Genomic DNA, 56,247 nt, shown 5'->3' on the forward strand with positions numbered 1-56,247 from the left:
GGACAGCTCCCCGCCCTGCTCGGGGGTCAGCCGCAGGGTGAAGTCGCTCATGTCGGACGCGCTGACCCACTCCTCGGACCAGTCGGCCCGGGTGGCGATCCAGGTGGTGAGTTCCCGGTTGTGGTGGTGCGCGTCCCAGTGCAGGAACACATCGACGGCGCCCCGCACCTCCGGGTCCTGGTGACCCATCAGTTCATGACCGAAGTCGGTGCCCTCGTGCGTGGACCGCCACCAGCGCTCCCGCCCCTTGCCCTGCTCGGGCGCGTCCTCGACGAAGCCGTACTCGGCGAGCTGGCGCAGGTGATAGCTGGTCGACCCGCTCGACTCGCCGAGCCGGGAGGCGAGTTGCGAGGCGGTCGCGGGTCCGCCGCGCCGCAGGGCGGTCAGCAGCTCCATGCGCAGCGGGTGCGCGAGTCCGCGCAGGGACCGGGCGTCCAGCTGCCGGATCTTGCGCTCGGTGGTCGCCGGAGCGGTGGTGCCGGGCGCGCCGGGCAGGTTCTCGTCCATGCATGCAAAGGTACCTCTGCAAAGACTCCCTTGCAAAGAGATGCGTGCAAAGAATTCTCTGCATCGCGTGGAGGGTGTCAGTCGCGCGTGATGAACCCCTCGGAGACCAGCCAGTCCAGCGCCACCTCGTGCGGGTCGTCCCCGTCCACGTCCACCTTGGCGTTCAGGGTCCGGGCCACCGAGTTGTCGAGCTTCGCCGTGATCGGGTCGAGGATGTCCTTGATCTCCGGGTGCTTCTCCAGGGCCTTGGTGTTGATCTCCGGGGCGACGTTGTAGTTGGGGAAGAAGTGCTTGTCGTCGGCCATCACCACCAGCTTCATCGCCTTGATCCGGCCGTCCGTGGTGAAGACCTCGCCGAAGGTGCACGCGCCCTTCGCGGTCTGGGTGTAGATGATCCCGGTGTCCATCCGGATGACCTGCGAGCCGGGGATGTCCATCCCGTACGCCTTCTTCATACCGACCAGCCCGTCGTCCCGCGACGCGAACTCGCTCTCCACGCACAGCGACACCGCGCGCGGGTCCGACCGCGACAGCGCGGCCACCTCGGACAGGTTCCGGGTGCCGTACTTCTTCTCGTTCGCCTGATTGGTGGCCAGGGCGTACGTGTTGTTGAGCTCGGCCGGTGCCAGCCAGGTGATGCCGTTGTCGAGATCGGCGTCTCGGACCGCCTCCCACTGCTTCGCCGGGTCCGTGATCGGCCGGGAGTTGCCCTGGTACGTGATCCAGGCGGTGCCGGTGTACTCGTACATCCCGTCCGCCTCACCGCTCTTCACGGCCTCGCGGGCGCCGATCGACCCCTGGATGCCCGTACGGTCCAGGACCTGCGCGCCCGCCGCCTCGAAGGCGATGCCCATGATCGCGCCGAGGATCAGCTGCTCCGTGAACTCCTTCGACGTCACCGTCAGGCTCGCGCCCTTCAGCGGCTCGCCCCGGCCGATCGACCCCGGCCCCACGTCGTCCACCATCGGGGAACCACTGGTCAGCCCGCACCCGGCGAGCAGCGCCCCGACGGTCACCACCGCGAGCGCCCCCCGTCGCGTCCACCCGGTCGTCATCGACCCACCTCCAGGCCCCGGGGGCGCAGCAGCAGTTCCGCGAGGGACGCGAGCCAGTCGACGAACAGGGCCAGGGACACCGTCAGGACCGAGCCCAGTACCAGGACCGGCATCCGCTGGTTGGTGATCCCGGCGGTGATCAGATCACCGAGGCCGCCGCCCCCGCCGAAGGTGGCGAGGGTCGCGGTGCCGACGTTCAGCACCAGCGCCGTGCGCACCCCCGCGAGGATCAGCGGTACGGCGAGGGGCAGTTCGACCTTGCGCAGAACACCCGTCGACGACATCCCGATCCCGCGCGCCGCCTCCAGCAGCGTCGGATCGTTGGCGTTCAGCCCCGCGATGGTGTTGGACAGCACCGGCAGCAGCGCGTAGGCGATGATCCCGATCAGCGCGGTCCGGGGGCCGATGCCCAGCCAGATCACGAGCAGCGCCAGCAGCCCGATCGCGGGGGTCGCCTGGCCGATGTTGGCGAGGGCCATCGCGAACGGGGTCGCCGGGCGCAGCCGCCGGCGGGTCAGCAGGATGCCCAGCGGGATCGCGATGATCAGCACGAAGAAGGTGGAGATCGCGGTCAGCTGGATGTGCTCCCACAGCCGCAGCCGGACGACGTCCCCGGCGAGCGCGTTGCGGCTCACCGAGTCGAGCGACGCCTGCTGGAACCAGATCCACGTCGCCAGCAGCACCAGCGCGATGACCGACGGCAGGAACACCAGCTTGCGCCAGGTGATCCGGGCGGGCGTACGGGAGTTGCCGGCGGTGGCGGAGGGCGGCGCCTCCTGCTCGGCCTCGCCCGCGTCGCGGAACGCGACCCCCTTGACCTCGTGGGAGCCGGGCAGCCGCTCGCCGGACGGCTTCTCGGGCGGACGGCTCTGCCCGGGACCCGGCAGCCCGGCGGCCGGCCCGTTCACGGCGCCGCCCCCGTACCGCCGGTCCCCGTTCCGCCCGCGCCTTCCTGTTCCTCGTGGGTGCGGCCGGAGTGCTGTTCCGCCAGCTCGTGCTGATGCTCCAGGGCCTCCAGCCGGTCGGCCTCCAGGAGTTCATGGACGGAGTTCATCAGCGTCTCCATGTCGACCACGCCGATGTACTCGCCGCGCCGCCCGGTGACCGCGACCCGGCCCGCGTTGTCGGTGAGGACGGCCTCCAGGGCGTCGCGCAGGGTCGCGTCCCGGGTGACCGTGTCGTGCACGAGGGTGCCCGCGCGGGCCAGTGAGCCCCGGGCGCGCATCAGATCGCCGCGCCGCAGCCACTTGTAGGGGCGGCGGCGCTGGTCGAGGAGCAGGATCTCGTTGGTGCCGCTGACCTGGAGCAGATCGAAGATCCGCTGGAGCGGGTCGTCCACGGTGACCGTCGGGTACGCACGGATCTCCACGTCCCGCACCCGGGTGAGGTTGAGCCGTTTGAGCGCGGCGCCCGCGCCGACGAATCCGGAGACGAAGTCGTCGGCGGGGTTGGTGAGGATGGCCTCGGGGGTGTCGAACTGCGCGATCTGCGAGCGTTCCCGCAGCACCACGATCCGGTCGCCGATCTTGATGGCCTCGTCGAAGTCATGGGTGACGAACACGATCGTCTTGTGCAACTCGTGCTGGAGCCGGATCAGTTCGTCCTGGAGATGGTCGCGGGTGATCGGGTCGACCGCGCCGAACGGCTCGTCCATCAGCAGTACCGGCGGATCGGCGGCGAGCGCCCGCGCCACCCCCACCCGCTGCTGCTGCCCGCCGGAGAGCTGGCGTGGGTAGCGGTCCCGGAACTCCCCGGGATCGAGTCCGACGAGATCCAGCATCTCCTCCACCCGGGCCTTGGTCCGGGAGGTGGACCAGCCCGTCATCCGGGGGACCAGGGCGATGTTCTGCGCGACGGTCATGTGCGGGAACAGTCCCGAGGACTGGATCGCGTACCCGATGCCCCGGCGCAGCTTCACCGGGTCCATGTCGGTGACGTCCTCGCCGCCGATCCGGATGCGCCCGCTGGTCGGCTCGATCAGCCGGTTGATCATCTTGAGCAGGGTGGTCTTCCCGCCGCCGGAGGGGCCGACGAAGACGACCGTCTCACCCGCCTTGATCTCCATGGTGACGTCGTCGACGGCCGGGACGGCGCTGCCCGCGTACCGCTTGGTCAGGTTCTCCAGCTCGATCGGCGCCCCGGAGGTGCCCGAGCCGCCGGAGGACTTCGCCTGGCCGGTCCCTCCGGAACCGGCGGGACCGTCGTCCCCGTACCCGTCGGGGCCCTCGCTCCCGGACCGGGCGGGACCATCGGTTTCGGACCGGGCCTCAGACACGGATACCCCTCGGGATGGTCAGCCGGCCGAGCAGGACGTAAGCGGCGTCGAACAGCAGGGCGAGCACCACGATGCCGAGGGTGCCCGAGAGCACCTGGTTCAGCGCGTTCCTGCTGCCCAGCGAGGCGATCCCCCGGAAGATCTCGTTGCCGAGACCCGGGCCGGAGGCGTACGCGGCGATCGCGGCGATACCCATCAGCATCTGGGTGGACACCCGGATGCCGGTCAGGATCGGCGGCCACGCCAGCGGCAGTTCGACGCGCAGCAGCCGGGTCCAGCGGGACATCCCGATGCCCTTCGCCGCGTCCACCAGTGTCGCGTCGACCCCGCGCAGCCCCACGATCGCGTTCCGCACGATGGGCAGCAGCCCGTACAGGGTCAGCGCGATCACGGTGGGCGCGACGCCCAGGCCGACGATCGGGATCAGCAGACCGATCATGGCCAGCGACGGAATGGTCAGCAGGGTCGCCGTGGTCGTCGTCGCGAGGTTCCCCGCCCATTCGCTGCGGTAGGTGGCCACCCCGATCAGCACTCCGACGAGCGTGGCGACGACCATGCACTGGAACACCGCCGACGCGTGCTGGTAGGCGTCGGTCAGCAACTGTTGATGACGGCTGCCCACGTACTCCCAGAAGTTCACATCCGTTCACCCTCCTCGCCGTCGGGTGCCGGGCCGCCGCTCCACCGGGGTCAGCCGTCCTGGGACGCCTGCTCCACCAGCGGGATGATCCGCAGCGGTACGGGGTTCTCCATGACGATAGCCGTGGCGGCCCGGACGATGCCATCAAAACCCACGACCCGGTCGATGACCCGCTGGAGATCGGCGTTCGAACGGGCCACCAGACGGCACAGCATGTCCCCGCTGCCCGTCGTGGTGTGCAGCTCCAGCACCTCCGGCACACCCGCCAAATGGGCCCGCACATCGGCGCCTTGGCCCTGCCGGATCTCCAGCGTGGCGAACGCCGTGACCGGGTATCCGAGGGCCGCCGGATCGACCTGGGGCCCGAACCCCCGGATGACTCCGTTCGACTGAAGCCGGTCCAGCCGGGCCTGCGCGGTGCCCCGGGCGACCCCGAGGCGCCGGGACATCTCCAGCACCCCTATCCGGGGCTCCTCGGCGAGCAGCACGATCAGCCTGCCGTCCAGATGATCGATCGACATGGCGCTCCTCAGATGGTCATCCTGTACAGAACGACCGGCCGCACCGGCCGCCGGCTGGTCATTGTGCCCACTGAACACGCAAACTATTGCGCACCTTGTGGAACGGGGGGAGCCTGCGGACATGGCAGCTACTTCTGCGCACACCAGTCCAGCCCCCACCACCGCGCGTGAGGCCGACCCCTTCCCGGTGAAGGGGATGGACGCGGTCGTCTTCGCCGTGGGCAACGCCAAACAGGCCGCGCACTACTACTCGACCGCCTTCGGTATGCGGCTTGTCGCCTACTCGGGCCCGGAGAACGGCAACCGCGAGACCGCCTCCTACGTCCTGGAGAACGGCTCCGCCCGGTTCGTCCTCACGTCCGTCATCAAGGCGGGCACCGAGCACGGGCACTTCCTCGCCGACCATGTCGCCCAGCACGGTGACGGGGTCGTCGACCTCGCCATCGAGGTCCCCGACGCCCGTGCGGCCTACGCCTACGCCACGGAGCACGGGGCGCGCGGGCTGGTCGAGCCCCATGAGGTCGAGGACGAGCACGGCAAGGTGGTCCTCGCGGCCATCGCCACCTACGGGCGCACCCGGCACACCCTGGTCGAGCGCGGCGCCTACGAGGGCCCCTATCTGCCCGGCTACACCGCCGCCGCGCCGATCGTGGAACCGCCCGCGAAGCGGACCTTCCAGGCGATCGACCACTGTGTCGGCAATGTGGAACTCGGCCGGATGAACGAGTGGGTCGCCTTCTACAACAAGGTCATGGGCTTCACCAACATGAAGGAGTTCGTGGGCGACGACATCGCCACCGAGTACTCCGCCCTCATGTCGAAGGTCGTCGCCGACGGCACCCTCAAGGTCAAGTTCCCCATCAACGAACCCGCCGTCGCGAAGAAGAAGTCCCAGATCGACGAGTACCTGGAGTTCTACGGGGGCGCGGGGGTCCAGCACATCGCCCTCGCCTCCAACGACATCGTCGCGACGGTACGCACCATGCGCGCGGCGGGCGTCCAGTTCCTCGACACCCCCGACTCGTACTACGACACGCTCGGGGAGTGGGTCGGTGACACCCGGGTCCCCGTCGGGACACTGCGCGAACTGAAGATCCTCGCGGACCGGGACGAGGACGGGTACCTGCTCCAGATCTTCACGAAGCCGGTCCAGGACCGCCCGACCGTGTTCTTCGAGATCATCGAACGCCATGGGTCCATGGGGTTCGGCAAGGGCAACTTCAAGGCGCTGTTCGAGGCGATCGAACGCGAACAGGACCGCCGGGGCAACCTGTAGCAGTTTGCCCCGCCGCCCCTGGGGACCTGCCCCCGGGTCACCTGTGCCGGGCGCGCTTGTCCCTGTGCGGGTCGTCCGTGGGTGCGCAGTTCCCCGCGCCCCTTAGGTTGCGCCCCTTGCGGTTCCCGTTCGGGTGCGGATGGTCCTTGGTTGCTCGCGCAGTTCCCCGCGCCCCTGAAGGGGCGCCCCCCTGGGGCTGCCGTTCGTCTGCGGGCCGGCGTCAGCCCGGGGCGGGGTTGAACCACCCTCCTCGTGCAGTCGCTCGGCTACCGAAGGGGGTGGGCGGGAATCTCTGCCCGCAGACTCCGATGCTCTTCAGTAGGGCAAGGGGGACGTCGTACCGAGCGTGTCGGATCGAGGACGGAGAATCCCGACCGGCACCGACCCGAAGAACCGACCGGATGCGCCCCAAAGGGGCGCGGGGAACTGCGCACAACCCACGAGCGACGGCACCGGAACGAAGTACGCCCACCCGGACAGACCTCAGCCGCGCAAGCGAAGGCGCACCGTCAGGACGGGGACGGGGACGGGGAGGGCGACGGGGACGTCATCGGCTGGGCGGGGCCGTGGGTCACCTCGGGCCCGCCCGGGGAAGGCTCACCCAGCTCCGCGAGAGCGCCCCGCACCCGCACCCCCACCAACGGCGAGACGAACGGATTCACCCGAAGCACCTCCCCGAACCCCCGCCGCGCACTCCCCGGGTCCCCGAGGGAGAGCGCCACCTCCGCCCGGTGGTAGGCGAACAACGCCCCCCGCCCACCCTTCTGCCGAACCTCCCGGTACAACGCGTCCGCCGCCGAGACCTCCCCCGCCCGGAACAGCGCCCACGCATACGCGTCGAGCGCCACGGGAGACGCGCCCCGCGCCTCCGTCTCGTCCCGCAGCAGCGACACCGCCGAGCCGACCGCGTCGGCGTCCCCGTGGTCCGCGTCCAGCGTGCCCAGCAGCAGCCCCCCGCGCACCCCGTGCGCGTCCCGGGCCCGCACCCGTTCCCGCACCACGTCGTACCGCTCCCGTGCCTCCCGCCCCGCGCCCAGCGACTCGTGCAACTCACCGAGCTCCAGCGCGTACTCGGGCACGGGCCGTCCCGCGTAGGCCTCCCGGTACACCCGTACCGCCTCCCCGGACCGGCCGAGGGCCGCCAGCGCGCGGGCCCGCCCGGCAAGGGCCTCGTACCGGTCGGGCCCCACCCGCAGCGCCCCGTCGAACCAGCCCAGCGCCCGCTCCGGCTCACCGCGTTCCGCCGCCAGCTCCCCGAGGAGACGGCGCGCGTCGGCCTCCTCCGTGGCGCTGCGCGCCGCCGCCACCACGTCGCCCAGGTTCGCGGCGGCGTCCTCCCGCCACCCCCGGTCCCGGTACAGCCGCGCCGCCGCGAACCGCACCACCACCTCGGGGGCCCGCAGCCCCCGCAGCGTCTCCAGGGCCTTCCCGGCGGCCTTGTCGTCCCCGAGCCCCCGGTACGCGTCGATCAGCGGCGGATACCCCGGCCACCGCTCGGGCGCGATCCGCACCGCCCGCTCCGCCTGCCCGGCCGCCGCCCTCGGGTCCTGGCGGGCCAGCGCGAGCTGCGCGGACGCGGTCAGGGCCCGCGCGTTGCCCTCGGGCCGGGCCGCGAGCGACGACTCCAGCGCCCGCTGGGCCCGGGGGAAGTCGGCGGAGTCCCCGGTGCGCGTCCCCCGCTCCGCGTACGCGGCACCGAGCACCGCCCAGGACTCGTCGTCCCGGGGATGCGCCCGCAGATGCCGTACCCGCTCCGCGATCAGCGCCGTCAGATCGGCGGACGCGGCCGGGGTGCCCGTCTCCACCGCGCTCAGGGCCCGCGCCCCGGGCCCCGGCGCGGGCGGCACCGCCGTACGCGGCTGCGGCCACATCACGAGGGCCGCCGCGCCCCCGGCGACCAGCCCGAGCACGGCCGTCACCGTCAGCGCCCGCCGCGCCCGCCGCCACCGCACGGCCGCCGGGGAGGCCGCCGCCGCTGCCGCGGCCTCCTCCGGGCACTCCAGGGCCCTGATCGCACTTGTCGTCGTGGCCTTCATGGCGCTCACTGTCGCGCGGCGCGCGGCCCCCGCCCCGGCAGGTGAGATGGATCGCGTACGGGTTCACACCGATGGCCCCGGGTGCGACGCTGGGATCATGAGCACCGCACTGGTCGATCTCCTGCGCGAAGGACTGCCGGCCGAGGCCGTCCTCACGGACCCCGACATCACCGCCTCCTACTCCCGGGACATGGCCGGCTTCTGCGAGGCGGGCGTCCCGGCGGCCGTCGTCCTGCCGCGCACCGTCGAACAGGTCCAGCACGTGATGCGCACGGCGACCGCGCTGCGGGTCCCGGTCGTCCCGCAGGGCGCCCGTACCGGCCTGTCGGGCGCGGCCAACGCCGTCGACGGCTGTGTGGTGCTGTCCCTCGTCCGGATGGACCGGGTCCTGGAGATCGACCCGGTCGACCGGATCGCCGTGGTGGAACCGGGTGTCGTCAACGCCGCGCTGGCGCGTGCCGTCGCCCCGCACGGTCTCGTCTACCCGCCCGACCCGTCGAGCTGGGAGACCTGCACGATCGGCGGCAACATCGGCACCGCGTCCGGCGGACTGTGCTGCGTCAAGTACGGGGTCACCGCCGAGTACGTCCTCGGCCTCGACGTCGTCCTCGCGGACGGCCGGCTGCTGCGCACCGGGCGGCGCACCGCGAAGGGCGTCGCCGGATACGACCTGACCCGGCTGTTCGTCGGCTCCGAGGGCAGCCTCGGCATCGTTGTCGGCGCGGTCCTCGCACTGCGGCCGAAGCCGCCCGCGCGGCTCGTGCTCGCCGCCGAGTTCCCGTCGGCCGCCGCCGCGTGCGACGCGGTCTGCCGGATCATGCGCGACGGTCATGTGCCCTCACTCCTCGAACTCATGGACCGGACGACGGTCCGGGCCGTCAACGCGCTGGCCCGGATGGGACTCCCGGAGGAGACGGAGGCGCTGCTGCTCATCGCCTTCGACACGCCCGACCCGGCCGCCGACCTCGCCGCGGTCGGCGCGCTGTGCGAGGCGGCGGGCGCCACCGAGGTGGTCCCCGCCGACGACGAGGCCGAGTCCGAACTGCTGCTCCAGGCCCGGCGGCTCGCGCTCAACGCCCTGGAGGCGGTCAAGGGCACCACGATGATCGACGACGTGTGCGTACCGCGTTCCAAGCTCGGCGAGATGATCGAGGGGGTCGAGCGGATCGCCGAGCGGCACGCCCTCACGATCGGGGTGTGCGCCCACGCGGGCGACGGCAACACCCATCCCACCGTCTGCTTCGACGCCGCCGACCCGGACGAGTCCCGGCGCGCCCGGGAGTCCTTCGACGAGATCATGGCCCTCGGTCTGCGCCTCGGCGGCACGATCACCGGGGAGCACGGGGTCGGCATGCTGAAGAAGGAGTGGCTGGCCCGTGAACTGGGGCCGGTGGGTATGGAGATGCAGCACGCGGTCAAGCGGGCCTTCGACCCGCTGGGCATCCTCAACCCCGGCAAGGTCCTCTGACCCGGCTGACCCGGCTGACCCGGCTGACCCGGCCGCCCCGGCTGACCCGGCTGACCCGGCCGCCCCGGCCGTGCGCACCGCCGGGGTCTCACTCGCCGTCCTTGGACTCGTCCGACGGCCAGGGGTCGCGCAGCCACAACTCGTCCTGGGCGCGGCCCGGGGTGGGGGCGAGCAGCTCGGCGAGACCGTCGTCGATGCGGAGCCGGTCCATCTCGGAACCCGGGGGGACCGTCCGCAGGGTGCGCTCCAGCCAGGCCGACACGGGCGCGGCCGGGGCCTCCAGCAGGGCGTCCCCGTCCGGTGAGGTCAGCGCCATCAGCACCACACTGCGGCCGTCCACCTTGGTCGGCCACACCCGTACGTCACCGTGCCCGCAGGGCCGGAACACCCCTTCGACGAGCAGTTCCCGGGCGAAGGTCCAGTTCACCGGGTGCGCGGTCCCGATGTGAAAGGCGATGTGCACGGCGAACGGGTCGTCGGACCGGTATGTCAGCCGGGCCGGTACGGGGATGCTCCGCTCGGGGGAAAGCACCAGTTTCAGTTCCAGTTCACGTTCCACCACGGTGTGCATGTCGCACGTCCTCTCCTGTCCGGGTGGGTCCCGGGGCGGGCCCACACAGGGGAGAGGCCCCCGGGCCCCGACCATTACGCGACTTTCCCCAACTTTTTTCGGTACGCCTCGCGCGGCCCGGTCCGCCGCCCCGCCGGGCCCGTTCGCCCCGGCCCGCGCCACCGTGGTCCCGAGGGACGACAACGGGTCAAGGCGCCCATGCCAGAACAAGTTGCCCGAAAGGAGTGTGTCCGGCGGGACCCGCGCAGGTGAGGGTTCAGTTCTGATAGATGTGGACCCCAAAACCCACCACCGAGCAGATACGGGACGACGGACATGAGCGCCCCAACCCCGGCACCCGGCGACGACCGCCCACGCGAGGGCTACTACCCGGACCCGTCCATCCCGGGCTACGTCCGGTACTGGAACGGTGCCGCCTGGGTGCCCGGTACGAGTCGTCCCGCCCCCACGGACGGCGCCTCGCCCCACGGCCCGGCCGCACCCGCCGCCCCCGCGACGCCTGTTGCGTCCACCGCACCCGAAGCGTCCGTCCAGCAGGCCCCCGAGGCCCCCGCGACCCCGGCCGCCCCGCACACCCCCGGCACCCCGAACACCTCCGGCCACCCGGCCGCCGGGTCCGCCCCCGTGGAGGAGACCGGTCCCGTCTTCTTCGACGAGGAGCCGCAGCCGGAGATCCCCGCCCAGTCGTCCGCGCACGGCGTCCGGCCCGAACCCGCCTCCGCGTGGGGTGCCGACACGTCCCAGCAGTCCGGCTTCGGCGGCGAGCAGGACCGCAAGGTGTCCTGGGGCGGACCCGCCCCCACGGGCCCCGACCCCCGGACCGCCCCGGCGCCCGACCCCGCCCCGCCCGTCCCCGCGGCCCCCGCCGAACCCGCGCCCGACGACGGCTCCTCGGGCGCTCCCTCGGGCCCCACCTTCTCCGGTGCCGGTGCCCAGGGCGGCGCGCCGGACAAGGGCACGATGACGTTCCGCCGTCCGTCGGGCCCGGGTCCCTCCGGTGTCCCCGCGCAGGGCGGTGCCGCGCCCGTACCCGGCCAGGAACCCCGTACCCCGGGCGCCCCGGCCCCGTCCGCGCAGGTCCCCCGGCAGGGCACCCCTCCGGCCGGCCCGTTCCCGCCCGCCCCCTACCAGCAGGGACACCAGCCTCCGGCCGCCCACCAGCCGGAACACCAGGCCCCTGCCGCCTACCAGCCCGGCCACCACCCGCACCAGGCCCCGGCCGCCCCGCAGCCCCTGCCGCCCGCCGCCCCGACCCCCGCTCAACAGCCCGCCCCGGCACCCGCTCCCGCCCCGGCGCCCGCTCACCGAGCCACCCCGCCCCCGGCCCCGGCACCCGCCGCGGCGCCGCCCGCGCACCCGGTGGCCCCCGCCCCGCCCCGGTCGGGCACCGCCCAGCCCGCCCCCGTACACCCGGCCGCCCCGGCCGCACCGAACGCCCCGCAAGGCCCGTCCTCCCCGGTCCCGCCGCAGGTCCCGTCCTCCCCGGTCGCCCCCGGTCCGGACGGCGGCGGGCACTCCTGGGCGCAGCAGGTGCACCAGCTCGCGCGGCCCGACGCGGCGGCCCCGGGAGGCGAACCGCCCGTCGTCCCGTGGAAGCCGCCGACCGAGGACGTGTTCGCCGCCGCCGCGCGGGCCCAGGCCGCTTCCCGGCCCGCCGGGCTCGGACGGCGGCTGCTGGCGAGGCTCGTGGACACCGTGGTCATGGGCGCGGTGACCGCCGCGGCGGCCGTACCGCTCGGCATCCGCGCGCTGGACCACATCGACGGGAAGCTCGACGCGGCGAAGCTGTCCGGCGAGACGGTGACGGTCTGGCTGCTGGACGGGACGACCGCCACCTGTCTCGCGGCCGTCCTCGCGGTGCTGCTGCTCACCGGTGTGCTGTACGAGGTGCTGCCGACCGCCAAGTGGGGCCGCACCCCGGGCAAGCGGCTGTTCGGTCTGACGGTCCAGGACATCGAGGGGCACCAGCCGCCCGGCTTCGCCGGGGCGCTGAACAGATATCTCGTCCTGCTCGTCCCGTCGTTGCTGGTGGTCGGGGTGATCGGCGTGCTGTGGTGCGTCGTGGACCGGCCGTGGCGTCAGTGCTGGCACGACAAGGCGGCGCGTACGTTCGTCGCGCGGTAACCCGTCCGGGTGGTCCCCCGGACGGGCGCGTGCCGGATGCGGGGGAGGGGGGTTCGGGGTCCACTCGGGCCATGAGCAGCGAACCGCCGCGGCCCGGCCCCGGTCAGCCGGAAGACGATCCGTTCAGCAAGCAGCCCCCGTCGTCGGGGGACGCCCCGCAGGGCGGTTCCCCCTACGATCCGCCGCCCGGCCCCGCGCAGGGACCTCCCGGCCAGGGCGGCGGCGAACCCGGCTGGGGCGCCCCGCCACCGGGGGGCGGACCCCCGCCCGGCGGCGGTCCGCCGCCCCCTCCGGCGGCGGACCGTCCTGGAACGCCCCGCCCCCCGGCGGCGGCACACCCCCACCCGGTGGCGGTTCGCCCTACGGTGCCCCGCCTCCCGGCGGCGGCTCGCCGTACGGTGACGACCCGGGCGGCGGAGGCGGTCCGTACGGCGGGGGCGGTCAAGGCGGCGGCGGAGCCTACGGCGGTCCCGATCCGCTGGCCGGGATGCCGCCGCTGGCCGACAGCGGCAAGCGGGTCCTGGCCCGGATCATCGACATGATCATCGTCGGGGTCGTCGTCTGGCTGCTGTCCTGGGCGTTCGGTACCGCGGACTACTCCGTGGACCCGGACAAGGTCGAGTACGGCAAGTCGTTCGGACGTTCGCTCCTCGCGGCGGTCCTCTACATCGGCTACGACACGATCATGATCTCCCGGACCGGCCAGACCGTCGGGAAGCGGCTGCTGAAGCTGCGGGTGGCGAACCTCGACAACGGCGCGACCCCGTCCGTGCAGACCTCACTGATCCGCGCGGCCGTACTGTGGCTGCCGTTCGCGTTCTGCTGCGCCTGCATCTGGACGGCGATCGCCGGCGGCTGGAGCTTCTTCGACAAGCCGTACAAGCAGGGCCTGCACGACAAGGCCGCCAAGACGGTCGAGGTCAGCACGGCGTGAACCCCGCGCCGGAAGCGTCGGACAGCCCGCCGGGGACCATCGGGACCAGCAGCGACACGAGCGACCCAACCGATACAGGCGACACCAGCGGCAGCAGCGGGACCGGCAGAACCAGCGAAACCGGCAGAACCAGCGGGAACAGCAGAACCAGCGATCCCAGCGGCACCAGTACGAACAGCACCATCAGCGGCGGGGCCGGACGGTCCGAGGCGCGCGGGGGAGGGAACCCACTGAGCGCCGCCGGGCCGTCTCCGGCGTCGGCCGGTGAACGCTACGGCCGCGCGTGACCCCGCACCGGTCGGGCGGGGGCCCGGCCCGTCACGTTCTCGCGCACCGGTGTCCGGGCCGGGGCGCCGCCGCCCTCGGCGGGCGTCCGCGCCGCGACCCGCTGGCCGGGGATGCGCGGCCGGGAGAGATCGGCGGCGCGCGCGGCGGTGATCTGCGCGGACCTGGCCGGCAGCGGGACCGTGACGGCGACCAGCAGACCGAGCCCGAGTGCGGCGAGGGCGATGACCGCGACGGCGATGCCCGAACTCGTCTGGGAGAGCAGCAGCATGGCGAGCGTCGAACAAACGACGGTGGCGGTTCCGTATGCGATCTGTGCGGCAGTCGGACGAGGCATGGCGTATCAGTCCTCGGGACTATCGGGAGTGGGGTCGGGGGAGCGCGGCGGTGCCGTCCCGGCGCGCGATCACGCGGTGCGCGGGCACGCCATGAGGCAACTCCACCGCGTGCATGCCCCTTTGGTCCATCCGGTAAGCGTGACGTCGCCCACGGTCCCGGTGCACGGGGGGCGCACGGATTCACCGATTCCATCCAGTGGACGGCCGACGCGCCGGTCGGTCCCGGGTCACCTGGGGTCCCGGTCCGTACGGGGTGTCCGGTTATCGGACCCCGGACCCTGCATAGTACTTTGAGGTGTCCAAATCAAGGTCTGTCTTTTCTTCCTCAACTCCGATCGAATGACGGCACTTGTGACGCGCATGCCGCGAGCGGCCCCTCCTGAGTTCGGGAAACCCCCCAATGGCCGTGGGACGCGGCGCGCAGGGGAGGACACCTTCACGTGAGCAGAAGACAACGGACGACCAGGGCGACCGCGGTGGTCGCGGCGTTCGCCGCGGCCACCGCCGCGTTCGCGGGCCCCGCCCTGGCCGCTCCGGACCCCGTGGCCGCGCCGGCCCCGGCCGTCGACCGGCACGACCCGGCCCCGGCCAAGGAGCACGTCGACCACGACCTGGAAGGCCCCTTCAGTGAAGCGCGCGCCGCACAGCGCGAGTCCGCCCTGGAGCAGGTCCTCGCGGGTGAGGCGACCGTGCAGCAGCGCGGCGCCTCGAAGGTCGTCAAGCTCGACGACCGGAAGTACGTGGAGCTCGGCCGGGAGAAGACCGACAAGATCTTCACGATCCTGGTGGAGTTCGGCGACAAGGTCGACAGCACCACCCAGCACGACCCGGACGGCCCCGACGGGCCGAAGCCGCCCGTGACGAAGTACGGCGGCACCCCCGGCCCGGCGCACAACAAGATCGCGAAGCCGGACCGCGCCAAGGACAACTCGACCGCCTGGCAGGCCGATTACGACCGCAAGCACTTCGAGGACCTCTACTTCGGGACCGGCCGGGACCAGTTCGGCCAGAAGAAGGAGTCCCTCAAGACCTACTACGAGAAGGCGTCCTCCGGGCGCTACTCGGTCGAGGGCGAGGTCTCCGACTGGGTCAAGGTCGACTACAACGAGGCCCGGTACGGCTCCAACTACTGCGGCTCGTCCAACTGCGTCAACGTCTGGGACACGGTCCGCGACGGCGTGACCGCGTGGGTCCGCGACCAGAAGGCCGCCGGCCGCACCGACGCGCAGATCAAGGCGGGCCTCGCCCCGTACGACTCCTGGGACCGTTACGACTTCGACCAGGACGGCAACTTCAACGAGGCCGACGGCTACATCGACCACTTCCAGATCGTCCACGCGGGCGAGGACGAGTCCGCGGGCGGCGGCGCCGAGGGCCCCAACGCCCTGTGGGCGCACCGCTGGTACGCGTACGGGAGCGACGCCGGGCGCAACGGCCCCGCGAACAACCGCGCGGGCGGCACCCAGATCGGTGACACCGGTATATGGGTGGGCGACTACACCATGCAGCCGGAGAACGGCGGCCTCGGTGTCTTCGCCCATGAGTACGGTCACGACCTCGGGCTCCCCGACCTCTACGACACCTCCGGCGGCGGTGAGAACTCCACCGGCTTCTGGTCGCTGATGTCCAGCGGTTCCTGGCTCGGCCGCGGCAAGGACTCCATCGGTGACCTGCCCGGTGACATGACCGCCTGGGACAAGCTCCAGCTGGGCTGGCTCGACTACGACCTGGCCCGCGCGGCGACCCGTTCGACGCACAAGCTCGGGGTCTCCGCGTACAACACGAAGAACCCGCAGGCGCTGATCGTCCAGCTGCCGCAGAAGCCCGTCACCACGAATGTCGTGAAGCCCGCCGAGGGCACCCGGCAGTGGTGGAGCGGCCAGGGCGACGACCTCCAGAACACCCTGACCCGGAACGTCGACCTCACCGGCCGCACCTCGGCCGAACTGTCCCTCCAGGGCTGGTGGGACATCGAGGAGAACTACGACTACCTCTACGCCGAGGTCACCACGGACGGCGGCGCCAACTGGACCGCCCTGGAAGGCACCGCCGACGGCGGCCCCCTCGCCCGTGACGGCGCCGACCGCCCCGGGCTGAGCGGTGTCTCCGGCGCCCACAAGAAGCTGGTCTACCCGCTGGACGCGTACGCGGGCCGCCAGATCGGGCTGCGCTTCCGCTACGCCACCGACGGCGGCACCGGCGGACTCGGCTTCGCCGGTGACGCGATCACGGTCACCGCCGACGGCGCCCCGGTGTTCACCGACAACGCCGAGACGGAGACGGCCGGCTGGGCGACCAAGGGCTTCTCCCGGATCGGTGAGTCCTTCACCAACCAGTACGAGCAGTACTACATCGCCGAGAACCGGCAGTACGTGTCGTACGACAAGACCCTTGAGGTCGGCCCGTACAACTTCGGCTTCTCGACGACCCGTCCGGACTGGGTCGAGCACTACAGCTACCAGAAGGGGCTGCTGGTCTGGCTCTGGGACACCTCCCAGAAGGACAACAACACCAGCCGCCACCACGGCAGCGGCCTGATCCTCCCGATCGACGCCAGCCCGGCGCCGCTGAAGTGGACCAACGGCAGCACCGCCCGCAACCGCATCCAGGCGTTCGACTCGACCTTCAGCAAGTACCGCTCGGAGGACTTCACGCTCCACAGCGCGGACGTCCCGCTGCGGATCAGGTCGCACGCCGGTGTCCCGGTCTTCGACGACCGCAAGGGCACCTACTGGGACGCGGCCAACCCGACCGCGAGTGTGAAGGTCACTGACACCAACACCCGCATCAAGATCGTCAAGCAGCCCAGGGACGGCTCGACGATCACCGTCGAGGTGGGTCGCTCCACCCGCTGAACAGCGTTCTCGCAGGTCAGGTCATGATCGGCCGCTACCCCCTAGCGGGGTGGCGGCCGCTCGTGCTTAGGTGCGTCCGTACGGTCCTTATTGACACGAAGTCTCACGGGGGTGTGACGGAATGACCGCAGGAGGGTTCTGCAAACTGCCGAACGGGAAGGTCGTCGTCGCCCTGAATCTGCCGAGCCCCGCCGACCCGGGGCCCGCGCCGGGCGTCCACGGTCCCGTCCCGGCCACCCCGGCCGACGGCCCGGCCCGGGTACGGGTCCTGGTCGTCGCCGCGAACCGGGCGCGCGCCCTGACCCGGCTGCGCAACCTCGGACTGCGCTCGGTCTATCTGCGCGGAAACGTCCAGCCGCCCACCCCGGACGAGATCACGGCGGTCCTGCACCACCCGGACGGCCTCGTCTGGCGCACCGCGCCCGACGACGCGGCGGAACTCTGGCACCCGATCCGCAGCCTGCTGCGCCGGACCCCGGCGGCCTGACCCCAGCGGTGCGCGAAGGGCTCCGGCCAGCGGTGGCGGGCCCCGGGAGGCGGTCCTACGGTGTCCAGGGGGGCCGCCAGGACCACCTTCCGAAAGGCACGCAGACATGGCCGACAAGCCCGCGATCGTTCTCGTCCACGGCTTCTGGGGCGGCGCCGCCCACTGGAGCAAGGTCATCCTGGAACTGAAGCGCCGCGACTACCGCTCCCTGCACGCCGTCGAGAACCCGCTCACCTCCCTCGCGGAGGACGCCGAGCGCACCCGCAAGATGGTCAAGCAGATCGACGGCCCCGTGCTCCTGGTGGGCCACTCGTACGGCGGCGCGGTGATCACGGAGATGGGCGACCTGCCCAATGTGACCGGCCTGGTCTACGTCGCGGCGTTCGCCCCCGACGCGGGCGAGAGCCCCGGCGGGATCAGCCAGGAGCTCCCGCCGGCCGCCTTCGAGAACATCGCCCCCGACTCGGACGGCTACCTCTGGGTCAAGCAGGACAAGTACCGCGAGAGCTTCTGCCAGGACCTCCCCGAGGACGAGGCGTACGTCCTGGCCGTCACCCAGAAGGCCCCGCTGGCCAGCACCTTCGGCGACAACATCACGGCCCCCGCCTGGGCGAAGAAGCCCACCTGGTACCAGATCTCCACGGACGACCGGATGATCAACCCGGAGAACGAACGCAAGATGGCGGCCCGGATGTCCCCCCGCGACACCCTCGAACTCCCCGCGAGCCACGCGTCCCTCGCCTCCCGCCCCACCGAGATCACCGACTTCATCGAAACAGCGGTACGCGACACCTCGGGCTGACCGACCGCGGGCACCCCCGCCGCGCCGGGGTGGGGTAGGGGTGCCCGAGTGTCTTTGCGTTGATGACAGGATGATGGTGTCATGTAGTCATGCTGTATGGACTGCCTGACCTGGACGACCGTGATCGTCATGTGCTCGCGGAGATCGACGGGATGAGGGAGCGGCTGAGGCTCCAGCTGCGTACCCCGCGCAGGTGGGAGGGGCAGCTCCGCCGCAATCTGACCGCGCGTGCCATTGCGGGCTCGAACACCATCGAGGGTTATGCGGCGAGTGTCGCCGATGTCGAGGACATCATGCTCGACGAGGCACCGATCGAGGCGAGTGGGACGGTCACCGCCGAGATCGAGGGATACCGGCAGTCGATGACGTACATCCAGCGGCTCGCCGACGCGGGCCCGGACTTCGCGTACGGCAAAGGGCTGCTGAACGCCCTGCACTTCATGATGCAGGGGCATCATCCGCTGAAGCGGCCCGGCTGGTGGCGGAGCGGGCCCGTCCATGTGACCTCGCCGGACGACCCCACGATCGCCGCGTACACCGCGCCGGACGCCGAGCGGCTGCCGGAACTCACCGGTGAGCTGGTGGACTGGCTCAACGAGGGCGATCCGGACGCCCCGGTCCTCGTCCGGGCCGCGATGGCCCATCTGAACCTCGTGGCGATCCATCCTTGGGCCGATGGCAACGGCCGGATGTCCCGTGCCCTCCAGACCCTGGTGCTGGCCCGGGAGGGCATCGTCGCGCCGGAGTTCTCCAGCATCGAGGAGTGGCTGGGACGGGCCCGTAACACCTACCGCTACTACGACGTCCTCGCCGAGGTCGGCGGCCCGGTGTGGACGCCCGGCCGGGACACCAGGCCATGGCTCCGGTTCTGTCTGCGGGCCCACCACCAGCAGGCGCAGGCGGTGGAGCGCCAGGTGGAGACCACCCGCACGGTCTGGTCCGTGCTGGAGGAGGCGGTGGAGCGCCAGGGCTGGGCCGACCGCACCCTGTACGCCCTCTACCCGGCGGTGATGGGCAACCGGGTGCGCCGGGCGACCTACCAGGCCGACGCCGGACTCAGCACGCAGCAGGCCCTGCGCGACCTCCGCGAACTGGTCCGGGCGGACTGGCTGGCGCCCCGGGGTGAGGCCCAGGGCCGTTACTACGTCGTCGGTGCCGGCGTCCCCGAGGACGCGGTCAGGGGAGTGCTGGAACCCCGGGCACTGCGTGAGCCGTACACCGAGACGTAGAGGCCGAGCCATTGGCCGCCGGAGCAGGACTCGGCCAGGTCAGGACACGACCGGTTTGCCGGTGAGGTGCACGCCCGCTTCGCGGAGTTCCGTGAGGGTGTGGTCGGTGCGGGTGGCCGAGACGCCCGCCGTGAGGTCCAGCAGGACGTGGGTGCGGAAGCCCTCGCGGACCGCGTCCAGGGCCGTGGCCCGCACACAGTGGTCCGTGGCGATCCCGACGACGTCCACCTCGGTGACGTCCCGCGCGCGCAGCCACTGCGCGAGGGTGACGCCGTTCTCGTCGGCGCCCTCGAAGCCGCTGTACGCGGCGGCGTACGCGCCCTTGTCGAACACGGCCTCCACCGCGCCGGAGGCGACCGCCGGGGCGAAGTTCGGGTGGAAGCCGACGCCCTCGGTCCCCGCGACACAGTGCACGGGCCACGAGGTCTCGTAGTCGGGGTGGTCGGAGAAGTGGTCACCGGGGTCGACATGGCTGTCACGGGTCGCCACCACATGGCGGTAACCGGCGGGCGCCTGGCCGATCAGTTCCGTGACACCGGCGGCCACATCGGCGCCTCCGGTGACGGCGAGGCTGCCGCCTTCGCAGAAGTCGTTCTGCACATCGACGACGATGAGTGCGCGGCGCATGTCGGGGTCCTTGTCAGGTGGGATGGGGCGGGGCGGAACGGTTCCGGCCGGGCGGCCGGACGCGGGGGCCGCCGGGCGGTCCCGGGAGAGGTGTCACCTGCCTTGTCACACGTGGTCCATGCCTGCGCACGTACCCCGGTGGCACCGGCCGAACCCCGCCGGGCCCGGCCGGCCGCACCTCAGAGGTACTCGGTGGGGATCACGGCGTCCCCGCGCGACAGCTGGGTGGCGGACAGGGGCAGCCCCGCGCGGGCCGCCGCGTGCCGGTCCCGGACCACGTCCAGGGACTCCCGGGAGAGCACCGAACCGCCCTTGATCAGCTCCACGAGCAGCTGTTCGCCGGCCAGCGCGGCGGGCACCGGTCCCGTACCGATCACCTCGGCCTCCGCGACGCCCTGCCCGTCCTTGCGCCGCGCGGCCCACTTGCGGCCCCCGATGGAGGTCTTCCCGCCGGTCGACCGCTTGGCGACCGGTACCAGCGGCTCGGCGGGATCGGCGCTGGTGGCACGTGCCACCAGTTTGTAGACCATCGAACACGTGGGGTGTCCGGAGCCGGTGACGAGCTGGGTGCCCACCCCGTACGCGTCGACGGGCGCCGCCGCGAGCGAGGCGATGGCGTACTCGTCCAGGTCGGAGGTCACCACGATCCGGGTGCCCGTGGCCCCCAGCTCGTCCAGCTGCTGGCGCACCCGGTGGGCGACGAGCAGCAGATCGCCGGAGTCGATGCGCACCGCCCCGAGACCGGGCCCCGCGATGTCGACGGCGGCCCGTACCGCCTCGGCGACGTCGTACGTGTCGACCAGCAGCGTCGTCCCCGCGCCCAGCGAGTCCACCTGCGCGCGGAAGGCGTCCCGCTCGCTGTCGTGGAGCAGGGTGAACGCGTGCGCGGAGGTACCGACGGTCGGGATGTCGTAGCGGAAGCCCGCCGCGAGGTCGGACGTGGTGGCGAAGCCGCCGATGTACGCGGCCCGGGAGGACGCCACGGCCGCCAGCTCATGGGTGCGCCGGGCACCCATCTCGATCAGCGGGCGGTCCCCGGCGGCGGAGGCCATCCGGGACGCGGCGGCGGCGATCGCGGAGTCGTGGTTGAGGATCGACAGGATCACCGTCTCCAGCAGGACGCACTCCGCGAACGAGCCCTCGACCCGCAGGACGGGGGAGCCCGGGAAGTACACCTCGCCCTCCGGATAGCCCCACACGTCCCCGGTGAACCGGTAGTCCGCGAGCCACGCCAGGGTCCGCTCGTCCACGATCCGCCGCTCCCGCAGGAAGCGGATCACGGGCTCGTCGAAACGGAAGTTCTCCACGGCGTCCAGGACCCGCCCGGTGCCCGCGACGACCCCGTACCGGCGCCCCTCGGGCAGCCGGCGGGTGAAGACCTCGAAGACGGAACGCCGCTCGGCGGTGCCCGCGGCGAGCGCGGCCTGGAGCATGGTCAGTTCGTAGTGATCCGTGAAGAGCGCGGTCGACGGCACATCCACCGGCAGCCCTAGGTCCGCAGTGTTCATGACCAGGATGCTACCCCCAATCTCGTCACTTTGACGATTTCTGTTTCCGCAGGCTCGCGAGCGGGTCCGCAGGGGGTCCTCAGGGGATCCCGGAGCGGGGCCGGGGCGGGCCCGGAGGCGGCCCGCGCGGAGCCTCGCCCACCCCGCCGCACCGGCCCCGTTTATGCGCTGCGGGGCGTCGGGTGGCAGCATGGGCGGTGTGACGGCTCCCGCTCCCCTAGAGACCGAGAAACCCGATTCGGCACAAGAGGTGTTCGCCGAACCCGAGCCGGACGTTCCCTGGATCACGCTTGTCCACAATGACCCGGTCAATCTGATGAGCTACGTGACCTACGTCTTCCAGGCGTACTTCGGGTACTCCAAGGACAAGGCCACGAAACTGATGCTGGACGTCCATCACAAGGGCCGCGCCGTCGTCTCCAGCGGATCCCGCGAGGAGATGGAACGCGACGTGCAGGCGATGCACGGCTACGGGCTGTGGGCGACGCTCCAGCAGGACCGGAAGTAGCGACCAACCTCATGCCAGGACACTTCGAACCGATCCCGGGCGGCGGCGCGGCCGTAGCGCTCGACGAGGTCGAGATCTCCATCATCCGCTCCCTCGCGGTGCAGCTCCTCGAACTGGTCGGACCGGGCCCCGGCGGGGAGGCCGACGCCTCCACCGATCCGCTCGCCGAACTCTTCACCGACGGCCCCACCGAACCGCCCGCCGACCCGGTGCTGCGCCGGCTGCTCCCCGACGCGTACGAGGGACCCGGCGCGTCCTCCGGCTCCGCGCAGGAGGCCGCCGAACGCACGGCCCGCTCCTCGGAGTTCCGCCGCTTCACGGAGAACGACCTGCGCGCCCGCAAGCGCGAGGACGCGCTCGCCCTGATCCGTACCCTCGACGGGCTGAGCCCCGACGGCGACGGCACGGCCGGGCTGAGGCTGACCGCCGAGGACGGCCGCCGCTGGCTCGGCGCGCTCAACGACCTGCGGCTCGCGATCGGCACCCGGCTGGAGATCAGCGACGAGGACGACGCGGATCTGCTCTACCGGCTGCCGGACACCGACCCCCGCAAACCGATGGTGATGGCGTACCTCTGGCTCGGCGGACTCCAGGAAACCCTGGTCACCGCACTGATGCCGTGAGCCGTGAGCCGTGAGCCGTGAGCCGTGAGCCGTGACGTCCTCGGCCGCCGGGCGTCCTGACCTCGTGACCCGGTGCCACTCTCAGCCGCCGGATGTCCTGACGCCCTCGGCCGCTGAACGGGACGTCGCCGGATGCCCCCGGACGCCGCCGTGCGGGTGATCCGGGGCCGCAACGCCCCCTCACCCGGACGGCCGCCGTCCGGGTGAGGCCCCCGCGCCCGGCCCTCCGGCGGACCCGCGCCCGGTCCGCGCCAGGCCCTCGCCCGGCCCACGTCGGATCCCCGCCGGTGCCGCCGCCCTCCCCCGGAACACCCCGGGTGTTCGCTCAGAGGACGCTCAAATCCGGATAACGATCGCGTCACCACCCTCGTGTCCTTTGCTGTGCGAGGGGAATTTCGTCCGGTTCTTCCCGTGACCTGCATCACATGCGCCTCATTCGGTCTTCGCCGGGCACGTGATACATCTGCGGCACCCGACGGGGCCCCACCCCTGAACCGGCGAAAGGTTTCACCTATGACCTCGACGCAGGTCGGCAAGGACGGCACAGGCGATCACGGCGCTCCCCTGACCGCGCAACCCCAGGCGGACGGCCACGGGGAGGGGTATCAGCGCGCGCTCGGCGCCCGGCAGATCCAGATGATCGCCATCGGCGGCGCCATCGGCACCGGACTCTTCCTCGGCGCGGGCAAGGCCATCTCCAAGGCCGGACCCAGTCTCATCCTGGCGTACGCCGTCGCGGGCCTCGTGATCTTCTTCATCATGCGGGCCCTCGGCGAACTCCTCATGTACCGCCCCGTGTCGGGCTCCTTCTCGGAGTACGCGCGGGAGTTCGTCGGCCCCTTCGCGGGGTTCGTGACCGGCTGGACGTACTGGCTCTTCTGGGTGGTCACCGGCATCACCGAGGTCACCGCCGCCGCGACCTATATGACGTACTGGTGGGACATCCCCCAATGGCTGTCCGCACTGGTGTTCACCGTCATCCTGTACTGCGCGAACCTGATCTCCGTGAAGCTCTTCGGTGAACTGGAGTTCTGGTTCTCGATGATCAAGGTCACCGCCATCATCGGCATGATCCTGATCTGCGCCGGAATCCTCACCCTCGGCTTCTCCGACGCGGGCGACACCGCCACCGTCGGCCATCTGTGGTCCGAGGGCGGGTTCTTCCCCAAGGGCATCGGCGGCACCCTGATGACCCTTCAGATCGTGATGTTCGCGTTCCTCGCCGTGGAACTCGTCGGGGTCACCGCGGGGGAGTCCAAGGACCCCCGGAAGACCCTCCCCAAGGCCATCAACACCGTCCCGTGGCGTATCGCCGTCTTCTACGTCGGCGCGCTGATCATGATCCTCTCGGTGGTGCCGTGGACCGAGTTCAAGCCCGGCGTCAGCCCGTTCGTCGCCGCCTTCGAGGAGATGGGCCTCGCCGCGGGCGCCGCGATCGTCAACTTCGTCGTACTGACCGCCGCGCTGTCCTCCTGCAACTCCGGGATGTACTCCACCGGCCGAATGCTGCGCGACCTCGCCCTCAACAGCCAGGGCCCGCGGATCTTCACCCGGCTCACCACCCGCGGCACCCCGCTCGTCGGGACGACGTTCTCCGCCGCGCTGATGCTCGTCGGCGTCTGGATCAACTACCGCTGGCCCGGCGAGGCGTTCAACTACGTCGTGTCCTTCGCGACCATCTCCGGTATGTGGGCCTGGATCATGATCCTGGTCAGCCAGATCCGCTACCGCGCCCTCGCCGACCGCGGTGAACTCCCGCAGTCCTCGTTCAAGGCCCCCGGCGCCCCGTTCACCAGCTGGTTCGCCCTCGGGTTCATCGGTGTGGTGATCACCATGATGGCGATCGACCGGGACGCCCGTATCTCGCTGTACTGCGCCCCGGTCTGGGGACTGCTGCTCGGTGTCTCGTACCTGGCGCTGAAGCGGCGCGACCCGGACGCCGCCGCGTTCAATGTGCGCAAGCGGACCGGCCCGGCCCCGGGCACGGCCCCCGCCGACCCGGTGGACTCCGGGCGCGAGTAGCCCGTCCCACCGGGCCGCGACCCCGCTCCGGCGGCCGCCCCGTCCAGCATCCGGACCCCCGTGTACCGCCCCCTGGTACGCGGGGGTCCGCTGCTTATCCTGGGCGCATGCTGACCATCACCCAGGACCTGTACGACCGGATCGTGGACCACGCCCGCGCGGACCACCCGGACGAGGCGTGCGGGGTCGTCGCCGGGCCCGCCGGGTCCGGGCGGCCGGAGCGGTTCATCCCGATGCTCAACGCCGCCCGCTCGCCCACGTTCTACGAGTTCGACTCGGGGGACCTCCTCAAGCTGTACCGCGAGATGGACGACCGGGACGAGGAGCCCGTGATCATCTACCACTCGCACACCGCGACCGAGGCGCACCCCTCCCGCACGGACATCACCTACGCGAACGAACCCGGCGCGCACTACGTGCTCGTCTCCACCGCCGACGCGGACGACGCCGGTCCCTTCCAGTTCCGTTCGTTCCGCATCGTGGACGCGGTGGTTACGGAGGAGGAGGTCAGCGTCGTCCCCGCGTACTGACCGGACCCTCCGCCCTCTCGCCCATCCCGTATACCGGTCGAAAACCGTCCGGCATGTGGGATGCCTCTCGGGAAGCCGTACCGGGAATCGATACGATGACCGCATGGTTCCCCAAGACGTGAGCGAGAAGACGCCGGGCACGCTGCTCGTGGCGCGGCTGCACGTCGACCTGTGCCGGTCCGACAGCGCCATCTGTCCGAGCTGACCCCCGCCGCCGTGCGGCGCTGAACGACCCGCGGCCGGCGGACCGCCGGCCGGGTCCCGGACCCGCCCGAGCGGACACCCGCGGACCACCCCGGACCCCCCGCCGCCGGACGCAGCGAACCGACCACTTCCCCACCCTTATCCGACAGGAGCCCACCGCCATGGCCATCGAGGTCCGCATCCCGACCATCCTCCGCCAGTACACCGACGGGGCGAAGGCCGTCCCGGGCAGCGGGGACACCGTCGCCGCCCTCTTCGCCGACCTGGAGAGCCGTCACCCGGGCATCCGCGCCCGGCTCGTCGACGCCGACAAGGGCGACGAGCTGCGCCGGTTCGTGAACGTCTACCTCAACGACGAGGACGTCCGCTTCCTCGACGGCATCAACACCAAGCTCAACGACGGCGACAGCGTCACGATCCTGCCCGCCGTGGCCGGCGGGATGGCCTGACCGGCATGCGGTACGACTCCCCGCTCGACGCGGTCGGCAACACACCGCTCGTCCGGCTGCCGCGCCTGTCGCCCTCCGACGACGTACGGATCTGGGCGAAGCTGGAGGACCGCAACCCGACCGGCTCGATCAAGGACCGGCCCGCGCTCCATATGATCGAGCAGGCGGAGAAGGACGGCCGACTGACCGAGGGCTGCACCATCCTCGAACCGACCTCCGGCAACACCGGGATCTCCCTCGCGATGGCCGCCCGGCTCAAGGGCTACCGGATCGTGTGCGTGATGCCCGAGAACACCTCGCAGGAGCGGCGGGACCTGCTCGCCATGTGGGGCGCCGAGATCATCCCGTCGCCCGCGGCGGGCGGTTCCAACACGGCGGTGCGGATCGCCAAGGAACTGGCGGAGCAGCACCCCGACTGGGTGATGCTCTACCAGTACGGGAACCCGGGGAACTCGGGCGCGCACTACGCCACCACCGGGCCGGAGATCCTCGCCGACCTGCCGTCGATCACGCACTTCGTCGCCGGGCTCGGGACCACGGGGACGCTCATGGGCGTCGGCCGCTATCTGCGTGAGCACAAGCCGGACGTACGGATCGTCGCCGCCGAGCCGCGGTACGACGACCTCGTCTACGGGCTGCGGAACCTCGACGAGGGGTTCGTGCCGGAGCTGTACGACGCGTCCGTGCTGACCACGCGGTTCTCCGTCGGCTCCGCCGACGCGGTGGCGCGGACACGGGAGCTGCTCCAGCAGGAGGGGATCTTCGCGGGGGTGTCCACGGGGGCGGCGCTGCATGCCGCGATCGGGGTCGGACGGAAGGCCCTCCAGGCGGGGGAGAGCGCGGACATCGCGTTCGTCGTCGCCGACGGGGGCTGGAAGTACCTCTCCACGGGGGTGTACACGGCCGCCACCACGGAAGAGGCCGTCGCCCGCCTCCACGGCCAACTCTGGGCATAACGCATAGCGCCTTCGCTAGCGCTTCCGAGTTTCCTGTGCGGGTCGCCTTCGCTTGCGCCTCTGGGTTCCTGTGCTGGGCGTACTTGTTCCAGCACAGGTACTCGGTGGGTGCGCAGTTCCCCGCGCCCCTGGATGCTGCCCCGACCTGTTGCCCCCCGGGCGCGGGCCGTCCTCGCGCAGTTCCCCGCGCCCCTGGGGTTCCACCCCTGGGCGTACTTGTTCCCGGTGCGGGTCGGACGGGGGTGCGCAGTTCCCCGCGCCCCTGAGGCGCTGCCCCATGGCGGTCGCTCTTCGGGTGCGGGGCCGTCCTCGTTTTCGCGCAGTTCCCCGCGCCCCTGAAGGGGCGCCTACCTGGGGCTGTCGTCAGGGTGCGGGCTGTCAGCAACCGGGGTCGGGGTTGAACCATCCTCCTCGCGGACTCGCTCTGCTGCCGAAGGGGGTGGGCGGGAATCTCTGCCCGCAGACTCCGATGCTCTTCAGTCGGGTACGGGTACGTCGTACCGAGCGCGTCGGATCGAGGACGGAGAATCCCGACCGGCACCGACCTGAAGAACCGACCGGACGCGCCCCAAAGGGGCGCGGGGAACTGCGCGAAACCCACGAGTGACGGCACAGGGACAAGCGCGTCCAGCCGGAGAGACCTCGGGAGCGCAAGCGAAGGCGACCCGCGGGGAACTGCGCGAAACCACCGAGTGACGGCACAGGGACAAGCGCGTCCAGCCGGACAGACCTCGGAAGCCCAAGCGAAGGCGACCGGGTGAGTTCGCCCACAACGGTCAGTGACGGGGGAGCGCCCAACCCCTCCGCGGCATACGCTCGACAGACCGCAAGAACCCCGATCCCCTCAGCCGGGACACCGGCCCCGCCGGACGGTCGGACATCCTGCCAGTCTCCTGTCAGCGCGGAGGTTCCAGCTCCATGAAGCTCACCGTCGTCGGCTGCTCGGGGTCGTTTCCCTCCGTGGACTCGGCCTGTTCGAGCTACCTCGTCGAGGCCGACGGCTTCCGGCTGCTCCTCGACATGGGCAACGGCGCCCTGGGCGAGTTGCAGCGCCACTGCGGTCTCTACGATCTCGACGCGATCTTCCTCAGCCATCTGCACGCGGACCACTGCATCGACATGTGCGGATACTTCGTCGCCCGCTACTACCGGCACGACGGCGGCCGCTGCGCGCCGATGCCGGTGTACGGCCCGGAGGGCACCGAGCACCGGCTCACCACGGCCTACGCGGACACCCCCTCCGCCTCCTCGATGAGCGAGGTCTTCGACTTCCACACGGTGAAGCCCGCGACCTTCGACATCGGCCCGTTCACCGTCCGCACGGAACGCGTCGCGCACCCCGTCGAGGCGTACGGCATCCGCGTCGAGCACGGCGGCCGGACGCTCACGTACTCCGGCGACACCGGCGTGTGCGTACAGCTGGACGAGCTGGCCGCCGGAGCGGATCTCTTCCTCTGCGAGGCCGCGTTCACGGCCGGCAAGGAGGAGATCCCCGATCTGCATCTCAACGGCCGGGAGGCCGGCGGGGTCGCCCGCCGCGCCGGGGTCGGCCGGCTGCTGCTCACCCACATCCCGCCGTGGACGGACCCGGACATCAACCTCCAGGACGCCCGTGAGGTGTTCCGCGGTCCCGCCGAACTGGCCGTCGCGGGACGCACGTACACGGTCTGAGCGACGACGCGCGAGGCCCCCGCCGGACCGCCGGCGGGGGCCTCGCGTGATCAACCGCCCGGTGTCATCGGCCCACCGGGGTCACTTCACGTTCTCGCGGTCCTCCGCCTCCGACTCCTCCTCGGGTTCGCGCCCGGGGGTCTTGAGGTCGAACTTGATGATCGCGAACCGGAAGATCGCGTAGTACAGCACCCCGAACCCGAGCCCCACCAGGATGATCAGCCAGGGTTTGGTGGCGAGACTCCAGTTGATCACGTAGTCGATCAGGCCCGCCGAGAAGCTGAAGCCGTCCTTGATGCCCAGTGCCCAGGTCACCGCCATGGAGACACCGGTCAGCACCGCGTGGATCGCGTACAGCAGCGGGGCGATGAACAGGAACGAGTACTCGATCGGCTCGGTGATCCCGGTGACGAACGACGTCAGCGCGACCGACAGCATCAGCCCGCCGACGATCTTGCGGCGTTCGGGACGGGCGCAGTGCGTGATCGCGAGGGCCGCCGCGGGCAGGGCGAACATCATGATCGGGAAGAAGCCGGTGGTGAACTGCCCGGCCGTCGGATCGCCCGCCAGGAACCGGTTGATGTCACCGTGCACGACCGAGCCGTCCGGCTTGGTGTAGTCGCCGAACTGGAACCACACGAACGTGTTCAGGAACTGGTGCAGCCCGATGGTGAGCAGCGCCCGGTTGGCGACACCGAAGATGCCCGAACCCCAGGAGCCGAGGTCGACCAGCCACTGCGAGAAGCTGGTGAGCGCGTCACCGATCGGCGGCCAGATCCAGACGCAGAGCGCGGCGAAGACGAGCCCGATGAAAGCCATGATGATCGGTACGAGGCGCCGTCCGTTGAAGAAGCCGAGCCAGTCGACCAGCTTCGTCCGGTGGAACCGCTGCCAGATGTACGCGGTGATCAGACCCATCACGATGCCGCCGAACACCCCGGGATTCTGGTACGCGGCCAGTGCGGAGGTGCCGTCCTCGGCGACGCACAGCCCGCTCCACATCCCGGCCCCGAGGAAGTCGGCCTCCTCGGGGCAGTCCTCCGGGAAGGCGCGCAGCACCGCGTAGTACACGAGGAAGCCGGCGACCGCGGCGAGCGCGGTGGAGCCGTCGGACTTCTTGGCCATACCGATCGCGACACCGATGCAGAACAGCAGGGGCAGACCCAGATTGGAGTCGATCAGGGCGCCGCCGGCCGCGGCGAAGACCGTGGCGATGTCCGTCCAGCCCAGGCCGTCGACGCCGAACACGTCCGGCTGGCCGAGGCGGTTGAGGATGCCCGCGGCAGGCAGTACGGCGATGGGCAGCTGAAGACTGCGGCCCATCTTCTGCAACCCCTGGAACAGTCCGTTCCAGCGCGTACGGGTGGGTGCTGCCGCGCTGTCCGCGCTCATGGGCGTCCTCCCGGGATGCCGTGTGCCACCTGGTCGGGTGGCACATCGTGATCGTCATCCTTCGGCACGCTCACAGTGACCGCTCGCGAAGTTGGGCCAACAGTGGGTTACCGTGACAAAGCGGATGGCGGTGGCAGGTCGTCGTGCCCCCGCCCGCCCCGTCCGTCCCCGTTCCTCACTGACCGCAGGGAGACACCATGGCCACCAAGGCTGAGAAGATCGTCGCCGGGCTCGGCGGGATCGAGAACATCGAGGAGGTCGAGGGGTGCATCACCCGGCTGCGCACCGAGGTGATCGACCCGTCCAAGGTGGACGACGCCGCGCTCAAGGCCGCGGGCGCGCACGGGGTGGTCAAGATGGGCACCGCGATCCAGGTCGTCATCGGCACGGACGCGGACCCGATCGCCGCGGACATCGAGGACATGATGTGACCCCGCGCCCGGCGGCCCCCCGCCACGGTTGCTGACCCGGCTCCCGCCACGGTTCCTGACCCGGTTCCCGTGGTGGCTCCCCGCCCCGGCCCGCCCCCGGACCCGCCTCCCGCCCCCGGTCCCGGGCGGGGTGGTCCGTGTGGACGCGGGACCGGGGGGCCATGGGCCGGGCGATAGGGTCGGGCGCATGTCTCGTATCGACGGCCGCACCCCCGAACAGCTCCGCCCCGTCACCATCGAACGCGGATGGAGCAAGCACGCCGAGGGCTCCGTCCTCGTCTCCTTCGGCGACACCAAGGTCTTCTGCACCGCCTCCGTCACCGAGGGCGTGCCCCGCTGGCGCAAGGGCAGCGGCGAGGGCTGGGTGACCGCCGAGTACTCGATGCTCCCGCGCTCCACCAACACCCGCGGCGACCGCGAGTCCGTCCGGGGCCGGATCGGTGGCCGCACCCATGAGATCTCCCGGCTCATCGGCCGCTCCCTGCGTGCCGTCGTGGACTGCAAGGCCCTCGGCGAGAACACCATCGTGCTGGACTGCGATGTCCTCCAGGCCGACGGAGGCACCCGTACCGCCGCGATCACCGGCGCGTACGTCGCCCTCGCGGACGCGGTCACCTGGGCCAAGGGCCGCAAGCTGGTACGCGCCGGACGCCAGCCGCTGACCGGCACGGTCTCCGCCGTGTCCGTCGGTATCGTCGGCGGCGTTCCCCTCCTCGACCTCCGCTACGAGGAGGACGTCACCGCCGACACCGACATGAACGTCGTCTGCACCGGCGACGGCCGCTTCGTCGAGGTGCAGGGCACCGCCGAGGCCGAGCCCTTCGACCGCACCGAGCTGAACGGCCTCCTCGACCTGGCCGTCAGCGGCTGCGACGAGCTCGCCGCCCTCCAGCGCAAGGTCCTGGAAGAGCAGTGAGCCGGTTCCCGGCCGGGAGCCGGGAACAGCGGTGAGCCGGGGCCCCGTTCGGGGTCCCGGGGCAGCGGCGGACCCGGTCCCCGCCAAGGGCCCGGAGCGGCGATGGACCCGCCGGTCCGCCGGGCCCGTACCGCAGGTCTTGCCGTGACGGGGCAACCAACCGGCGGCCGTGCGCGTATCTAGTAGTACGGGCGGGCGGACAGCACCGCGCGCCCGTACCTGGACTCTCGGGAGGGACCTCCACATGGCCGCGCGCCGTCGCCGCACCGTCACCGCACTCGCTCTCGCCGGAGCGGCGCTGTTCGCTCCGCTCGCCGTCGGATGCAGCGCCGTGGACAAGGCCCTGGACTGCGTCCAGACCGCCGACACGATCGCCGAGAGCGTCACCGACCTCCAGCAGGCCGTCGAGAACGCCGCGAACGACCCGACGCAGGCCGCGGAGTCGCTCGACTCGATCGAGAAGAACCTCGACAAGATCGGCGACACCACCGACAACGCCGACCTCGGCAAGGCCGTCGACGACCTCACCCAGGCCGTCGACAACGTCAGCAAGGCCGTCGAGAGCGGCGACAGCACTCCCGACATCAGCCCCGTCACGGACGCCGCGGGCGAACTGACCAAGGTCTGCACCCCGTAACGACGGACGCGCCCGGGGCCGCCGGACCGGCGGCCCCCCGGCGCGGGCGGGCCATCCCCGCCCGGCGGCGGACCGTCTCGCACCCGCCCGGCGCGGACCGCTCCACCCCCGCCCGGCGGCGACCGTCCCACCAGGGATAATCCCCGGTATGACGCGCCTGATCCTCGCCACCCGCAACGCCGGCAAACTCACCGAGCTGCGGGCGATCCTCGCCGACGCAGGTCTCGGCCACGACCTCGTCGGCGCCGACGCCTACCCGGACATCCCCGACGTCAAGGAAACCGGCGTCACCTTCGCCGAGAACGCCCTGCTGAAGGCACACGCCCTGGCCCGCGCCACCGGACTGCCCGCCGTCGCCGACGACTCCGGCCTCTGTGTGGACGTACTCGGCGGCGCCCCCGGCATCTTCTCCGCCCGCTGGGCCGGACGGCACGGCGACGACCGCGCCAACCTCGATCTGCTGCTCGCCCAGCTCTCCGACATCGACGCCCCGCACCGCGCCGCCCACTTCACCTGCGCCGCGGCCCTCGCCCTGCCCGACGGCACCGAGCGCGTGGTCGAGGGACGGCTGCGGGGCACCCTGCGCCATGTCCCCGCCGGATCGGGCGGCTTCGGCTACGACCCGGTCCTCCAGCCCGACGGCGACACCCGCACCACCGCCGAGCTGAGCGCGGACGAGAAGAACGCCATCAGCCACCGCGGCAAGGCGTTCCGCGCGCTGGTCCCCGTCCTGCGCGAACTGCTGCCGTAGGGCGGGAGGCGGGAGGCGGGAGCCGCCACCGCGACGGTCCGGGCCCCGCGACACCCCCGGTCCGCGCCGGGCCCCGGCAGCCGGAAGGCCCGGCCTCCCTGGTGCTCGATCGGGAGGCCGGGCCTTCGTCCGGTGCGGCCGGAGGGACTCGAACCCTCACGGGTGTTACCCCACTGGGACCTAAACCCAGCGTGACTGCCAGTTCCACCACGGCCGCGTCCGCGCGCCCATCGTAATGGCCCCGGGCCGCGCGCCGGAGGGGACAGGGGACGTCACAGACCGAGGTCCTTGATGATTTTGGCCACGTGTCCCGTCGCCTTCACGTTGTACAGGGCCCGCTCGACCTTGCCGTCCTCGTCGACGATCACCGTGGAGCGGATGACCCCCGTCACCGTCTTGCCGTACAGCTTCTTCTCCCCGAACGCCCCGTACGCCTCCAGCACCGAACGGTCCGGGTCGGCCAGCAGGGTGACCCGCAGCTCCTCCTGGTCACGGAACTTCGCCAGCTTCTCCGGCTTGTCCGGCGAGACACCGATCACGTCGTAGCCGTGCCCGGCGAGGAAGTCGAGGTTGTCGGTGAAGTCGCACGCCTGCTTGGTGCAGCCCGGGGTGAGCGCGGCCGGGTAGAAGTACACGATGACCTTGCGGCCCTTGCGGTCGGCCAGCGAGACCTCGTTGCCATCGGCGTCGGACAGGGTGAAGGCGGGGGCGGTGTCGCCGGGCTGGAGTCGCTCACTCATCGCCGGTCTCCTCACGGGGGTGCGGGGCCGCGGGCCGGTCGCGCCCGGGGCCGATTACACAAGGGAGCGTAATGGGGGTGCCGTGGGGTAGGTCGCGCGGGAAGCTGACAGACTGTCGACCGGACGGAAACACGGAATCACGCAAGCACGGACGAGGCGCCCGGCGGGCCAGCACCGCGGCGGCACCCCGTCCGCCCCACGCCTGACACGAGCACGGAGGCAGCACGGTGCCGGAGACATCGGATACCAGGACCCCGGCGCAGATCGAGGCGGACATCGAGCGCCGCCGCCAGCGCCTCGCCGAGACGCTGGACGAGATCGGCGTACGGGTGCACCCGAAGACGATCGTCGGGGACGCCAAGGCCAAGGTCGCGGCGAGCGTCGACAACACCCTCGGACGCGTCTACGTCGGCGCCAACCGGGTGCTCTCCCGGGCCAAGGGCCAGCTGGTCTCCGACGAGGGCGCGCCCCGGCTGGAGCGCGTCGTCCCGGTGGCCCTCGTCGTCATCGGTCTCGTGGGACTGATGGCGTACAGCGGTTCGCGCCGGCGGGGCGACTGACCGCCGCGGCGGGGCGGCCCGGCGTCCGGCGTCACCCGGACGGGCGTGAGTGCCCGTACGGACGTACGGGCCACCCCACCGGCGTACCCGGGGCACGGGCAGGTAGGTTCAGGGCGTGAGCGCCAACAAGGACTTCAACACCTCGCCCGACAAGCTTCCGATCCGGATGCTGCACGACCGGGTGCTCGTACGGCAGGACACGGCCGAGGGCGAGCGGCGCTCCGGCGGGGGCATCCTGATCCCCGCGACCGCGGCCGTCGGACGGCGGCTGGCGTGGGCCGGTGTCGTCGCGGTCGGACAGAACGTCCGTTCCGTCGAGCCCGGTGACCGGGTGCTGTACGACCCGGAGGACCGCGCCGAGGTCGAGGTACGGGGTGTGGCGTACGTCCTGATGCGCGAGCGCGATCTGCACGCCGTCGCCGCCGACCGTTTCGAGGGCTCCGAGGACTCGACCGGGCTCTACCTGTAACCCGTGGCCCCTGCTGGCCGCGGTGTCCGGTGCGGAAACCTTTCGGTGGCAAAGAGGCTGGTGACCCCTGTCACCAGCCTCTTTCCCGTTCTTTGCTACGGTGGCAACCACCCCGACGAGACGCGCCGTACCGGGACACGGAAAGACGACGCACCCCCTGTTTATCCGTCATGGAAACCACGGAGGTGCCGATCATGGCCTGGATTCTGCTCATCATCGCCGGCGTGCTCGAAGTCGGCTGGGCGATCGGGATGAAGTACACCGAGGGCTTCACGAAGCTGTGGCCCAGTGTGTTCACCATCATCGGGATCGCCGCGAGCATGGTCCTGCTGGCGCAGGCGGCGAAGACCCTTCCCATCGGGACGGCCTACGGGGTGTGGGTCGGTATCGGCGCGGGTGGGGCGGCGATCCTCGGCATGCTGGTGCTGGGTGAGCCCGCGACCGCCGCGCGGATCTTCTTCATCGCGCTGTTGCTGGTCGCGGTCGTCGGTCTGAAGGCCACGTCCGGCCACTGACCGCCTTCGCTTGCGCTTTCGAGCTCCTGGGCTGGACGTTCTCCGTTCAGCACAGGGGCTCTTCGGTTTGCGGGGGGTGCCTTCGCCTGCGCCTGCGGGTTCGCTGGGCTGGGCGTGCTTGTTCCTGTGCGGTCGTTCGTGGGGTGCGCGGTTCCTCGCGCCCCTTGGGTTGCGCCTCTCGCGGTTCCTGTTCGGGTGCGGGTTGTCCTTGGTTGCTCGCGCGGTTCCTCGCGCCCCTGGGTGGTGCCCCATTACGGTTCGCTCTTCGGGTGCGGGTCGCTCTCGTTGCGCGGTTCCTCGCGCCCTTGGGTTCGCTGGGCTGGGCGTGCTTGTTCCTGTGCGGTCGCTCGTGGGGTGCGCGGTTCCTCGCGCCCCTTGGGTTGCGCCCCTTGCGGGTTCCGTTCGGGTGCGGGTGGTCCTTGGTTGCTCGCGCGGTTCCTCGCGCCCCTGGATGCTGCCCCATTACGGTTCGCTCTTCGGGCGCGGGTCGCTCTCGTTGCGCGGTTCCTTGCGCCCCTGGGTACTTGGTGCTGGGTGTGCTTGTTTCTGGGCCGGTTCCCCGCGGGCCTTTCGGGGCGCGGGGAACCGGTTTGCGTGCTGTTGGGTTACTGGGTGGTGGGGAGGCCGGGGCTGGCTCCGCCGGTGGGGGTGCCGGTGGTCTCGCCGGTGGTCTCGCCCGTGCCGCCGGTCTCCTCGCCGCCGGTCTCACCGCCCTCGCCGGGGCCGGGGCCGCCCCCGGAGGAGTCACCGCTGGTGCCCTCCGTGGCACCCGGGCCCGGGGTACCGCCGCTCTGCCCTTCGACCGTGCCTTCCGCGCCGCCCTCACCGGGGTCGGGCGACTGCCCCTGCCCCGGCGACTGGCCGCCGCCGGACGAACCGGAGCCGGTGGTCGTGCTCGGGGTGTCGGAACCGCCGGGCTGCTCCTGCTCCCCGTCGTCGCCGCTCGGGCTGCTGCTGCCCGGGTCGGGCGAACCGTCCGTGCTGTCGGGCGTACCGCTGGGCTCCGTACCGGGCAGCTCCAGCCGCCGGTCGGAACCGTCCTGCACCCGCAGCTCGAACTCCTGGGTCTCGGTGCCCGCGAGCGCGGCCTTCGTGTACTGCGCCCAGATCTCCGCCGGCGGCCCGCTGCCGCTGATCCGCGGCTCGCCGAGCGCCCCGAACAGCGGCTGCTGCTTGCCGGAGTCCGGGTCCTGCCCCATCACCGAGACCACGGTCGCCAGCTCGGGGGTGTACGCCGCGAACCAGGCCGCCTTGTCCTGCTCGGCGGTACCCGTCTTGCCCGCCGCGGGCCGCTCGGCCGCCAGGGCCGCCCGTCCCGAACCGTTCTCGACGACGTTCCGCAGCACCGACGTGGTGGTGTCGGCCGCCTCCCGGCTGATGACCTGCTTGGTCTGCCGCTTCGGCAGCGCGATCTCCTTGCCGTCCTTGGTCAGCTTCATGACCATGACGGGGTCGCCGTGCTTGCCGTGGTTGGCGAGCGTCGCATACGTCTCGGCCATGTCCAGGACGCTCGCGGTGGCGGTGCCCAGCGCGACCGACGGGGTCGGGTGCAGGTCCCTGGTGTCCTTCGGCATCCCCAGGTCGATCGCGGTCTGCTTGACCTTGTCTGAGCCCACGTCCACGGCCATCTGCACATACACCGAGTTGACGGACTTGTCGGTGGCCTCCTGGACGGTGACCGGGCCGTAGCTGACCTGGTCCTGGTTCTGCGGCGCGTACCGTCCGCCGTTCCAGCCGACGACCGGACGCTCGCTGGTGCCGTCGTACACGGTGTTCGGGGTGACCGGACGGCCGTCCTGGGTCACCGAGTCGTGCTCGGCGGCGGTGGTGAACACGAACGGCTTGAACGTCGAGCCCACCTGGTAGTCCCGGCGGGTCGCGTTGTTCACGTACTGCTTGGTGTAGTCGATACCGCCGTACATCGCGACGACGTGACCCGTCGCCGGGTCGATGGACGCCCCGCCCGCGCGGACGTTGCGGTCCACCTTGCGGGCCTCCTTGTCGACCCGGGCCATCAGCTGGTCGTCGACCGCCTTCACGAAGGCGTCCTGCTTCGGCTTCTGGAGCGTGGTGGTGATCCGGTGGCCGCCGACGTTCAGCATCTCCTCGCTGATGATGTCGTGCTCGAAGAGGTAGTCCTTGACGGCCTGCACGAGATACCCGCGCTGACCGGACATCCCGGACGGGCCCTTCGCCTCGATCGGCATCGGGAACTTCATCGCCTCGCGCTTCTCGGAGGCCAGCCAGCCCTCCTTGACCATCCCGTCGAGCACGTAGTTCCAGCGGGACACCACCTGCCCCTTGTTCTGCGGGTAGGCCACCACGTCGTACGCGCTCGGGGCGTTGAGCAGCGACGCGAGGTACGCGCCCTGCTCGATGGTCAGCTTCTCGACGTCGACGCCGTAGTACGCCTGCGCGGCGGACTGGATGCCGTAGGCGTTGCGGCCGAAGAAGCTGGTGTTGAGGTAGCCCTCAAGGATGTCCTCCTTGGTCTCCTCGCGGTCCAGCTTGATCGCGATGAAGAACTCCTTCGCCTTGCGGGAGACGGTCTGCTCCTGCGCCAGGTAGTAGTTCTTCACGTACTGCTGGGTGATCGTCGAACCCGACTGCTTGCCCTTGCCGGTGGCGGTGTTCCACCCGGCGCGGAGCATCGCCTTGGGGTCGACGGCCGACTGGGAGTGGAAGTCCCGGTCCTCGGCCGCCAGCACGGTCCGCTGGACGTCCTCGGGGATCTGCGAGAGCTGCACGTTCTCCCGGTTGACCTCGCCGTCCCGGGCGAGCTGCGAGCCGTCGGCGTAGAGGTACACATTGCTCTGCGCGGTCGCCGCGGCGTTCGCCGCCGGGATCTCCACGAGGAGGTACCCGGTCATGAACGCGCCCACGGCGAGGAGCAGCAGCGCGAGGGCCGAGCCGAGCGTGAACCGCCAGGTCGGCACGAGACGGCGCCATCCCTTGCGCTTGGGACGCTTGGCCTTCTTCCCCTTGGCGCCCTTGCCCGCCTTGCCGCCCTTCTTCCCGCCGGTGTCGCCGGGGCCTGATCCGGCGGGTCCGCCGCCGGGTCCGGTCGGTCCGCCGGGTCCGCTCGGGCCGCCACCCGACCCACCGGGGCCGCCGGGTGCGGTCGGTCCGCCGGTCGCGGCGAACGCGGAGGTCGTCCCCGCCGCGCCCGCCGCCGCGGCTTTCGGGGTGTGCTTGCGCAGCTGGGTGGTGGACTCGGCGGGCGACTCGCCCTGGGTCAGGCCCGCACGGGCGGCCCCGAGCCGGGCGGAGCGCGCGGCGGGCCCTTCGTCGGCCGCCCAGCCGGGCGTCCCGTCCTTCGGCGTACGGGGGCCGCCGGAGGCGGCCGTGGCACCGGGCTTGCCGGGCGCGCCCGTCGTGCCGGGGCGGCCGGATGCGCTGGGCGCTCCGGGGGTTCCTCCGGGTTTGCCCGGTCCGCTCGGCCGTGCCGGGGCGGCCGGGCCCGGTGGGCGCACCCGGGGTGCCGGGCTTGCCGGTTCCGGTGCCGCCCTGGGTGCCCGGCGCGCTCTTGCCGCCCGGTCCGCCGGACGTACGGGACGCGCCCGGTGCGCCCTGGGCTCCGGGGGTGCCCGGTGCGCCGGGGGTACGGGGTGTCTTGCGGGTGTCCGGGGTCCCGGGGGTGCGGTGCGCGGCGGGGGTCCCGGGCGCGCTCGTGGGGGCGTTCCCGGGGGTGCTCCCGGGGGTGCGGGGGCCGCCGGTGGTGGCCGCGCCCGCCGCCGGGCCGGAGCCACGGGGGGTGCGGGGGCCGGTGGGGGCGCCGGTGCCGCTGGTGGGGCCCGCGGGGGTGCCGGGGCGCTCGGGGGAACCGCCCTGGGGCCGGGTCCCGCCGCTGTCACGGGCGCCGCTGTCACGAGCGGCCTTGCCGGGCGCTCCGGAGGGGCTGCCGGTGGCCGCGGGGCCGGGCGAGCCGGGCTTGCCGGGATTCCCGGGGTTCCCGGGCTTGCCGGGGTTCGAGGTGCCGCCGCCGGAGGCGGTGGAGCCGGTGGGACGGGAGGCGCCGGTGGGGCGGGAGGTGCCCGGTCCGCCGGGGCCGCCCGGCCCCGAGGAGCCCGCGCCCGGCCCGCTCGGCCTCGCGGAGTCCCCACCGGAGGCGCCGGGCGCACCGGACGGGGGTGAGCCGAAGAAGCCTCCGCCGGACCGGGCCGGGCCCTTCGGGGGGTGCTAGGCGGGCGGGGCGGAACGGCCCTTGTCGTCGGCCGGGCGACCGCCCGGCGTACCGGAGGGCCGGGCGGCCGGGCCCGGGGCGTCGGACGCCCCGCCGGCGGGCCCGGTGGCCGGGCGCCGGGGCGGGCGTGCGTCAGGGTCCGCCGGACGGCCGGCGGACCGGTCGCCCTCGGCGGACGGCGGCGGTGCGGCGTCCGCGGGGCGCTCGGGCTCCCTGCCCGGCGTGCCCTCATCGTGCTGCTGCGGCTCGTCGCTCATGGTTCGCGGAACTCCCGATTCACGTTGTGCGCCGGATACATCTGATGCTGGGTCGTGCGGTACTGCTGTCGCTCCCGCGGGTACTGCCGGGCCGGTCGCACCGAACGGGTCCGACATGACGGGCTCACAGGTCCCGTACGGGCCATACAGGGGCATGCGGGGGCATACGGGATGATCCGCCCGCTAAACCTAGGCGCCCCCACCCATAACTTTCGCACCCCCGCTCGAAAGCCACGGGCGTGGCACGCGTCGGGCACGGAAATACCGTGGTACCGCACGTCCCCGGACGCTAGGGTTCGGCGCTTCGGCCCGTAACAGGAGACGACGTAAACGGGGAAGGGGTTGTACGTGCACACCGGCCGGTTGTACGCGACCGTCGCCGCCGGTGGATTCCGGCGCTACGCCACATACCGCACAGCCACCGCCGCGGGGGTGTTCACCAACACCGTCTTCGGCTTCATTCTCGCCTACACCTACATCGCCCTCTGGGACGAGCGGCCCGGTCTCGGGGGCTACGACCAGGCCGACGCCCTCACCTTCGTCTGGATCAGCCAGGGTCTGCTCGCCGTCGCCTCCGTGCTGGGCGGCGGGTTCGAGGACGAGCTGATGGACCGTATCCGCACCGGCGACATCGCCGTCGACCTGTACCGGCCCGCCGATCTGCAACTGTGGTGGCTGGCCGGGGACCTCGGCCGGGCCGCGTTCCAGCTGCTCGGCAGGGGTGTCGTCCCGATGGCGGTCGGCGCGCTCTGCTTCACGCTCACCCTGCCCGCCGACCCCTTCACCTGGCTCGCCTTCCTGCTGGCCGTCCTGCTCGGCACCGTCGTCAGCTTCGCGATCCGGTTCGTCGTCGCGCTGTCCGCGTTCTGGCTGATGGACGGCGCGGGTGTGGCGCAGATCGCATTTCTCGCGGGCGTCTTCTTCTCCGGGATGCTGCTGCCGCTCGCGGTCTTCCCCGGGACGCTCGGGGAGATCGCCCGCGCGCTGCCCTGGTCCGCGATGATCCAGGTGCCCGCCGATGTGTTCCTCGGCAAGAGCACCGGCACGGACCTGCTCGGGGCTTACGCCTTCCAGGCCGGATGGGCCCTCGCCCTGCTGCTGACCGGACGGCTGCTCCAGGGCGCGGCGACCCGCAGGGTGGTGGTCCAGGGTGGCTGACGAACTCCGCACGACGTCCGCACCCGGCTCCGTACCCGGGACCCCGTCCGCACCCGGCTCGGTACCCGGGACCGCAGCGGTACCGGGCACCTCATCCGCACCCGGTGACGGCACCGCGTCCGTACCCGGCTCCGCCGCGGTGTCCGGCTTCGGTGAGCGGGAGGGGCCCTGGACACGGCTGCGGGACGGGCTGCGCGCCTACCGGCTGATCACCGTGATGTGGATCCGTTCCACGATGACCTACCGCGCGTCGTTCGCGATGAGCCTGTTCGCCAACCTCGTCGTCACCTCGTTCGACTTCGTGGCGATCCTGCTGATGTTCTCGCAGGTCGACTCGCTCGGCGGCTACACGCTCCCCGAGATCGCGCTGCTGTACGGGGCCGCCGGTACGTCCTTCGGACTGGTCGACCTCGCGCTCGGCTCGGTGGACCGGCTGGGGCGCCGGGTCCGGGACGGCACCCTCGACACGCTGCTGGTCCGCCCGGCGCCGGTGCTCGCACAGGTCGCCGCCGACCGCTTCGCGCTGCGCAGGCTCGGCCGGATCGTCCAGGGCGCGCTGATCCTGGGGTACGCGCTCGTCACCCTCGACATCGAGTGGACCCCGCTGAAGGTCCTGATCATGCCGCTGATGGTGCTGAGCGGGGCCGGGATCTTCGCGGCGGTGTTCGTGGGGGGCGCGGCGTTCCAGTTCCTGGCGAAGGACGCCGCCGAGGTGCAGAGCGCGTTCACGTACGGCGGGGTCACGATGCTCCAGTACCCGCCGGCCGTGTTCGCCCTGGACCTGGTGCGCGGGGTGACGTTCGTCCTCCCGCTGGCCTTCGTCAACTGGCTGCCCGCGCTGTACGTCCTGGGCCGCCCGTACCCGGTGGACCTGCCGCCCTGGGTGCCGTTCACCGCCCCGCTGGTCGCGATAGCGGCCTGCGCCGCCGCCGGACTCGTCTGGCGGGCGGGACTGCGCGCCTACCGCAGCACGGGCAGCTAGCCGCACCCGTCCGGGGCCCGCCCGCCCCGGACACCCGCCGACCGGACGCGAGGAACTGGGAAGGACCGCAGAACCATGGACGAGACCGCCGAAGCCTCTGAGACCGCCGAGACCGCCGAGACCGCTGAAGCCGCCGAGGCGCGGCGAACGACGACCGCCGGGGACCGCGTGGGCGCCACCGGCACCGCCACCGGCACCGACACGGGTACGGGTACGGGTGTCGGCACAGGTACAAGCACAGGCACCGGACCCGTCACCGGACCCGGACCCGTCACCGGGGATGTGCTCATCAGCCTCGACGGGGTCGAGAAGGTCTTCGACGTCCGCCGCCGTACGGGCTTCCTGCGCCGGGAGACCCGGGAGGTCCGCGCGGTCGACTCGCTGACCTTCACCGTGCCGCGCGGCGAGATCGTCGGCTACATCGGGCCCAACGGCGCCGGGAAGTCGACCACGATCAAGATGCTGACGGGCATCCTCACCCCCAGCGCCGGCCGTATCCGCGTCGCGGGCATCGACCCGTCCGGCGAACGCACCCGGCTGGCCCGCCGGATCGGCGTCGTCTTCGGCCAGCGCACCACCCTGTGGTGGGACCTGCCGCTGATCGACTCGTACCGGCTGGCGCACCGTATGTACCGCATCCCCGACGCGCGCTACCGGGAGAACCTCGACCGCTGCGTCGAACTCCTCCAGCTCGGCGAACTCCTCGACGTACCCGTCCGTCAGCTCTCCCTCGGCCAGCGGATGCGCGGCGACATCGCGGCGGCCCTGCTGCACGACCCCGAGGTGCTCTACCTGGACGAGCCGACGATCGGTCTCGACGTGGTCTCCAAGGCCCGGGTACGGGAGTTCCTGCGGGACCTCAACGCCGAGCGGGGCACCACGGTCCTGCTCACCACCCATGACCTCACGGACATCGAGCAGTTGTGCCGCCGGGTCATGGTCATCGACCACGGACGGCTGGTCTACGACGGCCCGCTGACGGGGCTGCACGAGGTGGGCGAGAGCGAACGGACCCTGGTGGTCGACCTGGAGCGCGAACTCCCGCCGATCGACCTCGGTGACGCGGCCCGGGTCGTCAAGGTCGAAGGGCCGCGCCAGTGGCTCGCGTTCCCCGCGCGCGGCTCGGCCGCCCCGCTGGTCGCGCGGATCGCCGCGGAGTACCCGCTGGCCGACCTCTCGGTCCGCGAGCCGGACATCGAGGCGGTGATCGCGCGGATGTACGCGGGCCGGCCGGGCGTCTGAGCCCTGGTCCGCCCCTCCGTCGGCGGGGAGCCTCGTAGTGCGAACCGCACCGAACTCGTAGGCTTCTCATATGACGGACGCAGAACCTTCCCCCGCCGACCCCGAACGCCGGCCCGCGAAGCGGCCCTCGACGGACCTGACCCCGTCGGAGCTGCGCGCCGCGGACGCCGACCGCGAACGGGTCGCGGAGATCCTCCGGGACGCCGTGGCGGAGGGCCGTCTCGACATGACGGAGTTCGAGGAGCGGCTGGAGGCCACGTACGCGGCCCGTACGTACGGCGAACTGGAGCCGATCACCCAGGACCTGCCCGCCCTCGGTTCCGCGCCCGCCGCGTCCCTGGCGAAGGCGGCGCGCCCCGGTGAGGTGTCCGTCGACTGGCAGCACCGCATCGGGGGCGAGCCCACCTCGTCGCTGGGGGTGGCCGTGATGAGCGGGTTCAGCCGCCGGGGCCGGTGGACCGCGCCCCGCAGGTTCAACGCGTTCGCCCTGATGGGCGGGGGTGACATCGATCTGCGGGAGGCGAACTTCGCGGACCGCGAGATCGTGGTCAACTGCTTCGCCGTCATGGGCGGTATCGATGTGATCGTCCCGCCCGGGGTCGAGGTCGTGGTGCGCGGCATCAGCATCATGGGCGGCTTCGACCAGCCCAAGGACGACGGCGCCCTGCACGACCCGGGCGCGCCCCGGGTGATCGTCACGGGCCTGGCGTTCTGGGGCGGTGTCGATGTCCGCCGCAAGCTCACCAAGGCGGAGCGGGAGCGGGTGAAGGCGGAACGCGAACGGCTCAAGCTGGAGCGCAGGGCCGCCCGCCGCCAGCTCAAGAACCCGCCGGACTCCTCCTGACCCACCGCGGTACGGGTACGGGAACCTGTCCCGGTACGGCCGCAGGGCGGCGGGCGGGTCACGGGACGACATCTCCCATGACCCGCCCGCCGCCCTGCGACCGGCCGCCCCTCCCGAAGCGCCCCCCGCCCCCTCCGAAGCCGTGGCTCAGGCCCAGGGAAGGGCCCGGGCTCAAGCCCCCGGAAGGGTAGGGGCCGTCATGACCACACCCCGTGGGACACGGCGTAGATGAGCAGGCCCGCGAGGGAGCCGACGACCGTGCCGTTGATCCGGATGAACTGGAGGTCGCGGCCGATATGGGCCTCGATCTTCCGTGACGTGTGCTCCGCGTCCCAGCCCGCGACCGTGTCCGTGATCAGCGAGGTGATCTCGTCCCGGTAGGTGGTCACGACGTACACCGCCGCGCCCTCGACCCAGCCGTCGACCTTCGCCTGCAACCGCGCGTCCGTCGACATCCGCGCCCCCAGCGACAGCAGGGACGTGCGCACCCGCAGCCGCAGCTCGCTGCGCTCGTCCTCCGCCGCCGCGACGATCATCGCCCGTATCGAGGACCACGCCGAGGCGATGACGTCCTGCACCTCACCGCGCGCGAGCACCTCCCGCTTCAGCCGCTCGACCCGCGCACGGGTGTCCGTGTCGGACTGGAGGTCGGACGCGAAGTCCGCGAGGAAGCGGTCGACCGCCCCGCGCGCGGGGTGCTCCGGCATGTCACGCATCTCGGTGACGAAGCGGAGCAGCTCCTTGTAGACCCGCTCCCCGACCTTGCGGTCCACGAACCGGGGCGTCCAGCCGGGCGCCCCGCCCTGCACCGCGTCCATCACGGAGTCCCCGTGCTCCACGAGCCAGTCATGGGCCCGTACGCACACCAGGTCCACGATCCGGCGGTGACCGCCGTCCTCGACGACCTTCTCCAGCAGCTTGCCCATCCCGGGCGCGATCTCGTGCGCGTCGGCCCGCCGGGTGATCGCCTCCCCGACGATCGCCTGCACATCGGAGTCCCGCAGCACGGTGAGCGCCCCGCGCAGGGCCGTCGCCAGCTCGGCGGTGACCCGGTCGGCGTGGTCGGGCTCCGCGAGCCACGCGCCGAGCCGGTGCCCGATCCCGACGGACCGCAGCCGCCCGCGGACGACCTCCTGCGACAGGAAGTTCTCCCCGACGAACTCGCCGAGGGAGACCCCCAGCTGGTCCTTCTTGGTCGGGATGATCGCCGTGTGCGGGATCGGCAGCCCGAGCGGACGCCGGAACAGCGCGGTGACCGCGAACCAGTCCGCGAGCGCGCCGACCATCCCGGCCTCGGCCGCGGCGGCCACATACCCCGCCCAGGCGCCCGCGCCGGAGTTCTGCGCCCACTTGGCGAGGACGTACACGACGGCGACGAAGACGAGCAGCCCGGTCGCGAACATCTTCATCCGCCGGACCCCGCGCTGCCGCTCGGCGTCCGCCGCGCTGAACGTGAACCCCCCACGCCCGAGCGGCCCCCCGGCCCCGCCGGACCCCTTCGAGCCCCCGGAGCCGCCCGCCCGACCGGAGCCGGACCCGTTCATACCGCCGCTACCGCCGCTACCGCCGACCCCACTCGTACCGCCGACCCCACTCGTACCGTTGGCGCCACTCGTACCGCCGTCACCGTCACCGTTGCCGTTCCCGGGGCGGGTTCCGTTCCCTCCGCCGGGGGGCGGTTCGCCGTCGTCGTCCGGGGCCGTGTCCGGGCCGGTCGTGCCGGGCGCGGGCAGGGCAGCCCAGGCGGGCGTACTCTCCCGCCCGCCGGTCGAACCGGCCTGCTCCGCGCGTTCCATCCGCTCCATCCTCCGTGGTCCGTCCTGAATGCCGGTCGTGCGTGGGCGCCGGCTGGGGCGGGGGTGTCGGCCCGCTGTCCCCTCACCTTCTCAACTTCTCGGCCTTTCGACCTCTTCACCCCTGATCGTGCCGCGCCCTCTCCCTCCCCTACTCCTGGAACGGCGTACGAGTTCCCGGCGTCTTGAAGGAGGGGTGCGGCGGTGCCGGTACGGGTATCCGTGCCGGCGGAGGAACCCGCCCCCGGGACCTGTCCGTCCCGTACCGCATCATGAGGATGAGGTCATCACACCGGAGCCCCGGGCTCCCTGCCCGAGGAGCGAACGACCGCATGACCGAGCGTCACGACAGGGACCCGGGGACGCCCCGCCGAGGTGGGACCCTGCTGGCCGCCGTGCTCTCCGTGGCGGTGCTGGTCTCCGCCGGCGTCCACAGCGTTGTCCCGGGCGGGCCGGACGAGGACGGTGTCCGCGCTGTCCAGGGCGGTGCCGGGCCCGGGAAGGCCGCGGGGAACCCGGCCCGGGGGTCCGCGCGGGCGGACTCCGCGTCGGCGGGCGGCTGGGCGGCGACCTGGGCGACCGCGCCGGTGGGTGCCGAGCCGCGGACGGGGGCCGACGGGTGGGCGAACCGCTCGCTGCGCAATGTCGTGCACACCAGCGCCGGCGGCACCGGCGCCCGGGTGACCCTGTCCAATCTGTACGGGGCCGCGCCGCTGAACATCACACACGCGTCGCTCGCCGTGGCGGCGGCACCGGGTTCGGCGGCGGCGGAGCCGGGGACGCTGCGCAGGCTGCTGTTCGCGGGGCGCCCGTCCGTGGTGGTGGCGCCCGGGGCGCAGATCGTCTCGGACGCGGTGGCGCTGCGGGTGCCGGCCGACACGGACATGCTGATCAGCACGTACTCGCCGACGCCGTCGGGTCCGGTGACGTACCACCCGAGGGCGCGCCAGGTGTCGTACGTCGCGCCGGGCGACCAGGCAGGTTCGGTGGGCGGCGCCGGGTACGCGCGCGGTGCCCAGGTGTGGCGGTACGTGACGGCGCTGGACGTGCGCGGTGGCGGGGCCGAGGGCACGGTCGTGGCGTTCGGCGACTCGCTGACCGACGGGGTGACGGCCACGGTCGGGGCGGACCGCCGCTGGCCGGACGTCCTCGCGGACCGGCTCGCGCAGCGGCGGGACGGGCCCCGGTACGGGGTCGCGAACCTGGGGATCAGCGGCAACCGTCTGCTGTCGGACGGCGCGGGACGCCCGCCGGGCAACCCGAGCGGATGGTCCCGCTTCGAGCGGGACGTCCTCGACCGGACCGGCGCCCGGGTGGTGTTGGTCGCCCTGGGTATCAACGACATCCTGCGCACCCCGCACGTCACCGACCCGCGGCACATCACCGAGGGGCTGCGGGACCTGACCCGCCGGGCCCAGGCCCGCGGACTGCGGGTCGCCGGCGCCACGCTGATGCCCTTCCACGGCCACCGCGGCTACCGCCCCGCCCTCGAAGAGGTCCGCCAGGCGGTGAACGCGGAGATCCGCTCCGGCACGGTCTTCGACATGGTCGCCGACTTCGACCACGCCCTCCGCGACCCCCGCCACCCCCGAGCCCTCCACCCCCACTACGACTCGGGCGACCACCTCCACCCCAGCGACGCGGGCTACGCCCGCATGGCCGGGGCCCTGGACCTGACGGCTCTGCGGGGGGATGCTCCGGCGGAGCTGTGAGGACGCGCCGGCACGGAAAGTGACGGCGGCGCTGTCCCGCCGGGCTGCCAGCGTGCGGGGGAACCCGGTCCGCCCGGGTTTCCCATGGGGCAATATCGTCGTGGTGTTGATTGCTGTGCGATCCGCGCGCTGTGGCGGAAGCCGGTGCGCGTATGGCGCAGACTGTGGAAGGTCGCGTTGTCAGTGGGGTCTGTCACCCTCTGTGATGAGGGCGCTGTGAGGCGTCAGCGGGGAATGGGTCAAAGGAGGGTGCATGACAGGCACTGAGGAGCACGGTACGGACCGTGTCCTGGAGGACAAGCCGGAGTTCACGTCGATTGAGATCTGCGCGGGCGCGGGAGGCCAGGCCATCGGTCTGCACAAGGCCGGATTCCGGCATCTCGCGCTCGTGGAGATCGATCCGCACGCCGGGAACACACTTGAGGAGAACATCCGCATCCAGCCGGACTGGGCGTGGGAGAAGAAGTACTGCGATGTCGTACGCGGGGACGTCAAGGACTTCGACCCGAAGCACGATCTGAACAAGAGCGCGGTCTGGCGGGGCCAAGAGCTTGATCTGCTGGCGGGCGGGGTCCCATGCCCCCCCTTCTCCCACGCGGGCAAGCAGCTGGGCAAAGCGGACGAGCGCGACCTCTTCCCGGAGATGCTCAGGCTCGCGCGGGAACTCCAGCCCCGGGCCGTGATGATCGAGAACGTCCGCGGCATCATGGACCCCAAGTTCGACGAGTACCGGGAATGGATCACCGGCGAGCTGGAGAACGGCTTCCCGGACGACAAGGGCATCCCGCGCGGCCCCCGCTACACGGTGGGCGAGTGGGATGTGCTCGAAGCCAGCAAGTTCGGTGTTCCGCAGCTCCGTCCGCGCGCGATCCTCGTCGCTTTCCGCAGTGATGTCATCAAGGACCTGAAGTACGAGTGGCCCAGCCCTACCCATGACGAGGTCGTACCCGTGGTGGAGGCCCTGGCCGCCACGATGAAGGAGCGCTACGAGGCGTACGCGGAGGGGCCGGAGGCGGAGCGGGCCCGCGCTGCCCATGAGCGCTGGATCGACTGGGCGGGAAAACGGCACCGCGACCTGCTTGGCAAGGGCGGCGGTATCGCGCCCACCCTCGTCGGCGGATCGAAGAAGCACGGCGGCGCGGATCTCGGACCCAGCCGGGCGAAGGCGGCCTGGAAGCAGCTCGGCGTGAGTGGCCTGGGCGTCGCCAACGACCCCAAGGTGTGCCGGGCGAAGGAAACGGAAGACCGCGACCTGTTTGGCGCCGACGGTCCGATGCTCACCGTGCAGCAGGCCGCGATCATCCAGGGGTTCCCGCCCGAGTGGGAGTTCACCGGCGGTAAGACAGCGCGCTACCGGCAGGTCGGCAACGCGTTCCCCCCGCCGGTGGCCGCCGCTGTCGGCGCCTCGATCATCCAGGTGCTGGAAGCCGCGCGCGAGCGTGACCAGTCAGGCAAGGGCGCACCCCGGCGGGGCTGACCCCGCCTGGGCGGGGGCCCGCTCAGCCCGGTGCGGGCCGCCGCCGCTCGACCTCCGCCGCGATCCTGACGGCGCAGTCCTCGGGTGGCTCGTGCTCCCAGAAGCGGAGTACGAGCCACCCGGCCTCGGCAAGCCGGGTGTCGGTGTCCCGGTCGCGTGTCACATTGACGGCGACCTTGCCGGACCAGTACTCCTCGTTCGTCTTCGGCCGCACATAGTGCTCCGGGCAGCCGTGCCAGTAGCAGCCGTCCACGAAGACCGCGACCTTCGACGGCCGGAAGACCAGGTCGGCGGTCCGCCGGAGCCCCGGAAGCGGCTTCGCCGAGACCCGGTACCGCAGCCCCCGCGCGTGCACGAGCCGGCGGATCAGCCACTCCGGCTGGGTGTCCCGGCTGCGGATGGCCTGCATATTCCGCCGCCGTGCGGCGGACGAAGCCCAGGACCCCGCTGGCCGTTCCCAGGTTTCCGGATCATTCATCGCCGGAGATTCCCGCGTCACGGAGCATCTGCGCCCTCCGGTCCGCCGGCAGCGACTTCTTACTCCTGATGATATTCCGGGCGATGGAGGGCAGCTTGCCGAGATCGACCTCAAGGGAACGCAGTTCGTATCCGCCCTGTTCGTTCCCGCTGCCGGTGGGGTGTACATCAAGACCCAGCTCGCGCAGTTCCCGGATCCTGCGCTCGGTATGCACATTGTCCGCCGTGACGATCCGGATAATGGCGGCTGGCACCGGTCTTGCCAGCTGTTCGTGAAGCAGGGCGAAGATCCGCTCATGCACGGAACTGCCGTACGGCACCCGCAGTATGGACTCCGGAATCGCGTGACCGTAGCGCGCGGTCAGCTCCCGGAGAATGACCCCGCGCACGTGGTGGAAAGCCGCGTCGGAATCGGGGAGATACATCTCCATCCTGGCCTGGACAGCCCTCGCCGTGACTTCCTTGGTGTAGGCGTAGCTCTCGAAGAGCTCCATGGGGCTGGCGTGGGAGTCCACCTTCTCCAGCAGGCTCCGCAGCGCGTGCTCGGCGTCCGGCTTCAGCTTCCGCCACTCTCCGCCGGGCGGCTGCTCTTCTGTCACGGGTGCGGTCCTCTCCTGACGTACACATTGCGATGGGGCGGGTCAGCCTACGGTTCTGCCCGCGGGGCGCGGTCCAGCTGCTGTGCGGCAAGCCGCTGCACGGCCCGGCGCTGCTCCAGTGGCAGCAGCCCCAGGGAGCGGACGAACCACGGAGCGATCCGCGTGGAGCTCCGGTAGGGCCACTCGCCCAGCCGCAGTGCGTCCCCGGGTATCCAGCCCGGCTCTGCGTCGGCCGACCACGCGGCGGCCGCGATGGAGACCAGCGGCTCGTCTTCCTGGGGCTCGCGCCGCCCGAGCTGAACCGTGACTCCGATCAGCCACCAGACAAAGAGGTGATCCAGCAGAGCGGCGGCATAGCCGTCGAGACCTGCCGCCTTGCTGGCGGCCTCCGCCAGTTCCGGGGGGTGCGGTGTGAGAGGGGCTTCCTCCTCCGTGATCTCGATCCGCGCCGGAGGTATGGCCGCGCGGTCGATCTCGTCATAGGTGGCCGCGGCGATCTCCGCGTGCAGGAAGCCGTCCACACCCCGGTAGAAGTGCCCGGGTGTCTCGATGCGCAGCTCCGCTCCCGTGCGGTTCCTCAGTTCGCTCATCAGCGACGGCCAGGGCCGTGCGGCCCGCCCGTGCTCAGCGGGCTGGTACCAGTCGTCCTTCATATCCGCGGAGACGAACAGCAGCCGTTTCCGGCCGTCCGGCATGGTCAGACGGTCGATGACCTCTTCCCACAGCAGATAGTCGCCCGCAGCCGACAGCGGTGTGCCCTTTCCGGCGTCTTTGAAGCCCGGCGGTATCTGGTTGGGAAAGCGGTAGGAGACAGCCTCTGTCACGCGCTGGTGGACAACTGGCGGACTGGGAGGGTCCGCGATGTTCTCACCGAACAGCGCGGCCACTCGCGGCAGTACGGGGTCCTCGGTATCGACAGACCCGGGTGCCAGGTCATGGTCCTGCTTCAGCGCCTTGACCTGGTCGATAAGGGCCGTCTTCCACTCTCCTAGCAGTGTGTCGACAGCCTGGCTGGAGATCTCCGAGGCGAGCTGTTCGCTGGCCTCGGCGTCCCGCGCGTATTTGACGAGCAGGCCCTGGACCAGTTCCCTCGCCGCGAGAATGGCCTTGTTGGCCTCGCCGAGCCGCCTGTTGACATTGCCCGGGGCGTCATTGAGTGCCTTCCGCCGCTCCGCGATGACACGGTGACGGCCCTGGACGAACTCCAGCCCCACCTGATGGGGCAGCCAGAGCCGGTCCCGTACGCTGCTCAGCGCGTCCAGCACCTGCTCGCGTGCCGCTGGTGTGTACTCGTAGAGACTCAGCAGCACATTGGTGTCGAGGACGATCAGCGCGTCGGTGAAGAACGCGGACCGGTCAGGCCCGCTCCCCGCGGTGTCCGCACGAAGCCAGTCCTGGTACTGCCTGATCAGGGGGAGTTCGTTCTCCGGCCCTTGCATGAGGGGATTCCTTCGCCCGGGTGGATGTGGTCACAGTGCTGACGGCTGTGCCGCGCTACTCGTCTTCGGCAGCAGCGGGCCCGGCTCGTGCGGATCTTCCGGCCCGGCGAGTACCCAGGCCGCACCGTCCAGATCCACCCGTGGCCGGCTGGCGTGCCGGGCGTTCGCCGTGACGACCCGCGCGCTCACGAACTCGCCTTCCCGGGGGACCGGGACACCGAGTTCCGACGCGATGCGCTGGTGGCTCGCGTAATCGCCCATGATCAGGATGCCCTCCGCGCGCAGGGCCGACCGGGACCCGCCGTTGCCCCGCACCCGCTTCATATAGTCCTTCTGCTGAGCCACGGTGCGCACGACGTTCCGTCCTATCCGGCGGCCGCGGGCCCGGCGGAACAGCTCGTTCAGCCGGGCCTGGCCCGACGCCGGGGCGAAGACGGCCGCGCGGTCGGCCGGGTCCATATGGAGCAGGACGTTCTCGGGGAGATCCAGGTGGTGCGCCGCGGTGCCCGGCTGTCCCGGGCCGCGCTGCCACAGCCAGTGGATCTTGTCACGGTGCTTGGCGCTGAGAGTCAGCTTGAGGTCGCGGTTATTGCCGCCGTTCAGCCACTCACGCCGTACGCGCAGCAGGCCGGCGCTCCAGAGCGACCGGCTGTCATCCGCCCACACCAGCAGACAGATATGGCCCAGGGCCTCCGGAGGGATCATCCACCCGCCGAACTGCTGTGAGAACTTGCAGTCCACATCGACACCGGCGATCCGGTAGTCCATGCTCACGCCGTCCCCGAACCGGAACCGGCGCTGGAGATTGATCTCGACGAGAGTGCCGGCGTGGGTCTTCTCCGTCTTGAGGAGGGTCTTCCAGTCGTACCGGCCGGTGGTTTCCCCGTCGAGCAGCTGATCGATGGTCTCGCGCAGTACGGCGCTGAATCTGTCCCCCGTGGGGTCCAGCTGGAGGATGTCCTCCCGTACCGCGGAGATCTCCAGGTCAGGCGCGCTGTCATCCGGTATGGCCGGAACTCCGGGGACAGCGGGGTCTTCGGGCAGGGGCATCACGGTCAGTGCCTTCACTCTCCAGATATCAGGATGTACGCCGGGGCCGGGGGGAGGGCCGTCACCCCGCCCCGTGGCACTCCCCGTACCCCCGGCCCGAGCCGCACCAGCACGGGGCGGTGGGGGGCGGGGGCCAGGGTTCGGCTCGGCCTCGGGCCGCGAGGGTGGTGGTGTACTGGGGGAGGAGCGAGGTGTCCGTGGGGGAGGCGGCCTCGGAGGCGGCGAACGCCTCGTACGAGGGGACCGTGGCGGTGACGATGCCGAGGTTCGGGGTGCCGGACGCGGCGAGTTCCCGCAGGGAGGACTCTATGGTCGCCAGGTGCTCCTCGTGGGAGGGGTACTCCTCGGCCAGCGACGGGTACGCCTCGACCAGCTCGGCGAGTTCGCCGGCCGGCCAGTGCAGGACGGCCACCGGGAACGGCCGGGACAGGGCCGCCCGGTAGGCGCCGAGTTCGGCCCGCAGCCGGGAGATCTCGGCCTTCAGCTCCGCCGGGTTGTCCGACCCCAGCGACCACACCCGCTTCGGGTCGTGCAGCTCGTCCAGCGACACCGCCCCGGTGTGCAGACCGTCCGCCAGGGTGTCCCACGCGTCATGCGGCTCGCCCAGCATGCGCCGCACCCGGTGCCGCCCGTACAGCACGGGACGCACCTCGGCCGGTGGCCGCTCGGCCCCCGGTTCCACCAGCAGCGCCGCCGCCTCGGTGAACGTGTCGTGCGCGGCCTGGAGTTCGTCGTGGGACTCCAGGGCCTCCGCGACGATCACCCAGGGCGCGGGGTGCGGCGGCGCCGCCGCCCGGACGCCGTCGATGATCGCGCGGGCCTCGGCCTCGTGCCCGTACTCCCACAGGTTCGCGGCCTTCAGGGCCCGCACCAGGGCCGGGTTCTCCAGCGGGGCCGCCAGGTCCGGTGACAGCAGGCGGTCGTAGAGGGCGCTCGCGCGCTCCCGTTCGCCCGCGAGTTCCAGATGTGCGGCGGCCTGGGACAGCAGTTGCTCGGCGTCCTCGGGGTATCGCCCGGCTGTGCGCTCCAGGCGGTCGGCTTCTGCGACGTGGTCGGCGGAATCGGCGTGTTCGGCAGGCGTGTCGGGGCGCATGGATGACACCGTACTGCGGCCGGTGGGCGGGGGTGGGGGAGCGGGCTCCTTCACCGGGGCGGGAGCGGGCTCCTCCCCAGGGGCGATGACCCGGCGGGCCCGCATCGGGTATAACGGCGGGAAGAGACGGACTTCGGCCGGGAGGCAGTACGTGGACCGCGCGGGCGGGACGAGGAGCACGGCGGCACGGACCGGGCGGTCCGGCCGCTCCGGCGCGCCGTCCGCGCGCCACGCGCTCCTGCTGCTCACCCTCCTCCTCGAACCGCTGCTGCTCCTGCTCGCCGACACCGGCGGTCTCGCCGCCGCCGTCGCCCTCGCGGCGACCACGGCCGCCACCGCCTTCGCGGTCGGCTCGCTCATGGCCGCGCGGCGGGTCCCCGCCGTACCGCGGACCCGGGTGCGCACCGCCATCCGCGACCGGGAACGGCGCACCGCCTTCCTGCCGCAACGCGACCCCGACGCCGCGGGCCGCCCCCGCCCCAGGGCCCCGGGACTCCCCGCCCTGACGGCCGTCTGACCGACACCCGCAGCCTCCCGCCCGGCCCTTGTGCCCGGCGTCCCTGACCGCACCCCCGCCCGCCCTGTCCGGGCCGGCCCCCGTCCTCGTACGGGAGGTCCGCCCCGTACGGGAGCGTGCGTCCGGGCGGTCCGGGGCCCGGCCCCTGGCCGGGAGCACTTCCCACCGTGAGGGCACCGCCCCCGGTACGGAACGGGCTGCCATGGGTGCCGGCGCGCGCCATGCCGTCACGCCGGGGCGAGGACCCATGTCCGCGCCCCCTCGCGTCCGTCTCCCGGCACGACCTCTCCCGGAAGGGCCCCCGCGCCATGTCCGTCTTCGCCGATCTCGTCGCGCGTCTCGCCGACCTGCTCGACCCCCTGTTCGCCGGTTCCGCCACCGCCGCGGCGATCGTGTTGTTCACCGCGTGCGTACGGTTGCTCGTCCATCCCCTGTCCCGGGCCGCCGCCCGCGGGCAGAAGGCGAAGGCCGCGCTGGCCCCGCGCGTCGCACAGCTGCGGGTCAAGCACCGCAAGAACCCCGAGCGGCTCCAGCGGGCCGTGCTCGAACTGCACGCGGCGGAGAAGGTGTCGCCGCTGTCCGGCTGTCTGCCGAGCCTGCTCCAGGTGCCCGCGTTCTTCCTGCTCTACCACCTGTTCTCCAGCACCAGCATCGGCGGCGAGGCGAACGCCCTGCTCGGGCACTCGCTCGGCGCGGCGCCGCTGGGCGGACGCTGGGCCGACACCTGGGCCGACGGCGGGGTGTTCGGGAGCGCGGGGCTCGTGTACCTCGTGCTGTTCGCCGTCGTCGCCGGGGTCGCGACGTTCAGCTACCGTCTGGCGAAGACGCAGATGGCCGCGGCGGAACTGCCCGCCGGGGCGGGCGGGCAGCCGCTGCCGGGGATGGACACGATGGCTCGGGTGATGCCTCTGGTGTCGTTCCTGACGTTGGTCACGGTTGCCGTGGTGCCGTTGGCGGCGGCGCTGTACGTGGTGACGAGTACGGCGTGGAGCGCGGCCGAACGCGCCACCCTGTACCGCGGCGCCGCGCCGTCGCCCCTCCCCGCCTGACCGCCTTCGCCGGCGCTTCGGGGTTCCCCACCTGGACGTACTTGTTCCCGTGTGGTGCGTTCGTGGGTGCGCAGTTCCCCGCGCCCCTGGATGCTGCCCCCTTGCGGTCGCTTCTCGGGTGCGGGTCCGCCCTCGTCTTTTGCGCAGTTCCCCGCGCCCCTGGGGTTCCCCGCCTGGGCGTACTTGTTCCTGTGCGGGTCGTCCGGGGGTGCGCAGTTCCCCGCGCCCCTGGATGCTGCCCCTTCGGGTTGTTCGCCGGGTGCGGGTCGGCCCTCGTTTTCGCGCAGTTCCCCGCGCCCCTGAAGGGGCACCCCCCTCCTCGCGCAGTCGCGCTGCTGCGGGAGGGGGTGGGCGGGAATCTCTGCTCGCAGACTCCGATGCTCTTCAGTCGGGTCGCTGCACGTCGTACCGAGCGTGTCGGATCGAGGACGGAGAATCCCGACCGGCACCGACCCGAAGAACCGACCGGACGCGCCCCAAAGGGGCGCGGGGAACTGCGCGAAAACGACGAGCGACGGCACAGGAACAAGTGCGCAAGGCCGGACAGACCTGGGAAGCGCAAGCGAAGGCGACCCGCGGGGAACTGCGCAAAACCACCGAACGACGGCACAGCAACGAAGTGCGCCCCGCACAAGAAACCCGACGAGCGACGGCGCAGGAAACAAGTACGCCCAGCCGGACAGGCCTCCGCGTCACACGGGAATCCGTACCGCCGCCCCCTCCTCCGCGGACCGCCGAGCCGCGGCCAGCACCTCCAGCGTCCCCGCGGCCTCCCGCGCCCGCACGGGATTCGCCCCCACCCCCCGCACCGCGTCCGCCACGGCCGCGTAGAACGCCGGATAGTCACCCGCCAGGGTCGGCTCCGGCCGCCCCCCACCCGTCAGCGGGGACTCGCCCGAGCCCACCCGGCCCCACAGCGACTCGGGCTCGACACCCCACCCGCCGTCCCCGCCCGCCCCGGGCCTCGCGCCTTCGCGCAACGCCGACTCCTGCGGATCGAGGCCGTACTTGACGTAACCGGCGCTGGAGCCGAGCACCCGGAAGCGGGGCCCGAGCTGCGCGGCCGTCGCGGAGACGTACAGATGCGAACGGACCCCGCTGGTGTGCGTGAGCGCGAGGAACGTGTCGTCGTCGGCCTCGGCGCCGGGACGCCGTACGTCCACCTCCGCGTACACCGTGTCCACCGGGCCGAACAGGACCAGCGCCTGGTCGACGACATGGCTGCCGAGGTCGTACAGCAGGCCGCCGATCTCCTCCGGGTCCCCGGACTCCCGCCAGCCGCCCTTGAGCTGCGGACGCCACCGCTCGAAGCGGGACTCGAACCGCCGTACCTCCCCCAGCTCACCGCCCGCGAGCAGCCGCCGCAGGGTGAGGAAGTCGTTGTCCCAGCGGCGGTTCTGGAAGACGGACAGCAGCAGCCCGCGGGACTCGGCGAGCGCGTCCAGCTCCCGCGCCTCCGCGGC

The 56,247-nt window shown here is 71.9% G+C and carries 53 protein-coding genes, 1 tRNA gene, 1 pseudogene and 1 riboswitch (2 of these 56 cut by a window edge); of the genes and pseudogenes, 31 read left to right on the forward strand and 24 right to left on the reverse strand.

Translation table 11 applies throughout. The annotated features are described in order from the left end of the window. The 6 genes from OG711_RS24930 to OG711_RS24955 form a co-directional block, all read right to left on the reverse strand. Positions 1–507: the 5' portion of an ArsR/SmtB family transcription factor gene (locus OG711_RS24930; RefSeq protein WP_329560546.1), read on the reverse strand. It extends 117 nt beyond the left edge of the window; 507 of the gene's 624 nt are visible here — the first part of the coding sequence; its start codon is at positions 505–507; its stop codon lies beyond the left edge, outside the window. A gap of 77 nt (positions 508–584) precedes the next feature. Further along, the gene (locus OG711_RS24935; protein WP_266516045.1) at positions 585–1,562 is read right to left on the reverse strand and encodes a glycine betaine ABC transporter substrate-binding protein; all 978 of its coding nucleotides are present in this window, start codon (positions 1,560–1,562) and stop codon (positions 585–587) included. Next, positions 1,559–2,449, reverse strand: coding sequence for an ABC transporter permease (locus OG711_RS24940; RefSeq protein WP_073794453.1), 891 nt, complete (start codon positions 2,447–2,449; stop codon positions 1,559–1,561). Before OG711_RS24940 ends, OG711_RS24935 begins: the two co-directional genes overlap by 4 nt. A 17-nt stretch (positions 2,450–2,466) precedes the next feature. Continuing rightward, complete coding sequence (locus tag OG711_RS24945; RefSeq protein ID WP_329564004.1) at positions 2,467–3,693, reverse strand: betaine/proline/choline family ABC transporter ATP-binding protein; 1,227 nt, start codon at positions 3,691–3,693, stop codon at positions 2,467–2,469. 136 nt (positions 3,694–3,829) lie between these two features. Then, positions 3,830–4,477, reverse strand: coding sequence for an ABC transporter permease (locus tag OG711_RS24950; RefSeq protein ID WP_099283356.1), 648 nt, complete (start codon positions 4,475–4,477; stop codon positions 3,830–3,832). A 50-nt stretch (positions 4,478–4,527) separates the two neighbouring features. Next, complete coding sequence (locus OG711_RS24955) at positions 4,528–4,998, reverse strand: Lrp/AsnC family transcriptional regulator (protein ID WP_073793942.1); 471 nt, start codon at positions 4,996–4,998, stop codon at positions 4,528–4,530. 121 nt (positions 4,999–5,119) lie between these two features. Here OG711_RS24955 and hppD point away from each other — a divergent pair, with 121 nt between their 5' ends. Next, entirely contained in the window at positions 5,120–6,274 is a 1,155-nt protein-coding gene (gene hppD / locus OG711_RS24960) for a 4-hydroxyphenylpyruvate dioxygenase (protein WP_073793939.1), read from the forward strand. A gap of 509 nt (positions 6,275–6,783) precedes the next feature. On the opposite strand, the gene OG711_RS24965 is transcribed toward hppD, so the two are convergent. After that, positions 6,784–8,310, reverse strand: a complete 1,527-nt coding sequence (locus OG711_RS24965) for a tetratricopeptide repeat protein (protein ID WP_329560553.1) — start codon at positions 8,308–8,310, stop codon at positions 6,784–6,786. A gap of 97 nt (positions 8,311–8,407) precedes the next feature. On the opposite strand from OG711_RS24965, the gene OG711_RS24970 reads away from it, so the two are divergent. Beyond that, positions 8,408–9,778: an FAD-binding oxidoreductase gene (locus OG711_RS24970; protein WP_107499428.1), complete on the forward strand. Its 1,371-nt coding sequence runs from the start codon at positions 8,408–8,410 to the stop codon at positions 9,776–9,778. A gap of 88 nt (positions 9,779–9,866) precedes the next feature. Here OG711_RS24970 and OG711_RS24975 read toward each other — a convergent pair whose 3' ends face one another. Further along, positions 9,867–10,349 (reverse strand): SsgA family sporulation/cell division regulator, encoded by a 483-nt coding sequence (locus OG711_RS24975; RefSeq protein ID WP_073793937.1) that lies wholly within the window; start codon positions 10,347–10,349, stop codon positions 9,867–9,869. A gap of 315 nt (positions 10,350–10,664) precedes the next feature. Here OG711_RS24975 and OG711_RS24980 point away from each other — a divergent pair, with 315 nt between their 5' ends. Together OG711_RS24980 and OG711_RS24985 are read left to right on the forward strand one after the other, a co-directional pair. After that, the gene (locus OG711_RS24980) at positions 10,665–12,473 is read left to right on the forward strand and encodes an RDD family protein (protein WP_329560558.1); all 1,809 of its coding nucleotides are present in this window, start codon (positions 10,665–10,667) and stop codon (positions 12,471–12,473) included. Between the two features lie 71 nt (positions 12,474–12,544). After that, positions 12,545–13,407, forward strand: a pseudogene (locus OG711_RS24985) (RDD family protein). Here the strand turns inward: OG711_RS24985 and OG711_RS24990 are convergent. Both OG711_RS24990 and OG711_RS24995 read right to left on the reverse strand, forming a co-directional pair. Next, on the reverse strand, positions 13,394–13,591 hold the full coding sequence (locus tag OG711_RS24990; protein ID WP_329560560.1) for a hypothetical protein: 198 nt from the start codon (positions 13,589–13,591) through the stop codon (positions 13,394–13,396). The pseudogene OG711_RS24985 and the gene OG711_RS24990 overlap by 14 nt on opposite strands. Positions 13,592–13,678: 87 nt before the next feature. Continuing rightward, entirely contained in the window at positions 13,679–14,029 is a 351-nt protein-coding gene (locus OG711_RS24995; protein ID WP_073793927.1) for a hypothetical protein, read from the reverse strand. Between the two features lie 441 nt (positions 14,030–14,470). Between OG711_RS24995 and OG711_RS25000 the strand changes: the two genes are divergently transcribed. The 4 genes from OG711_RS25000 to OG711_RS25015 all read left to right on the forward strand — a co-directional run bounded on the left by OG711_RS25000 (position 14,471) and on the right by OG711_RS25015 (position 19,403). Continuing rightward, positions 14,471–16,885 carry an immune inhibitor A domain-containing protein gene (locus OG711_RS25000; protein ID WP_266516030.1) on the forward strand — a complete coding sequence of 805 codons (2,415 nt, stop codon included), beginning with the start codon at positions 14,471–14,473 and terminating at the stop codon, positions 16,883–16,885. Between the two features lie 121 nt (positions 16,886–17,006). Then, entirely contained in the window at positions 17,007–17,372 is a 366-nt protein-coding gene (locus OG711_RS25005; protein ID WP_073793921.1) for a hypothetical protein, read from the forward strand. Positions 17,373–17,478: 106 nt separating this feature from the next. Next, positions 17,479–18,174 carry an alpha/beta hydrolase gene (locus OG711_RS25010; RefSeq protein WP_073793918.1) on the forward strand — a complete coding sequence of 232 codons (696 nt, stop codon included), beginning with the start codon at positions 17,479–17,481 and terminating at the stop codon, positions 18,172–18,174. A gap of 89 nt (positions 18,175–18,263) precedes the next feature. After that, complete coding sequence (locus tag OG711_RS25015; protein WP_329560564.1) at positions 18,264–19,403, forward strand: Fic family protein; 1,140 nt, start codon at positions 18,264–18,266, stop codon at positions 19,401–19,403. Positions 19,404–19,442: 39 nt separating this feature from the next. On the opposite strand, the gene OG711_RS25020 is transcribed toward OG711_RS25015, so the two are convergent. Together OG711_RS25020 and OG711_RS25025 are read right to left on the reverse strand one after the other, a co-directional pair. Then, entirely contained in the window at positions 19,443–20,030 is a 588-nt protein-coding gene (locus tag OG711_RS25020; protein ID WP_073793912.1) for an isochorismatase family protein, read from the reverse strand. A 179-nt stretch (positions 20,031–20,209) separates the two neighbouring features. Beyond that, positions 20,210–21,538, reverse strand: coding sequence for a nicotinate phosphoribosyltransferase (locus OG711_RS25025; RefSeq protein WP_329560566.1), 1,329 nt, complete (start codon positions 21,536–21,538; stop codon positions 20,210–20,212). A gap of 190 nt (positions 21,539–21,728) precedes the next feature. On the opposite strand from OG711_RS25025, the gene clpS reads away from it, so the two are divergent. From clpS to OG711_RS25065, 8 genes are all read left to right on the forward strand, one after another. Next, the gene (gene clpS, locus OG711_RS25030) at positions 21,729–22,046 is read left to right on the forward strand and encodes an ATP-dependent Clp protease adapter ClpS (protein WP_073793906.1); all 318 of its coding nucleotides are present in this window, start codon (positions 21,729–21,731) and stop codon (positions 22,044–22,046) included. A gap of 11 nt (positions 22,047–22,057) precedes the next feature. Beyond that, the gene (locus OG711_RS25035; protein ID WP_073793903.1) at positions 22,058–22,669 is read left to right on the forward strand and encodes a DUF2017 domain-containing protein; all 612 of its coding nucleotides are present in this window, start codon (positions 22,058–22,060) and stop codon (positions 22,667–22,669) included. 513 nt (positions 22,670–23,182) lie between these two features. After that, complete coding sequence (locus OG711_RS25040; protein ID WP_099283344.1) at positions 23,183–24,691, forward strand: amino acid permease; 1,509 nt, start codon at positions 23,183–23,185, stop codon at positions 24,689–24,691. Positions 24,692–24,798: 107 nt separating this feature from the next. Beyond that, positions 24,799–25,221 (forward strand): Mov34/MPN/PAD-1 family protein, encoded by a 423-nt coding sequence (locus OG711_RS25045; protein ID WP_073793898.1) that lies wholly within the window; start codon positions 24,799–24,801, stop codon positions 25,219–25,221. A gap of 103 nt (positions 25,222–25,324) precedes the next feature. Beyond that, on the forward strand, positions 25,325–25,426 hold the full coding sequence (locus tag OG711_RS25050; protein ID WP_323181495.1) for a putative leader peptide: 102 nt from the start codon (positions 25,325–25,327) through the stop codon (positions 25,424–25,426). A gap of 160 nt (positions 25,427–25,586) precedes the next feature. Beyond that, complete coding sequence (locus tag OG711_RS25055) at positions 25,587–25,874, forward strand: MoaD/ThiS family protein (protein WP_073793896.1); 288 nt, start codon at positions 25,587–25,589, stop codon at positions 25,872–25,874. A gap of 5 nt (positions 25,875–25,879) precedes the next feature. Then, positions 25,880–26,830, forward strand: a complete 951-nt coding sequence (locus tag OG711_RS25060; RefSeq protein WP_099283342.1) for a PLP-dependent cysteine synthase family protein — start codon at positions 25,880–25,882, stop codon at positions 26,828–26,830. 918 nt (positions 26,831–27,748) lie between these two features. Next, the gene (locus OG711_RS25065) at positions 27,749–28,501 is read left to right on the forward strand and encodes an MBL fold metallo-hydrolase (protein ID WP_073793894.1); all 753 of its coding nucleotides are present in this window, start codon (positions 27,749–27,751) and stop codon (positions 28,499–28,501) included. An 81-nt stretch (positions 28,502–28,582) separates the two neighbouring features. Here the strand turns inward: OG711_RS25065 and OG711_RS25070 are convergent, their stop codons facing one another. Then, a complete protein-coding gene (locus tag OG711_RS25070) occupies positions 28,583–29,893 on the reverse strand; it encodes a PTS transporter subunit EIIC (protein ID WP_266516011.1) in 1,311 nt (436 codons plus the stop codon). Positions 29,894–30,090: 197 nt separating this feature from the next. On the opposite strand from OG711_RS25070, the gene OG711_RS25075 reads away from it, so the two are divergent. From OG711_RS25075 to rdgB, 4 genes are all read left to right on the forward strand, one after another. Further along, entirely contained in the window at positions 30,091–30,324 is a 234-nt protein-coding gene (locus OG711_RS25075; protein ID WP_073793892.1) for a glucose PTS transporter subunit EIIB, read from the forward strand. 187 nt (positions 30,325–30,511) lie between these two features. Further along, the gene (rph, locus tag OG711_RS25080) at positions 30,512–31,240 is read left to right on the forward strand and encodes a ribonuclease PH (protein WP_073793891.1); all 729 of its coding nucleotides are present in this window, start codon (positions 30,512–30,514) and stop codon (positions 31,238–31,240) included. 244 nt (positions 31,241–31,484) lie between these two features. Then, positions 31,485–31,877 (forward strand): hypothetical protein, encoded by a 393-nt coding sequence (locus OG711_RS25085; RefSeq protein WP_073793890.1) that lies wholly within the window; start codon positions 31,485–31,487, stop codon positions 31,875–31,877. A gap of 148 nt (positions 31,878–32,025) precedes the next feature. Beyond that, entirely contained in the window at positions 32,026–32,628 is a 603-nt protein-coding gene (rdgB, locus tag OG711_RS25090) for an RdgB/HAM1 family non-canonical purine NTP pyrophosphatase (RefSeq protein ID WP_073793889.1), read from the forward strand. A gap of 133 nt (positions 32,629–32,761) precedes the next feature. On the opposite strand, the gene OG711_RS25095 is transcribed toward rdgB, so the two are convergent. Together OG711_RS25095 and bcp are read right to left on the reverse strand one after the other, a co-directional pair. After that, a tRNA-Leu gene (locus OG711_RS25095) sits at positions 32,762–32,845 on the reverse strand. Between the two features lie 55 nt (positions 32,846–32,900). Then, the gene (gene bcp, locus OG711_RS25100) at positions 32,901–33,368 is read right to left on the reverse strand and encodes a thioredoxin-dependent thiol peroxidase (RefSeq protein ID WP_073793888.1); all 468 of its coding nucleotides are present in this window, start codon (positions 33,366–33,368) and stop codon (positions 32,901–32,903) included. Positions 33,369–33,595: 227 nt separating this feature from the next. Between bcp and OG711_RS25105 the strand changes: the two genes are divergently transcribed. The 3 genes from OG711_RS25105 (at position 33,596) to OG711_RS25115 (ending at position 34,912) form a co-directional block, all read left to right on the forward strand. After that, the gene (locus OG711_RS25105) at positions 33,596–33,928 is read left to right on the forward strand and encodes a DUF3618 domain-containing protein (RefSeq protein WP_073793887.1); all 333 of its coding nucleotides are present in this window, start codon (positions 33,596–33,598) and stop codon (positions 33,926–33,928) included. Between the two features lie 166 nt (positions 33,929–34,094). Further along, complete coding sequence (locus tag OG711_RS25110; RefSeq protein WP_099283395.1) at positions 34,095–34,397, forward strand: GroES family chaperonin; 303 nt, start codon at positions 34,095–34,097, stop codon at positions 34,395–34,397. Between the two features lie 94 nt (positions 34,398–34,491). After that, positions 34,492–34,552, forward strand: a riboswitch (guanidine-III (ykkC-III) riboswitch). A gap of 39 nt (positions 34,553–34,591) precedes the next feature. Continuing rightward, the gene (locus tag OG711_RS25115; protein WP_073794441.1) at positions 34,592–34,912 is read left to right on the forward strand and encodes a DMT family transporter; all 321 of its coding nucleotides are present in this window, start codon (positions 34,592–34,594) and stop codon (positions 34,910–34,912) included. 605 nt (positions 34,913–35,517) lie between these two features. Here OG711_RS25115 and OG711_RS25120 read toward each other — a convergent pair. Further along, positions 35,518–37,782 carry a transglycosylase domain-containing protein gene (locus OG711_RS25120; RefSeq protein ID WP_073794438.1) on the reverse strand — a complete coding sequence of 755 codons (2,265 nt, stop codon included), beginning with the start codon at positions 37,780–37,782 and terminating at the stop codon, positions 35,518–35,520. 1,309 nt (positions 37,783–39,091) lie between these two features. Continuing rightward, complete coding sequence (locus OG711_RS25125) at positions 39,092–39,352, reverse strand: hypothetical protein (protein ID WP_329560579.1); 261 nt, start codon at positions 39,350–39,352, stop codon at positions 39,092–39,094. Positions 39,353–39,694: 342 nt separating this feature from the next. Here OG711_RS25125 and OG711_RS25130 point away from each other — a divergent pair, with 342 nt between their 5' ends. From OG711_RS25130 to OG711_RS25145, 4 genes are all read left to right on the forward strand, one after another. Beyond that, a complete protein-coding gene (locus OG711_RS25130) occupies positions 39,695–40,510 on the forward strand; it encodes an ABC transporter permease (RefSeq protein WP_329560581.1) in 816 nt (271 codons plus the stop codon). Between the two features lie 139 nt (positions 40,511–40,649). Continuing rightward, positions 40,650–41,492 (forward strand): ABC transporter permease, encoded by an 843-nt coding sequence (locus tag OG711_RS25135; RefSeq protein WP_073794433.1) that lies wholly within the window; start codon positions 40,650–40,652, stop codon positions 41,490–41,492. 168 nt (positions 41,493–41,660) lie between these two features. Then, positions 41,661–42,734, forward strand: a complete 1,074-nt coding sequence (locus tag OG711_RS25140; protein ID WP_405674966.1) for an ABC transporter ATP-binding protein — start codon at positions 41,661–41,663, stop codon at positions 42,732–42,734. 70 nt (positions 42,735–42,804) lie between these two features. Continuing rightward, positions 42,805–43,578, forward strand: a complete 774-nt coding sequence (locus OG711_RS25145; protein WP_266515997.1) for a DUF1707 SHOCT-like domain-containing protein — start codon at positions 42,805–42,807, stop codon at positions 43,576–43,578. 197 nt (positions 43,579–43,775) lie between these two features. On the opposite strand, the gene OG711_RS25150 is transcribed toward OG711_RS25145, so the two are convergent. Next, a complete protein-coding gene (locus OG711_RS25150) occupies positions 43,776–45,122 on the reverse strand; it encodes a DUF445 domain-containing protein (protein ID WP_329564011.1) in 1,347 nt (448 codons plus the stop codon). Between the two features lie 581 nt (positions 45,123–45,703). Between OG711_RS25150 and OG711_RS25155 the strand changes: the two genes are divergently transcribed. Then, complete coding sequence (locus OG711_RS25155; protein WP_329560585.1) at positions 45,704–47,083, forward strand: SGNH/GDSL hydrolase family protein; 1,380 nt, start codon at positions 45,704–45,706, stop codon at positions 47,081–47,083. A 253-nt stretch (positions 47,084–47,336) separates the two neighbouring features. After that, a complete protein-coding gene (locus tag OG711_RS25160) occupies positions 47,337–48,560 on the forward strand; it encodes a DNA cytosine methyltransferase (RefSeq protein WP_266515992.1) in 1,224 nt (407 codons plus the stop codon). Between the two features lie 22 nt (positions 48,561–48,582). On the opposite strand, the gene OG711_RS25165 is transcribed toward OG711_RS25160, so the two are convergent. The 5 genes from OG711_RS25165 to OG711_RS25185 all read right to left on the reverse strand — a co-directional run bounded on the left by OG711_RS25165 (position 48,583) and on the right by OG711_RS25185 (position 53,218). Then, positions 48,583–49,038 (reverse strand): very short patch repair endonuclease, encoded by a 456-nt coding sequence (locus OG711_RS25165; protein WP_073793883.1) that lies wholly within the window; start codon positions 49,036–49,038, stop codon positions 48,583–48,585. Further along, the gene (locus OG711_RS25170) at positions 49,031–49,636 is read right to left on the reverse strand and encodes a hypothetical protein (protein ID WP_266515988.1); all 606 of its coding nucleotides are present in this window, start codon (positions 49,634–49,636) and stop codon (positions 49,031–49,033) included. Before OG711_RS25170 ends, OG711_RS25165 begins: the two co-directional genes overlap by 8 nt. A gap of 47 nt (positions 49,637–49,683) precedes the next feature. Continuing rightward, complete coding sequence (locus OG711_RS25175; RefSeq protein ID WP_329560589.1) at positions 49,684–51,075, reverse strand: PIN-like domain-containing protein; 1,392 nt, start codon at positions 51,073–51,075, stop codon at positions 49,684–49,686. Positions 51,076–51,105: 30 nt separating this feature from the next. Then, on the reverse strand, positions 51,106–52,125 hold the full coding sequence (locus OG711_RS25180; RefSeq protein ID WP_266515982.1) for a NaeI family type II restriction endonuclease: 1,020 nt from the start codon (positions 52,123–52,125) through the stop codon (positions 51,106–51,108). 61 nt (positions 52,126–52,186) lie between these two features. Then, positions 52,187–53,218, reverse strand: a complete 1,032-nt coding sequence (locus OG711_RS25185) for an SEC-C metal-binding domain-containing protein (protein WP_329560592.1) — start codon at positions 53,216–53,218, stop codon at positions 52,187–52,189. A 151-nt stretch (positions 53,219–53,369) separates the two neighbouring features. On the opposite strand from OG711_RS25185, the gene OG711_RS25190 reads away from it, so the two are divergent. Continuing rightward, positions 53,370–53,735 (forward strand): DUF6412 domain-containing protein, encoded by a 366-nt coding sequence (locus OG711_RS25190; RefSeq protein WP_399547496.1) that lies wholly within the window; start codon positions 53,370–53,372, stop codon positions 53,733–53,735. Positions 53,736–54,043: 308 nt separating this feature from the next. Then, positions 54,044–54,784, forward strand: coding sequence for a YidC/Oxa1 family membrane protein insertase (locus OG711_RS25195; RefSeq protein ID WP_329560594.1), 741 nt, complete (start codon positions 54,044–54,046; stop codon positions 54,782–54,784). A 692-nt stretch (positions 54,785–55,476) separates the two neighbouring features. On the opposite strand, the gene OG711_RS25200 is transcribed toward OG711_RS25195, so the two are convergent. Next, positions 55,477–56,247, reverse strand: the 3' portion of a protein-coding gene (locus OG711_RS25200) for a Gfo/Idh/MocA family oxidoreductase (protein WP_266515975.1). It continues 324 nt past the right edge of the window; only the last 771 of its 1,095 coding nucleotides appear in the window; the start codon falls outside the window, past its right edge; it ends in the stop codon at positions 55,477–55,479.

This window comes from Streptomyces uncialis, assembly GCF_036250755.1.
Lineage (GTDB): Bacteria > Actinomycetota > Actinomycetes > Streptomycetales > Streptomycetaceae > Streptomyces > Streptomyces uncialis.

Excerpts from the sequence above, each read along its gene's own strand:
- OG711_RS25040 (WP_099283344.1), top strand. The coding sequence starts at position 23,183 with ATGACCTCGACGCAGGTCGGCAAGGACGGCACAGGCGATCACGGCGCT.
- OG711_RS25060 (WP_099283342.1), top strand. The coding sequence starts at position 25,880 with ATGCGGTACGACTCCCCGCTCGACGCGGTCGGCAACACACCGCTCGTC.
- OG711_RS25125 (WP_329560579.1), bottom strand. The coding sequence starts at position 39,352 with ATGAGCGACGAGCCGCAGCAGCACGATGAGGGCACGCCGGGCAGGGAG.
- OG711_RS25145 (WP_266515997.1), top strand. The coding sequence starts at position 42,805 with ATGACGGACGCAGAACCTTCCCCCGCCGACCCCGAACGCCGGCCCGCG.
- OG711_RS24975 (WP_073793937.1), bottom strand. The coding sequence starts at position 10,349 with ATGCACACCGTGGTGGAACGTGAACTGGAACTGAAACTGGTGCTTTCC.
- OG711_RS24980 (WP_329560558.1), top strand. The coding sequence starts at position 10,665 with ATGAGCGCCCCAACCCCGGCACCCGGCGACGACCGCCCACGCGAGGGC.
- OG711_RS25160 (WP_266515992.1), top strand. The coding sequence starts at position 47,337 with ATGACAGGCACTGAGGAGCACGGTACGGACCGTGTCCTGGAGGACAAG.
- rdgB (WP_073793889.1), top strand. The coding sequence starts at position 32,026 with ATGACGCGCCTGATCCTCGCCACCCGCAACGCCGGCAAACTCACCGAG.
- OG711_RS25195 (WP_329560594.1), top strand. The coding sequence starts at position 54,044 with ATGTCCGTCTTCGCCGATCTCGTCGCGCGTCTCGCCGACCTGCTCGAC.
- OG711_RS24955 (WP_073793942.1), bottom strand. The coding sequence starts at position 4,998 with ATGTCGATCGATCATCTGGACGGCAGGCTGATCGTGCTGCTCGCCGAG.
- hppD (WP_073793939.1), top strand. The coding sequence starts at position 5,120 with ATGGCAGCTACTTCTGCGCACACCAGTCCAGCCCCCACCACCGCGCGT.
- OG711_RS24990 (WP_329560560.1), bottom strand. The coding sequence starts at position 13,591 with ATGGTGCTGTTCGTACTGGTGCCGCTGGGATCGCTGGTTCTGCTGTTC.
- bcp (WP_073793888.1), bottom strand. The coding sequence starts at position 33,368 with ATGAGTGAGCGACTCCAGCCCGGCGACACCGCCCCCGCCTTCACCCTG.
- OG711_RS25110 (WP_099283395.1), top strand. The coding sequence starts at position 34,095 with ATGCTGCACGACCGGGTGCTCGTACGGCAGGACACGGCCGAGGGCGAG.
- OG711_RS25015 (WP_329560564.1), top strand. The coding sequence starts at position 18,264 with ATGCTGTATGGACTGCCTGACCTGGACGACCGTGATCGTCATGTGCTC.
- OG711_RS24965 (WP_329560553.1), bottom strand. The coding sequence starts at position 8,310 with ATGAAGGCCACGACGACAAGTGCGATCAGGGCCCTGGAGTGCCCGGAG.
- OG711_RS25025 (WP_329560566.1), bottom strand. The coding sequence starts at position 21,538 with ATGAACACTGCGGACCTAGGGCTGCCGGTGGATGTGCCGTCGACCGCG.
- OG711_RS25070 (WP_266516011.1), bottom strand. The coding sequence starts at position 29,893 with ATGAGCGCGGACAGCGCGGCAGCACCCACCCGTACGCGCTGGAACGGA.
- OG711_RS24935 (WP_266516045.1), bottom strand. The coding sequence starts at position 1,562 with ATGACGACCGGGTGGACGCGACGGGGGGCGCTCGCGGTGGTGACCGTC.
- rph (WP_073793891.1), top strand. The coding sequence starts at position 30,512 with ATGTCTCGTATCGACGGCCGCACCCCCGAACAGCTCCGCCCCGTCACC.
- OG711_RS24995 (WP_073793927.1), bottom strand. The coding sequence starts at position 14,029 with ATGCCTCGTCCGACTGCCGCACAGATCGCATACGGAACCGCCACCGTC.
- OG711_RS25155 (WP_329560585.1), top strand. The coding sequence starts at position 45,704 with ATGACCGAGCGTCACGACAGGGACCCGGGGACGCCCCGCCGAGGTGGG.
- OG711_RS25180 (WP_266515982.1), bottom strand. The coding sequence starts at position 52,125 with ATGCCCCTGCCCGAAGACCCCGCTGTCCCCGGAGTTCCGGCCATACCG.
- OG711_RS25065 (WP_073793894.1), top strand. The coding sequence starts at position 27,749 with ATGAAGCTCACCGTCGTCGGCTGCTCGGGGTCGTTTCCCTCCGTGGAC.
- OG711_RS25005 (WP_073793921.1), top strand. The coding sequence starts at position 17,007 with ATGACCGCAGGAGGGTTCTGCAAACTGCCGAACGGGAAGGTCGTCGTC.
- OG711_RS25075 (WP_073793892.1), top strand. The coding sequence starts at position 30,091 with ATGGCCACCAAGGCTGAGAAGATCGTCGCCGGGCTCGGCGGGATCGAG.
- OG711_RS25120 (WP_073794438.1), bottom strand. The coding sequence starts at position 37,782 with ATGACCGGGTACCTCCTCGTGGAGATCCCGGCGGCGAACGCCGCGGCG.
- OG711_RS25150 (WP_329564011.1), bottom strand. The coding sequence starts at position 45,122 with ATGAACGGGTCCGGCTCCGGTCGGGCGGGCGGCTCCGGGGGCTCGAAG.
- OG711_RS24970 (WP_107499428.1), top strand. The coding sequence starts at position 8,408 with ATGAGCACCGCACTGGTCGATCTCCTGCGCGAAGGACTGCCGGCCGAG.
- OG711_RS25020 (WP_073793912.1), bottom strand. The coding sequence starts at position 20,030 with ATGCGCCGCGCACTCATCGTCGTCGATGTGCAGAACGACTTCTGCGAA.
- OG711_RS25045 (WP_073793898.1), top strand. The coding sequence starts at position 24,799 with ATGCTGACCATCACCCAGGACCTGTACGACCGGATCGTGGACCACGCC.
- OG711_RS25085 (WP_073793890.1), top strand. The coding sequence starts at position 31,485 with ATGGCCGCGCGCCGTCGCCGCACCGTCACCGCACTCGCTCTCGCCGGA.
- OG711_RS25115 (WP_073794441.1), top strand. The coding sequence starts at position 34,592 with ATGGCCTGGATTCTGCTCATCATCGCCGGCGTGCTCGAAGTCGGCTGG.
- OG711_RS25165 (WP_073793883.1), bottom strand. The coding sequence starts at position 49,038 with ATGAATGATCCGGAAACCTGGGAACGGCCAGCGGGGTCCTGGGCTTCG.
- OG711_RS25175 (WP_329560589.1), bottom strand. The coding sequence starts at position 51,075 with ATGCAAGGGCCGGAGAACGAACTCCCCCTGATCAGGCAGTACCAGGAC.
- OG711_RS25185 (WP_329560592.1), bottom strand. The coding sequence starts at position 53,218 with ATGCGCCCCGACACGCCTGCCGAACACGCCGATTCCGCCGACCACGTC.
- OG711_RS25035 (WP_073793903.1), top strand. The coding sequence starts at position 22,058 with ATGCCAGGACACTTCGAACCGATCCCGGGCGGCGGCGCGGCCGTAGCG.
- OG711_RS25050 (WP_323181495.1), top strand. The coding sequence starts at position 25,325 with ATGGTTCCCCAAGACGTGAGCGAGAAGACGCCGGGCACGCTGCTCGTG.
- OG711_RS25055 (WP_073793896.1), top strand. The coding sequence starts at position 25,587 with ATGGCCATCGAGGTCCGCATCCCGACCATCCTCCGCCAGTACACCGAC.
- OG711_RS25010 (WP_073793918.1), top strand. The coding sequence starts at position 17,479 with ATGGCCGACAAGCCCGCGATCGTTCTCGTCCACGGCTTCTGGGGCGGC.
- clpS (WP_073793906.1), top strand. The coding sequence starts at position 21,729 with ATGGGCGGTGTGACGGCTCCCGCTCCCCTAGAGACCGAGAAACCCGAT.